The organism is Acetobacter vaccinii, assembly GCF_008365315.1.
GTDB classification, from domain to species: Bacteria; Pseudomonadota; Alphaproteobacteria; order Acetobacterales; family Acetobacteraceae; genus Acetobacter; species Acetobacter vaccinii.
Window position 1 is genome coordinate 2,633,358 of the sequence record NZ_CP043506.1, and the last position, 56,127, is coordinate 2,689,484.

60 protein-coding genes (2 of these 60 running past the window's edge) are annotated in these 56,127 nt (G+C 58.5%); 33 read left to right on the plus strand and 27 right to left on the minus strand.

Features of this window, described 5'->3' with window-relative positions; all coding sequences use genetic code 11:
- From FLP30_RS11780 to FLP30_RS11805, 6 genes are all read left to right on the plus strand, one after another.
- Positions 1-1,189, plus strand: the 3' portion of a protein-coding gene (locus FLP30_RS11780; RefSeq protein ID WP_149279970.1) for a pyruvate dehydrogenase complex E1 component subunit beta. It extends 167 nt beyond the left edge of the window; only the last 1,189 of its 1,356 coding nucleotides appear in the window; its start codon lies off the left edge, out of view; it ends in the stop codon at positions 1,187-1,189.
- An 11-nt stretch (positions 1,190-1,200) separates the two neighbouring features.
- Positions 1,201-2,475 (plus strand): pyruvate dehydrogenase complex dihydrolipoamide acetyltransferase, encoded by a 1,275-nt coding sequence (locus FLP30_RS11785; RefSeq protein WP_149279971.1) that lies wholly within the window; start codon positions 1,201-1,203, stop codon positions 2,473-2,475.
- Between the two features lie 27 nt (positions 2,476-2,502).
- Positions 2,503-3,915, plus strand: a complete 1,413-nt coding sequence (gene lpdA, locus FLP30_RS11790) for a dihydrolipoyl dehydrogenase (RefSeq protein WP_149279972.1) — start codon at positions 2,503-2,505, stop codon at positions 3,913-3,915.
- A 138-nt stretch (positions 3,916-4,053) separates the two neighbouring features.
- Positions 4,054-5,028, plus strand: coding sequence for a lipoyl synthase (gene lipA / locus FLP30_RS11795; RefSeq protein ID WP_149279973.1), 975 nt, complete (start codon positions 4,054-4,056; stop codon positions 5,026-5,028).
- On the plus strand, positions 5,028-5,519 hold the full coding sequence (locus FLP30_RS11800; RefSeq protein WP_149279974.1) for a type II toxin-antitoxin system RatA family toxin: 492 nt from the start codon (positions 5,028-5,030) through the stop codon (positions 5,517-5,519). The genes lipA and FLP30_RS11800 overlap by 1 nt, the downstream gene beginning before the upstream one ends.
- A gap of 94 nt (positions 5,520-5,613) precedes the next feature.
- The gene (locus FLP30_RS11805) at positions 5,614-5,892 is read left to right on the plus strand and encodes a hypothetical protein (RefSeq protein ID WP_149279975.1); all 279 of its coding nucleotides are present in this window, start codon (positions 5,614-5,616) and stop codon (positions 5,890-5,892) included.
- A gap of 128 nt (positions 5,893-6,020) precedes the next feature.
- Here the strand turns inward: FLP30_RS11805 and FLP30_RS11810 are convergent, their stop codons facing one another.
- From FLP30_RS11810 to FLP30_RS11820, 3 genes are all read right to left on the minus strand, one after another.
- The gene (locus FLP30_RS11810) at positions 6,021-6,554 is read right to left on the minus strand and encodes a CinA family protein (RefSeq protein WP_210419285.1); all 534 of its coding nucleotides are present in this window, start codon (positions 6,552-6,554) and stop codon (positions 6,021-6,023) included.
- Positions 6,551-8,548 carry a transglycosylase SLT domain-containing protein gene (locus tag FLP30_RS11815; RefSeq protein ID WP_149279976.1) on the minus strand — a complete coding sequence of 666 codons (1,998 nt, stop codon included), beginning with the start codon at positions 8,546-8,548 and terminating at the stop codon, positions 6,551-6,553. The genes FLP30_RS11810 and FLP30_RS11815 overlap by 4 nt, the downstream gene beginning before the upstream one ends.
- Positions 8,549-8,639: 91 nt before the next feature.
- The gene (locus tag FLP30_RS11820) at positions 8,640-9,251 is read right to left on the minus strand and encodes a YjbE family putative metal transport protein (protein ID WP_149279977.1); all 612 of its coding nucleotides are present in this window, start codon (positions 9,249-9,251) and stop codon (positions 8,640-8,642) included.
- 173 nt (positions 9,252-9,424) lie between these two features.
- Here FLP30_RS11820 and purB point away from each other — a divergent pair, with 173 nt between their 5' ends.
- The 9 genes from purB (at position 9,425) to FLP30_RS11865 (ending at position 16,257) form a co-directional block, all read left to right on the plus strand.
- Complete coding sequence (gene purB, locus FLP30_RS11825; protein ID WP_149279978.1) at positions 9,425-10,774, plus strand: adenylosuccinate lyase; 1,350 nt, start codon at positions 9,425-9,427, stop codon at positions 10,772-10,774.
- A gap of 155 nt (positions 10,775-10,929) precedes the next feature.
- Positions 10,930-11,697, plus strand: a complete 768-nt coding sequence (gene purC, locus FLP30_RS11830; RefSeq protein WP_149279979.1) for a phosphoribosylaminoimidazolesuccinocarboxamide synthase — start codon at positions 10,930-10,932, stop codon at positions 11,695-11,697.
- A 28-nt stretch (positions 11,698-11,725) separates the two neighbouring features.
- Positions 11,726-11,968: a phosphoribosylformylglycinamidine synthase subunit PurS gene (gene purS / locus FLP30_RS11835; RefSeq protein ID WP_149279980.1), complete on the plus strand. Its 243-nt coding sequence runs from the start codon at positions 11,726-11,728 to the stop codon at positions 11,966-11,968.
- On the plus strand, positions 11,965-12,336 hold the full coding sequence (locus FLP30_RS11840) for a Rap1a/Tai family immunity protein (protein WP_149279981.1): 372 nt from the start codon (positions 11,965-11,967) through the stop codon (positions 12,334-12,336). The genes purS and FLP30_RS11840 overlap by 4 nt, the downstream gene beginning before the upstream one ends.
- Positions 12,333-13,034 carry a phosphoribosylformylglycinamidine synthase subunit PurQ gene (purQ, locus tag FLP30_RS11845; RefSeq protein WP_149279982.1) on the plus strand — a complete coding sequence of 234 codons (702 nt, stop codon included), beginning with the start codon at positions 12,333-12,335 and terminating at the stop codon, positions 13,032-13,034. Before FLP30_RS11840 ends, purQ begins: the two co-directional genes overlap by 4 nt.
- On the plus strand, positions 13,031-15,232 hold the full coding sequence (gene purL / locus FLP30_RS11850; protein ID WP_149279983.1) for a phosphoribosylformylglycinamidine synthase subunit PurL: 2,202 nt from the start codon (positions 13,031-13,033) through the stop codon (positions 15,230-15,232). The genes purQ and purL overlap by 4 nt, the downstream gene beginning before the upstream one ends.
- A gap of 32 nt (positions 15,233-15,264) precedes the next feature.
- Positions 15,265-15,495: a BolA family protein gene (locus FLP30_RS11855; RefSeq protein ID WP_149279984.1), complete on the plus strand. Its 231-nt coding sequence runs from the start codon at positions 15,265-15,267 to the stop codon at positions 15,493-15,495.
- Between the two features lie 35 nt (positions 15,496-15,530).
- Complete coding sequence (grxD, locus tag FLP30_RS11860) at positions 15,531-15,869, plus strand: Grx4 family monothiol glutaredoxin (protein ID WP_149279985.1); 339 nt, start codon at positions 15,531-15,533, stop codon at positions 15,867-15,869.
- A gap of 22 nt (positions 15,870-15,891) precedes the next feature.
- Positions 15,892-16,257 carry a hypothetical protein gene (locus FLP30_RS11865; RefSeq protein WP_149279986.1) on the plus strand — a complete coding sequence of 122 codons (366 nt, stop codon included), beginning with the start codon at positions 15,892-15,894 and terminating at the stop codon, positions 16,255-16,257.
- A 16-nt stretch (positions 16,258-16,273) separates the two neighbouring features.
- Here the strand turns inward: FLP30_RS11865 and FLP30_RS11870 are convergent, their stop codons facing one another.
- Positions 16,274-16,705 carry a YraN family protein gene (locus FLP30_RS11870; protein ID WP_246856526.1) on the minus strand — a complete coding sequence of 144 codons (432 nt, stop codon included), beginning with the start codon at positions 16,703-16,705 and terminating at the stop codon, positions 16,274-16,276.
- Between the two features lie 55 nt (positions 16,706-16,760).
- Here FLP30_RS11870 and cls point away from each other — a divergent pair, with 55 nt between their 5' ends.
- Positions 16,761-18,131: a cardiolipin synthase gene (cls, locus tag FLP30_RS11875; protein ID WP_149280378.1), complete on the plus strand. Its 1,371-nt coding sequence runs from the start codon at positions 16,761-16,763 to the stop codon at positions 18,129-18,131.
- Here cls and FLP30_RS11880 read toward each other — a convergent pair.
- Both FLP30_RS11880 and FLP30_RS11885 read right to left on the minus strand, forming a co-directional pair.
- On the minus strand, positions 18,063-18,830 hold the full coding sequence (locus tag FLP30_RS11880) for an endonuclease/exonuclease/phosphatase family protein (RefSeq protein WP_149279987.1): 768 nt from the start codon (positions 18,828-18,830) through the stop codon (positions 18,063-18,065). The two genes, cls and FLP30_RS11880, sit on opposite strands and share 69 nt — an antisense overlap.
- Entirely contained in the window at positions 18,827-19,918 is a 1,092-nt protein-coding gene (locus FLP30_RS11885) for an AI-2E family transporter (RefSeq protein WP_149279988.1), read from the minus strand. Before FLP30_RS11885 ends, FLP30_RS11880 begins: the two co-directional genes overlap by 4 nt.
- Before the next feature lie 159 nt (positions 19,919-20,077).
- Between FLP30_RS11885 and FLP30_RS11890 the strand changes: the two genes are divergently transcribed.
- A complete protein-coding gene (locus FLP30_RS11890; RefSeq protein WP_149279989.1) occupies positions 20,078-20,929 on the plus strand; it encodes a sulfurtransferase in 852 nt (283 codons plus the stop codon).
- Positions 20,922-22,130, plus strand: a complete 1,209-nt coding sequence (gene metC / locus FLP30_RS11895; protein ID WP_149279990.1) for a cystathionine beta-lyase — start codon at positions 20,922-20,924, stop codon at positions 22,128-22,130. Before FLP30_RS11890 ends, metC begins: the two co-directional genes overlap by 8 nt.
- A gap of 21 nt (positions 22,131-22,151) precedes the next feature.
- On the opposite strand, the gene FLP30_RS11900 is transcribed toward metC, so the two are convergent.
- From FLP30_RS11900 to FLP30_RS11915, 4 genes are all read right to left on the minus strand, one after another.
- Positions 22,152-23,669, minus strand: coding sequence for a YifB family Mg chelatase-like AAA ATPase (locus tag FLP30_RS11900; protein ID WP_149279991.1), 1,518 nt, complete (start codon positions 23,667-23,669; stop codon positions 22,152-22,154).
- Positions 23,670-23,672: 3 nt separating this feature from the next.
- Positions 23,673-24,932, minus strand: coding sequence for a phosphoglycerate dehydrogenase (gene serA, locus FLP30_RS11905; RefSeq protein WP_149279992.1), 1,260 nt, complete (start codon positions 24,930-24,932; stop codon positions 23,673-23,675).
- Between the two features lie 102 nt (positions 24,933-25,034).
- Positions 25,035-25,829, minus strand: coding sequence for a histidinol-phosphatase (gene hisN, locus FLP30_RS11910; RefSeq protein ID WP_149279993.1), 795 nt, complete (start codon positions 25,827-25,829; stop codon positions 25,035-25,037).
- Complete coding sequence (locus FLP30_RS11915) at positions 25,826-26,329, minus strand: c-type cytochrome (RefSeq protein WP_149279994.1); 504 nt, start codon at positions 26,327-26,329, stop codon at positions 25,826-25,828. Before FLP30_RS11915 ends, hisN begins: the two co-directional genes overlap by 4 nt.
- 105 nt (positions 26,330-26,434) lie before the next feature.
- Here FLP30_RS11915 and FLP30_RS11920 point away from each other — a divergent pair, with 105 nt between their 5' ends.
- The 4 genes from FLP30_RS11920 to smpB are packed head-to-tail and all read left to right on the plus strand — an operon-like array spanning position 26,435 to position 29,483.
- Positions 26,435-27,172 carry a 3-deoxy-manno-octulosonate cytidylyltransferase gene (locus tag FLP30_RS11920; RefSeq protein WP_149279995.1) on the plus strand — a complete coding sequence of 246 codons (738 nt, stop codon included), beginning with the start codon at positions 26,435-26,437 and terminating at the stop codon, positions 27,170-27,172.
- A 4-nt stretch (positions 27,173-27,176) separates the two neighbouring features.
- Positions 27,177-28,073: a prephenate dehydratase gene (locus tag FLP30_RS11925; protein WP_149279996.1), complete on the plus strand. Its 897-nt coding sequence runs from the start codon at positions 27,177-27,179 to the stop codon at positions 28,071-28,073.
- A 10-nt stretch (positions 28,074-28,083) separates the two neighbouring features.
- Positions 28,084-28,974 (plus strand): 4-hydroxy-tetrahydrodipicolinate synthase, encoded by an 891-nt coding sequence (gene dapA, locus FLP30_RS11930; RefSeq protein ID WP_149279997.1) that lies wholly within the window; start codon positions 28,084-28,086, stop codon positions 28,972-28,974.
- Between the two features lie 2 nt (positions 28,975-28,976).
- Positions 28,977-29,483 (plus strand): SsrA-binding protein SmpB, encoded by a 507-nt coding sequence (smpB, locus tag FLP30_RS11935; protein ID WP_149279998.1) that lies wholly within the window; start codon positions 28,977-28,979, stop codon positions 29,481-29,483.
- A gap of 195 nt (positions 29,484-29,678) precedes the next feature.
- Here the strand turns inward: smpB and FLP30_RS14360 are convergent, their stop codons facing one another.
- Both FLP30_RS14360 and FLP30_RS14135 read right to left on the minus strand, forming a co-directional pair.
- Positions 29,679-30,368 (minus strand): cold-shock protein, encoded by a 690-nt coding sequence (locus FLP30_RS14360; protein WP_274705040.1) that lies wholly within the window; start codon positions 30,366-30,368, stop codon positions 29,679-29,681.
- Positions 30,358-30,633 (minus strand): hypothetical protein, encoded by a 276-nt coding sequence (locus FLP30_RS14135; RefSeq protein WP_168200104.1) that lies wholly within the window; start codon positions 30,631-30,633, stop codon positions 30,358-30,360. Before FLP30_RS14135 ends, FLP30_RS14360 begins: the two co-directional genes overlap by 11 nt.
- 109 nt (positions 30,634-30,742) lie before the next feature.
- Here FLP30_RS14135 and FLP30_RS11945 point away from each other — a divergent pair, with 109 nt between their 5' ends.
- The 9 genes from FLP30_RS11945 (at position 30,743) to mltG (ending at position 39,500) form a co-directional block, all read left to right on the plus strand.
- Complete coding sequence (locus tag FLP30_RS11945; protein ID WP_149279999.1) at positions 30,743-31,804, plus strand: lipid A deacylase LpxR family protein; 1,062 nt, start codon at positions 30,743-30,745, stop codon at positions 31,802-31,804.
- A 207-nt stretch (positions 31,805-32,011) separates the two neighbouring features.
- Entirely contained in the window at positions 32,012-32,368 is a 357-nt protein-coding gene (locus FLP30_RS11950) for a hypothetical protein (protein WP_149280000.1), read from the plus strand.
- Between the two features lie 212 nt (positions 32,369-32,580).
- Positions 32,581-33,330, plus strand: a complete 750-nt coding sequence (locus FLP30_RS11955; RefSeq protein WP_149280001.1) for a glycine betaine ABC transporter substrate-binding protein — start codon at positions 32,581-32,583, stop codon at positions 33,328-33,330.
- 12 nt (positions 33,331-33,342) lie between these two features.
- A complete protein-coding gene (locus FLP30_RS11960) occupies positions 33,343-34,596 on the plus strand; it encodes a class I SAM-dependent methyltransferase (RefSeq protein WP_149280002.1) in 1,254 nt (417 codons plus the stop codon).
- Between the two features lie 259 nt (positions 34,597-34,855).
- Positions 34,856-35,800, plus strand: coding sequence for an ACP S-malonyltransferase (gene fabD, locus FLP30_RS11965; RefSeq protein WP_149280003.1), 945 nt, complete (start codon positions 34,856-34,858; stop codon positions 35,798-35,800).
- A gap of 19 nt (positions 35,801-35,819) precedes the next feature.
- On the plus strand, positions 35,820-36,563 hold the full coding sequence (gene fabG / locus FLP30_RS11970; RefSeq protein WP_149280004.1) for a 3-oxoacyl-[acyl-carrier-protein] reductase: 744 nt from the start codon (positions 35,820-35,822) through the stop codon (positions 36,561-36,563).
- 293 nt (positions 36,564-36,856) lie between these two features.
- Positions 36,857-37,096, plus strand: a complete 240-nt coding sequence (locus FLP30_RS11975; RefSeq protein ID WP_025825175.1) for an acyl carrier protein — start codon at positions 36,857-36,859, stop codon at positions 37,094-37,096.
- Positions 37,097-37,159: 63 nt separating this feature from the next.
- Positions 37,160-38,470 (plus strand): beta-ketoacyl-ACP synthase II, encoded by a 1,311-nt coding sequence (gene fabF / locus FLP30_RS11980; protein WP_210419286.1) that lies wholly within the window; start codon positions 37,160-37,162, stop codon positions 38,468-38,470.
- Positions 38,460-39,500, plus strand: a complete 1,041-nt coding sequence (gene mltG / locus FLP30_RS11985) for an endolytic transglycosylase MltG (RefSeq protein ID WP_408834547.1) — start codon at positions 38,460-38,462, stop codon at positions 39,498-39,500. The genes fabF and mltG overlap by 11 nt, the downstream gene beginning before the upstream one ends.
- On the opposite strand, the gene FLP30_RS11990 is transcribed toward mltG, so the two are convergent.
- The 15 genes from FLP30_RS11990 to FLP30_RS12060 form a co-directional block, all read right to left on the minus strand.
- On the minus strand, positions 39,494-40,312 hold the full coding sequence (locus FLP30_RS11990) for a lipid-binding SYLF domain-containing protein (RefSeq protein WP_210419364.1): 819 nt from the start codon (positions 40,310-40,312) through the stop codon (positions 39,494-39,496). The two genes, mltG and FLP30_RS11990, sit on opposite strands and share 7 nt — an antisense overlap.
- A 124-nt stretch (positions 40,313-40,436) precedes the next feature.
- Positions 40,437-41,234, minus strand: a complete 798-nt coding sequence (locus FLP30_RS11995; protein ID WP_149280006.1) for an inositol monophosphatase family protein — start codon at positions 41,232-41,234, stop codon at positions 40,437-40,439.
- Positions 41,235-41,351: 117 nt separating this feature from the next.
- Entirely contained in the window at positions 41,352-42,161 is an 810-nt protein-coding gene (locus FLP30_RS12000; protein ID WP_408834548.1) for a lysophospholipid acyltransferase family protein, read from the minus strand.
- Positions 42,162-42,247: 86 nt separating this feature from the next.
- Positions 42,248-43,240 (minus strand): tetraacyldisaccharide 4'-kinase, encoded by a 993-nt coding sequence (gene lpxK, locus FLP30_RS12005; RefSeq protein ID WP_149280008.1) that lies wholly within the window; start codon positions 43,238-43,240, stop codon positions 42,248-42,250.
- Complete coding sequence (locus FLP30_RS12010) at positions 43,237-45,210, minus strand: glycosyltransferase N-terminal domain-containing protein (protein ID WP_149280009.1); 1,974 nt, start codon at positions 45,208-45,210, stop codon at positions 43,237-43,239. The genes lpxK and FLP30_RS12010 overlap by 4 nt, the downstream gene beginning before the upstream one ends.
- Before the next feature lie 12 nt (positions 45,211-45,222).
- Complete coding sequence (locus FLP30_RS12015; protein ID WP_168200105.1) at positions 45,223-45,720, minus strand: DUF934 domain-containing protein; 498 nt, start codon at positions 45,718-45,720, stop codon at positions 45,223-45,225.
- Positions 45,707-47,404: a nitrite/sulfite reductase gene (locus FLP30_RS12020; RefSeq protein WP_149280011.1), complete on the minus strand. Its 1,698-nt coding sequence runs from the start codon at positions 47,402-47,404 to the stop codon at positions 45,707-45,709. Before FLP30_RS12020 ends, FLP30_RS12015 begins: the two co-directional genes overlap by 14 nt.
- A 23-nt stretch (positions 47,405-47,427) precedes the next feature.
- Positions 47,428-47,772 (minus strand): DUF2849 domain-containing protein, encoded by a 345-nt coding sequence (locus FLP30_RS12025; RefSeq protein ID WP_149280382.1) that lies wholly within the window; start codon positions 47,770-47,772, stop codon positions 47,428-47,430.
- Positions 47,773-47,856: 84 nt separating this feature from the next.
- Positions 47,857-48,933 carry a sulfate/molybdate ABC transporter ATP-binding protein gene (locus tag FLP30_RS12030; RefSeq protein ID WP_149280012.1) on the minus strand — a complete coding sequence of 359 codons (1,077 nt, stop codon included), beginning with the start codon at positions 48,931-48,933 and terminating at the stop codon, positions 47,857-47,859.
- Positions 48,930-49,733: a sulfate ABC transporter permease gene (locus FLP30_RS12035; protein ID WP_149280013.1), complete on the minus strand. Its 804-nt coding sequence runs from the start codon at positions 49,731-49,733 to the stop codon at positions 48,930-48,932. The genes FLP30_RS12030 and FLP30_RS12035 overlap by 4 nt, the downstream gene beginning before the upstream one ends.
- Positions 49,730-50,581: a sulfate ABC transporter permease subunit CysT gene (cysT, locus tag FLP30_RS12040; protein ID WP_149280014.1), complete on the minus strand. Its 852-nt coding sequence runs from the start codon at positions 50,579-50,581 to the stop codon at positions 49,730-49,732. The genes FLP30_RS12035 and cysT overlap by 4 nt, the downstream gene beginning before the upstream one ends.
- Positions 50,582-50,704: 123 nt before the next feature.
- Positions 50,705-52,585 (minus strand): adenylyl-sulfate kinase, encoded by a 1,881-nt coding sequence (gene cysC / locus FLP30_RS12045; protein WP_149280015.1) that lies wholly within the window; start codon positions 52,583-52,585, stop codon positions 50,705-50,707.
- Positions 52,586-52,614: 29 nt separating this feature from the next.
- The gene (gene cysD / locus FLP30_RS12050) at positions 52,615-53,409 is read right to left on the minus strand and encodes a sulfate adenylyltransferase subunit CysD (protein WP_149280016.1); all 795 of its coding nucleotides are present in this window, start codon (positions 53,407-53,409) and stop codon (positions 52,615-52,617) included.
- A 66-nt stretch (positions 53,410-53,475) separates the two neighbouring features.
- A complete protein-coding gene (locus FLP30_RS12055) occupies positions 53,476-54,168 on the minus strand; it encodes a phosphoadenylyl-sulfate reductase (protein ID WP_149280017.1) in 693 nt (230 codons plus the stop codon).
- A 471-nt stretch (positions 54,169-54,639) separates the two neighbouring features.
- Entirely contained in the window at positions 54,640-54,915 is a 276-nt protein-coding gene (locus FLP30_RS12060) for a putative hemolysin (protein ID WP_149280018.1), read from the minus strand.
- 173 nt (positions 54,916-55,088) lie between these two features.
- Between FLP30_RS12060 and bioB the strand changes: the two genes are divergently transcribed.
- Both bioB and queE read left to right on the plus strand, forming a co-directional pair.
- Entirely contained in the window at positions 55,089-56,090 is a 1,002-nt protein-coding gene (gene bioB, locus FLP30_RS12065) for a biotin synthase BioB (protein WP_149280019.1), read from the plus strand.
- A gap of 21 nt (positions 56,091-56,111) precedes the next feature.
- Positions 56,112-56,127 carry the 5' portion of a 7-carboxy-7-deazaguanine synthase gene (gene queE, locus FLP30_RS12070; protein WP_149280020.1) on the plus strand. The gene runs 629 nt beyond the window's last position, so only the first 16 of its 645 coding nucleotides appear in the window; the start codon lies at positions 56,112-56,114; its stop codon lies beyond the right edge, outside the window.

The window sequence follows — 56,127 nt, forward strand, 5'->3', positions numbered from 1 at the left end:
CGGCCGCCTGCTGGTTGCCGAAGGGGCTGAAGGCGTGGCGGTCAATGCCCCCATCGCCATTCTGATCGCGGAAGGTGAGGCTGTGCCTGATGTTGACAGCGCTCCCTCGGCCCCGACACCAGCAGTCTCCCCGGTGGTTTCTGAGGCCGCCGCAGTCACCCAGCCTGTTCCTCCCGCGGCCCCCGTCGTGGCGGAAGAAAAGGAATGGGGCGAGACCCAGGAAATTACCGTCCGCGAGGCCCTGCGCGACGCCATGGCGGCGGAACTGCGCCACGACCCGGATGTCTTCCTGATGGGTGAGGAAGTCGCCCAGTATCAGGGTGCCTACAAAATCTCGCTGGGACTGCTGCAGGAATTTGGTGAAAAGCGTGTCATCGACATGCCCATTACCGAACATGGCTTTACCGGCATGGCCGTGGGGGCTGCGCTGACTGGCCTCAAACCGGTTGTCGAGTTCATGACCATGAACTTCGCCATGCAGGCCATTGACCACATCATCAACTCGGCAGCCAAAACACTGTATATGTCTGGCGGCCAGATGGGGTGCCCGATCGTGTTCCGCGGTCCCAATGGCGCGGCCTCCCGCGTGGGGGCGCAGCATTCGCAGTGTTATGCAAGCTGGTATGCCCATGTGCCGGGCCTCAAGGTTGTGGCTCCGTGGTCTGCGGCTGATGCCAAAGGGCTGCTGCGCGCTGCCATCCGCGACCCGAACCCCGTGATCGTGCTGGAAAATGAAATCCTCTACGGGCAGAAATTCCCTTGCCCTGTGGATGAAGACTTCATCCTGCCCATTGGCAAGGCCAAGATCGAACGTGCGGGCACGGATGTCACGATTGTTGCCTTCTCCATCGCCGTGGGTATTGCCCTTGATGCTGCTGAAGCATTGGCGAAAGAAGGGATCAACGCGGAAGTCATCAACCTGCGCAGCCTGCGTCCGCTGGACACTGACACGATTGTGGAAAGTGTGCGCAAGACCAGCCGCCTGGTGACTGTGGAAGAGGGCTGGCCCTTTGCTGGCATTGGTGCCGAAGTTGCCATGCAGGTTATTGAACACGCCTTTGACTGGCTGGACGCCCCACCCGCACGCGTAACCGGTGCGGATGTGCCCATGCCATTTGCTGCCAACCTGGAAAAGCTGGCCCTGCCGCACCCCGAGCAGGTTGTCAAAGCTGTCAAAAGCCTGATCTGAGGTGCTGAATAATGGCTACTGAAATTCTGATGCCAGCCCTTTCGCCCACCATGACGGAAGGCAAGCTGGCCCGTTGGCTGAAAAAAGAAGGGGAGAGCATCGTCAGTGGCGATGTTCTTGCCGAAATTGAAACCGACAAGGCCACGATGGAAGTCGAGGCTGTTGAGGAAGGTATTCTCGGCCGCATCCTGGTGCCAGAAGGCAGCGAGGGCATTGCCGTCAACACCCCCATCGCCATCATGGTGGAAGAAGGGGAAAGCGTGCCAGAGGCCTCCACGCCTGCCGCACCAGCTTCTGCTCCGGCTGCAACGCCAACACCTGCCCCTGCATCTGCCCCAACATCCGCCCCCGCTGCTCAGCCTGCCAAAGCGCCTGCTGTTGCCGCACCAAGTGCTGCCCCGACAACGGACCGCATTGTGGCGTCCCCGCTGGCCCGTCGCCTTGCCAAGGCCAAAGGGATCGACCTTGCCAGCGTCAAGGGTAGTGGCCCCCACGGACGTATTGTCCGCCGGGATGTTGAGGCCGCCAAGGCTGCCCCCGCTACGGCAGCACCTGCGACCCAGACCGCAGCGGCAGCAGCTCCTGCGGGCGGCAGCCGCACTGTGCCCCACACCACAATGCGTAAGGTCATTGCCCGCCGCCTGACGGAAGCAAAAGCCAATATCCCGCATTTCTATGTCTCGATGGATGTGGAACTGGATGCCCTGCTGGCTCTGCGCGGACAGTTGAACACACTTGCCCCTTCCGAAGGGCCGGATGCTTTCAAGCTTTCCGTCAACGACATGCTGGTCAAAGCCGCTGCTGTTGCGCTGAAACAGGTTCCCGAAGTCAACGCAACCTATACCGACGATGCCATGATCCTACATGACAATGCGGACATTTCCATCGCCGTATCTCTGGATGACGGGTTGATTACCCCGATCCTGCGTCAGGCTGAGCTGAAAAGCCTGAAGGACATCAGCCTCGAAGCCAAAAGCCTGATCAGCCGCGCACGCTCTGGCAAGCTGAAGCCTGAGGAGTTCCAGGGCGGTACATTCTCCATTTCCAACATGGGCATGTACGGCGTGAAAGACTTTGCTGCGATCGTTAACCCACCGCAGGCCGCCATTCTGGCCATAGCGGCTGCCAAAAAGCAGCCTGTAGTGGTTGGTGATGAACTGAAGGTCGCAACCGTCATGACTGTGACACTTTCGGTCGATCACCGGGCTGTCGATGGTGCTGCTGCTGCCCGGTGGCTGTCTGCCTTCAAGGCTGCTGTGCAGTCCCCGCTGGCTCTTGTGCTGTAACCCGGCACACACAGGAGAATAACGCAAATGAGCCAGACCTCTTTTGACATTCTTGTCCTGGGCGGTGGCCCGGGTGGCTATGTTGCAGCCCTGCGGGCAGCGCAGCTTGGCCTGTCAGTCGCTGTTGTCGAAGCCCGACACCTGGGCGGCATCTGCCTGAACTGGGGATGTATTCCCACCAAGGCCCTGCTGCGTGCCTCTGAAATCAACCATCTCCTGCATGATCTGGATGGGTATGGGTTCAAGGCCGAAGGCGTGAGCTTTGATTTTAAAAAAATCATTGCGCGATCACGTGCCGTTTCCAAGCAGTTGTCCGCTGGTGTTGCACACCTTCTGAAAAAGGCCAAAGTGCCTGTTTTTGAAGGGTTTGGAAAACTGGATGGCACAACCTCTGATGGAAAGCGGAAGGTGCTGATCAGCCCCGATGGCAAAGCACCTTTCACTCTAACCGCGCGCCACGTCATACTGGCCACCGGGGCACGGGCGCGGACCCTGCCGGGACTGGAGCCAGACGGCAAGCTTGTCTGGTCCTACCGGGAAGCTCTGGTGCCAGAAGAACTCCCCAAGCGCCTTCTGGTCATTGGTTCGGGTGCAATTGGCACGGAATTTGCTTCGTTTTACCGCAACATGGGGTCCGAGGTTACGCTGGTCGAAGCCGCCCCCCGTATCCTGCCGGTAGAAGACGAAGAGATCAGCGCCATTGCCCATAAGGAGTTCGAAAAACAAGGTATCCGTATCCTGACAGGGGCCAACATCGGCGCTCCGAAAAAATCAGGCTCTACCGTTACCCTGCGTGTTGAGGCTGGCGGCAAGGCGGAAGATATTACTGTCGATACCGTGATTTCGGCTGTCGGCATTGTTGGCAACGTCGAAAACATTGGCCTGGAAGGGACAAAAATCCAGGTTGATCGCACCCATGTTGTCACTGATGAGTTCTGCCGCACGGGTGAGGCCGGGGTTTACGCCATTGGTGATCTGGCGGGGGCCCCGTGGCTGGCTCACAAGGCCAGTCATGAAGCCGTGCTGTGTGTGGAAGCCATTGCAGGCAAGCACGTCCACCCGCTGGACAGCACCAAAATTCCTGGTTGCACATATTGCAGGCCGCAAATTGCCTCGGTCGGTTACACCGAAGCCAAAGCAAAGGAAGCCGGGTATTCTGTCAAAATCGGCAAGTTCCCGCTGCTGGCCAATGGCAAGGCACTGGCCATGGGCGAAACGACGGGCCTGATCAAAACTGTTTTTGACAGCAAGACAGGGGAATTGCTGGGCGCGCACATGATTGGTGCCGAAGTCACGGAAATGATCCAGGGTTACGTTATCGCCCGGACTGGGGAACTGACAGAGGCCGAACTGATCGAAACCGTCTTCCCGCATCCGACAATTTCTGAGTCGATGCACGAGGCAGTTTTGGCAGCCTACGGCGGTGCGCTGCACTTCTAGTCTCCCACGGGTGGCGCGTGATCTCGTGGGTGTGATCCCGCGCCGCCCGGTTTCAGGGTATTTCACAAGAACAGGCTTGACGCCCGACGCAGAGCGTTCCAGTCCTGTTTCCAAGTTCTTGAGAAAGCGGGCAAGATCATGTCAACACGTGTCGTGATTGATCATCGTACAGGGGGTGCTAGCAAGCTTCGCCACCCGGAAAAAGCGCATCGACCTGATAACCCGATTGCCCGCAAGCCTGAATGGATCCGGGTCAAGGCCCCAGGCCACCCCGTCTATCACGAAACCCGCGCCCTTATGCGTGACAACAACCTTGTCACCGTATGCGAGGAAGCTGCCTGCCCGAACATCGGGGAATGCTGGTCGCAGCGCCATGCCACCATGATGATCATGGGGGAAATCTGCACCCGTGCCTGTGCGTTCTGCAATGTCAGCACAGGGATGCCCTTGCCCTTGGATGACGATGAACCAACCCGCGTGGCCGAAGCCGTGGCCAAGCTGGGCCTGCGGCATGTCGTCATTACCTCTGTGGACAGGGATGATCTGGCAGATGGCGGGGCAAGGCACTTTGCCCGGGTTATCGGGGCCATCAGGGCAATGTCCCCCGACACGACCATTGAAATCCTGACCCCGGACTTCCTGCGCAAACCCAAAGCGCTTGAAGTTGTGGTGGACGCCAGGCCTGATGTTTTCAACCACAATCTGGAAACTGTGCCACGCCTGTACCCCACCATTCGGCCCGGCGCGCGGTATTATCAGTCCCTGCGTCTGCTGGACCGGGTCAAGCAGCTTGATCCCTCCATTTTCACCAAATCCGGCCTTATGCTGGGGCTGGGTGAAGAGAAAATGGAACTCGCTCAGGTCATGGATGATCTGCGCGTTGCCGAGGTGGATTTTATCACCATGGGCCAGTATCTCCAGCCTACGGTCAAACATGCCGCCGTGGCACGATTTGTCACGCCTGCTGAATTTGAGGATTATGGCACGATGGCGCGCGTCAAAGGTTTTCTACAGGTCAGTTCCAGCCCGCTGACACGCTCGTCCTACCATGCCGACAGTGATTTTGCAGAACTTCGCGCCACCCGTAACAAACGCCTGGAGGAGGCTCGCTAATGCCCAAACACGCAGAAAAGCGTGTTCTGCCATATCGGCCAGAGCAGATTTTTGATCTGGTGGCCGATGTTGGCCAGTACCCTGCCTTCCTGCCCTGGTGCGTTGCAGCCAAGGTGCGTACCCGCACCACGACTGACCTGGTGGCCGACCTGACAATAGGCTTTGGCCCCTTCCGCGAGAGCTTTACATCCCGCGTAACATTAGACCGTCCATCGTCCATTACCGTGCGCTATGAGCGCGGCCCCTTCCGCTACCTCCGCAACCAGTGGACATTCACCCCCCATGCCGATGGTTGCCTGGTTGAGTTCTTTGTGGATTTTGAATTCAGCTCCCGCATTCTTCAGGCTGCCATTGGCGTAGTGTTTACTGAGGCCACACGCTTGATGGTTTCAGCCTTCATCAAACGGGCGAGGGAGGTTTATGGCCCGCCCCAGCAGAATGGCACTGTCGGGGGCCACACCATTATTGCGGACCAAACCCCCGCCACCTGACCGATGGCACGGAGTGTAAAAGACAAAGCGGCAACTCTTCCCTCAGAAAAGTTGTTAGCTTTCAAACTACATTCTACGTTGAAGGTGCTTGTCCATGCGTAACACCCTGTCCGCACTGCTGACGGTGATTGCCGTAGTATTTTCTGTCCCGGTCATGGCTGCTGGCAGCGATCACAAAGTCAGTGACCATACCCGGCGACTGAATACTGACACGCAGGCTACACCAACCATAACGACAGAAGAACTCAACAACCGCAGCTTGGCCACAGCCCGCGCAGCATTGCGCCCTGTTGTACCACCAACAGCACCTGTTATCGCAGCAGGCACCGGTGTTATTGCCCCTGTAGCAACACAGGTACCTGCAAGCCCATAACTCTCAAGCTGGGTAGCGCGATGGTGAGGCAGTTTTTGAGCGAGTTCTTGCCGTTGGGGAAAGGAGGAAAGCACCTCTATGCCGCTTTCCTCTCTTCAGGACAAAGCCCTGAAAAAACAGAATGGGAGTTACCTCCCGTATTCTGCCAGTCTTTGCGCCAGAAGGCTTAGGGCATGTTCAACCGCCTGACTACGGACGCTTGCCCTTGAGCCTGTGAAAATACGGCTATCAGCTCTGGTCTGACCACCTCGCAAGGCCGTGCCAAACCACACCAGCCCGACAGGCTTGTCCGGCCGCGCACCACCTGGCCCTGCAATGCCGGAAATGGCGATGGAAAGCGTAGCCAGTGTCGCTACCCGGAGAGCACCTTCCGCCATTTCATGAACCGTCTGGCAGCTCACCGCACCATAGTGCTTCAAAGTTTGTGCCTGTACACCCAGCACAGCCTGCTTCATGGTGTTGGAATAGGTCACAAACCCACCCTCAACACCCTCTGAAGACCCTGGAAAATGGGTCAGAGCCGCCGCGAGCAATCCGCCAGTGCAGCTTTCCGCTGTAATCACCCGCACCCCACTAGCGCGCAGGTCAGCCAGAAGTTGGGCCGCAGGGCCACTCAGTGCTGCCCATTCTGGCATGAGTTCCTGCGGGGTATTGTCTGTCATGTCAGCTTCCCCAGCACGACATAGACCGTCATATTTTCCCAGACCCGCTGGACGTAATTTCGTGTTTCCGAAAAGGGAATACCTTCAATCCAGTCAATCATCTCGCTATCAGTCGCATGTCCTTGGGCGGGGTTACCTGCTGTTTCCAGCCAGCGCCCCATTCGCCCCGGTCCGGCATTATAAGCCGCAGCCATATACGGCATGACCGGACCAAAGCGATCCTGCATATGTTGCAGGTAAGCTGTGCCAAGCTGCATATTATTTTCCGGATTGCGCAAGCCCGTCGCTGTCGCGGCTGAGGCAGGCAAACCCGCAAGATGCAGCATATCCGCTGCTGTGGAGGGTTTGAGTTGCATCAGCCCAATCGCGTTGGAGGAACTGACTGCATCCGGGTTAAAGCTGCTTTCCTGCCGCATCAGCCCCAGCACAAACCCTGGCGGCAAAGCGCTGGCGGGAGGCGTATAAGGAGCAGGCCAGCCTGAGCGTAACAGCAGGGTGCCGTCTTTGCCACCCAGCCGGGCTGCTGCAACGGCTATATCCTGCAAGCCCAATGAATCCGCGAGGCCCGAAACATCTTCCAGCCCAGCAGTATCACTGTTGCGCCGCAGCAGCATGGCCAGAAAGTCCCGCGCGTGAGGGCGATCCCCCTGATCCACCAACAATCGGGCAGCCTGAGCCAGATCATCCGTGGCCAAACGCCCGCCATCGGATATGCTGGGCTGCGCAGCCAGCGCCGTTTGCAAGCGTTGGCGCATGCTTTTGCTTATATACGGTTGGTCGAGCAGCACTGTCTGCTGCCCATCAAGGCTGGCCGCCGCCATCTGACCATAAAACGTAGTCGGCAGGGCAGCGGCACTCTGCCAGGCGGCTTGGGCGGCAGCCATATCTCCGCTCTGCACCAGAGCACGACCGAGCCAATAATAACCCCGACTACGTGTCAGCAAGGAGGAGGAGAGCGTTAACGGTTTGAAGAATTCCTGCGCTGTTGCGGGGTCCTGCATTTTACGCAGCGCGATCCAGCCACTCAGGAACTGGGCATCCAGCCTGTTCGCCCCTGTTGCCACCGTATCGTTCGCCACCATAAAAGCATCTGCCGGGCGGGATTGCTGGAGCAACTCACGCGCCAGCGTATCCCGCTCATGCCAGAAAGCTGAGGCATGCGTGCGCCGCTCCATTTCCACACCAGTCGATTTCCATAGCGCAATGGCAGCATCATACTGCTTGGCCTTACGCAACCAGCGGGCATGGTCCAGCACCAAAGCCGGAGTAGCGCGCAGCGAGGAGGGCAGAGCACTGGCCAGAGCCTCGGCCGAAGGGTCGCCCGCGCGAAACGCCAGCATGGCCTCACCCAAAGCCTGACGCTCCGGCGCCAGATAAATGAGCGTGCGTCGGGCTGCGTCAACCTGCCCAGCGCTTTCCTGCCTCTCAAAACGCTTCCACGAGGCGTCTGGTGTAATTGCTGTTGGGAAGGCCTCTGTCAGGGCTGCAACCGCCACCGGGGCGTCATTCCCATTGATCCAGGCCTGAGTTGCCTCCGCCTGCAAACGGGCGAACAGAGCGCGGTCGGCTGGCAGGTGGTTATGGCATTGCGCCAGGGCACGACCATTGGCCAGTTTCTGAGACTGGCACAGCCGCGCCAGCACAGCCTGATCCGTTTCTGTCGCCAGAGCCTGCTCCATCCGGGCCGCTATGAGCTGCCGTCTGGGCCAGACGGGAGATTGAGTCAGAAAGTCCGCATAGTCCTGCGCTGTAGCATGCTGTGGGCCGACAAGCAGCAGCCACTGGGCCAGACGGTCCTTGAGCGAAGCAGAGGACACACCGCCGCCACTCTGTGGCAGACTGTCAGATGCCGGGCTCTCGCCCCCAGCCCCATCAACAGGCGGGGTGTCTGCTTCCTGGCCAACCGATGGCGCGGAGCATCCCCCCAGTGTCAGGGCAGCGAGGGATACAGCAACGGCAACACGCCGCCTGTATGTTGGAAAAAAAGCGGTCATGACACCAACTCTGCTGCTTTCATCATGTTTGGCAAGTATTTTCCCCCAACCCTTCTGGCCTGTGATGAGAGGGAACGCCCTGTGTGTCAGTTCAGGGCATGTGGGTCACGATTTCCCCCCCACCTTTCACAATCAGTTCAACAGCCACACCAAGAATGATCAGCAACCCAACCCAGGAGATCCACTTATAGCGTTCCAACAGCCCGGCAATCAGCGAGGCCGCCAGCCCCATCAGCAGCACCGACAGCGCCAGCCCCATGACCAGAATACCCGGATGCTCACGCGCAGCCCCGGCAACAGCCAGAACGTTATCAAGGCTCATGGAAATATCGGCTATCAGTATTCTGACAATGGCCTTGCCCAACTGGTTTGGTGCCGCACTCTGCCCGGCACTCTCCGCTGCAGCACTCTCGCGCATTTCACGGTACATACGCCAGCAGACCCACAGCAGCAGCAATCCGCCAGCAAATGTCAGCCCGATAATGGCCAGCAGGTGTGACGCCACAAGCGCCATGGCCACGCGGATAATTGCCGCCAGACCAACACCTGCCAGAATGGCTTTCTGCTTTTGGGCAGGAGCCAGGTTCCTGACTGCCATGCCAATGACAACAGCGTTATCGCCCGCCAGCGTCAGATCGATCAGCACGACCTGTAAAAAAGCAATAACAGCGGACAGTGTGAAAGCTTCTGCAAGACCTGACACGACAGTTCCAATTCCTCAAATATGGGAGGCCCACTATAAACCGGTAGAAACTTTCAGAAAACGGACTGAAACATCAAAGTTTTCCGCTTTGCGGGCAGACGCGGGGTCCGAAATCCGCTAGACAGGCGCCACTGTTGGGCTTCACACGATATTAAGGCAAGGAATTCCGCGTTATGGTGCCGCGCTACACCCGCCCCGTTATGGCCGCCATCTGGTCTCCCGAAAACCGCTACCGCATCTGGTTCGAAATCGAGGCTCTGGCCTGCGAAGCCATGGCGGAATATGGCTCTGTTCCCAAAGAGGCCGCACAGGTTGTGCGCGAAAAGGGCGATGCCGCAATGGCGGCATTTTCCGAACAGGACCTTAACCGGATTGATGAGATCGAGGCGGAAACGCGGCACGATGTCATCGCCTTCCTGACATGGCTGGCGGAAAAAGTCGGCCCGGAAAGCCGCTTTGTGCATCTGGGCATGACATCCTCCGACATTCTGGATACCTGCCTGGCCGTGCAGCTTGTGCAGGCGACCGACCTGCTGCTTAACGACCTTGATGAGGTTCTGGCCGCCCTGAAGGCGCGGGCTTTTGAACACAAGCACACCCTGACCATCGGCCGCAGCCACGGCATCCATGCCGAACCGACGTCCTTTGGCCTCAAGCTGGCCGGGCATTACGCTGAATTCGCTCGTAACCGCACCCGCCTGGAAACCGCACGGGCAGAAATTGCCACCTGTGCCATTTCCGGCGCGGTTGGCACCTATGCCCACCTTGACCCGCGTGTGGAAGCCTATGTGGCGGAACGCCTGGGCCTGCAGCCCGAAACCGTTTCCACCCAGGTTATCCCCCGCGACCGGCACGCCGCGTTCTTCTGCGCTCTGGGGGTTGTCGCCAGCGGGATCGAACGCCTTGCGACCGAAGTGCGCCACCTGCAGCGCTCCGAAGTGCGCGAAGCGGAAGAATTCTTCCACCCCGGGCAAAAGGGCTCCTCCGCGATGCCCCACAAGCGCAACCCGGTGCTGACGGAAAACCTGACCGGCCTTGCCCGTCTGGTACGCGCCGCAGTTATTCCGGCACTGGAAAACGTAGCCCTGTGGCATGAGCGCGACATCAGCCATTCCTCTGTCGAGCGTAACATCTGTCCTGATGCCACGATCGGGCTGGACTTTGCGCTGGCCCGTCTGTCCGGCATGATTTCCAAGCTGGTTGTCTACCCCGAGCGCATGGCCGCCAACATTGAAAGCCTGGGCGGGGTTGTCCACTCTGGCGAAGTGCTGCTGGCACTGGCCAAAGCCGGCCTTTCACGCGAGGATGCCTACCGGATCGTACAGCGCAACGCCATGGAAACATGGACCAAACTGGGCACACCCGAAGGCCGCACCTTCCGCGAAAATCTGGCGGAAGATCAGGAAATTGCAGGCCGGATTTCCCCCGACGTGCTGGATGCCGCCATGGACAGCCGCCAGCACCTCAAGGCGCTGGATGTGCAGTACGAAAAAATCTTCGCCGAGGTTGGCCCCAAGGGCTAAAACAGCCCTCTCAATGGCAGGCTGTATCGTCCATGCGGGAAGCCTGCTATAATTGATAAAAGATACAGGGCAGGGGACCGTTCCCGCAGGTTCCGGCCCTGGCCCCAGACAGGCCAGCCAGACTGGCTTTCTTTGTTCGACAGGTAAGGATCATCATGGCCCGTCGCCGCCAGCTTTATGAAGGTAAAGCCAAAATCCTCTTTGAAGGCCCAGAGCCCGGCACCCTTGTACAATATTTCAAGGACGATGCCACGGCAGGCAATGGCGCCAAAAGCGGCGTTATTACCGGCAAGGGGGTTCTGAACAACCGGATAAGCGAACACCTGATGCTGCGGCTACAGGAAATCGGCATCCCGACCCACTTCATCCGCCGCATCAACATGCGCGAGCAGTTGGTCAAGGAAGTCGAGATCATCCCGCTGGAAGTGGTCGTGCGCAATATTGCCGCAGGCAGCATTTCCAAACGGTTTGGCATTCCCGAAGGCCAGCGCCTGCCACGCCCGATTGTGGAATTCTACTACAAGAATGACGAACTGGGTGACCCCCTGGTTTCGGAAGACCACATCATCGCATTCGGCTGGGCCTGCCCGCACGACATGGAAGACATTGCGGGCATGGCCATGCGCGTCAACGACTTCCTGTGCGGCCTGTTCAGCGGCATTGGCATCCAGCTTGTTGACTTCAAACTGGAGTTTGGCCGCTGCTGGGAAGGCGAGGACATGCGCATTGTGCTGGCGGATGAAATTTCCCCCGACAACTGCCGCCTGTGGGACGCCCATACAAACGAAAAGCTGGACAAAGACCGCTTCCGCCGTGACATGGGCAACGTCAAGGAAGCGTATCAGGAAGTGGCACGCCGCATGGGCATCCTGCCTGAGAACGGGGCCGGGGGCGACATGAAGGGCCCCGAAACAGTGCAGTGATCGACACAGTCGGCGACGGAGTTTGAAAATGAAAGTACGTGTTACCGTCATGCTGAAGGATGGTGTTCTTGACCCCCAGGGGAAAGCCATCGGCCATGCCTTGCAGACATTGGGTTTTGATGGCGTGCAGGATGTGCGCGTTGGCAAGATCATAGAGCTTGATGTTCCTGGTGCCAGCGCGGACGAAGTGCGCGAAAAAGCCCAGGCCATGGCGCGCGACCTGCTTGCCAATCTGGTGATTGAAGACTTCTCGGTTGAGGTGGCTGCATGAAACGCCTTGCCCTGCTGTGCCTGGGGGTTGCCATCTGCGCCCCCGGACTGGCACAGGCCCAGCGTGTCTCCCCCATGAAAGCGGGTAATTTTGCCCGCATCTGCGCCCGCGCAACTGGCCACTCTGTCTGCGATGCCTATCTGAGCGGTCTGGCCGACGGGGTCAGCCTGTCCAAGATCAGCGCACGCAACGAAGGCGATGCAAACGCGCCTGCTGGTTTCTGCGTTCCTGTTCAGGAAACCACGGACGCTATGCGCGCCAAGGTGCTGACCTGGCTGAAAGCACATACGGACGCCCTGAACAAACCGGTGGGTGAAAGCATTTTCACCGCCCTGCATGACTCCTATCCGTGTAGCGCCAAACAATGAAAGCAGCGATTGTCGTATTCCCCGGCACCAACCGGGAACGTGACATGGCCCTTGCCCTGCGCAGGGTCACGCACGCAACGCCCCGCATGCTCTGGCACCATGAAACAGACCTGAGCGGCCTTGATCTGGTCGTACTGCCGGGCGGTTTCAGCTATGGTGACTACCTGCGCTGTGGCGCCATGGCCGCCCATTCCCCTGTCATGGGGGCTGTGCGCGACTTTGCCGCCAAGGGCGGGCATATTCTGGGTGTCTGCAACGGCTTTCAGATCCTGACAGAAAGCGGACTGCTGCCCGGCGCGCTGCTACGCAATGCCGACCTGCGCTTTCTCTCGCAGGACTGCCACCTGCGGGTTGAAACCGAGGCATCGCCCTTCACCCGGCGCTGGAAGAAAGGGGATGTCTTTCGCACGCCTCTGGCGCATGGTGATGGCAATTACACGGCAGACAAAGACACGCTGGACCGGCTTGAAGGGGAAGGGCGCATTGCCTTCCGCTATGCCGACGCCAGTGGGCGGGTGCAGGCTGACGACCGCAGCAGCAACCCCAATGGCAGCATCAACAGCATTGCTGGCATTCTCAGCACAAATAACCGCATCTGCGGCATGATGCCTCACCCGGAAGATCTGGTTGATCCGCTGATGGGGGGTGAGGATGGTCTGCCTCTGTTTGAAGGTCTGGTGGAGGCACTGGTACGGTGAGCACATCTGTAACCGTTGATGAATCCCTTGCGCGCGAATTCGGCCTTACCGCCGAGGAATATGGCCGCGTATTGTCCATCATGGGCCGCACCCCCAGCCTGACGGAGCTTGGGGTGTTCTCGGTCATGTGGTCCGAGCACTGCTCTTACAAGTCATCCCGCAAGTGGCTGCGTAACCTGCCGACAACGGCTCCGTGGGTTATCCATGGCCCTGGTGAAAACGCCGGTGTGGTTGATATTGGTCAGGGCTATGCTGCCATCTTCAAGATGGAAAGCCACAACCACCCCTCCTTTATCGAACCCTATCAGGGTGCTGCAACGGGTGTTGGCGGCATCTTGCGTGACGTCTTTACCATGGGTGCCCGGCCGGTTGCGAACCTGAACGCCCTGCGTTTTGGCAGCCCGGAAAACCCGAACACACGCCGCATTGTTGATGGCGTGGTGCGTGGTATCGGCGGTTATGGTAACTGCGTGGGTGTGCCTACCGTAGGGGGGGAGGTCAACTTCCACCCTGCGTATGATGGCAACCCCCTTGTCAACGCCATGACAGTCGGCATTGCGCGCACGGACCGGATTTTCCTGTCCGCAGCGGCGGGCATTGGCAACCCTGTGGTTTATGTCGGCTCCCGCACGGGGCGCGACGGTATCCATGGGGCGACCATGTCCTCCGCCGAGTTTGATGAGGATGCGCTGTCCAAGCGCCCGACCGTGCAGGTTGGAGACCCCTTCATTGAAAAGCTGCTGATCGAAGCCTGTCTGGAACTGATGGCAACTGATGCCATTGTCGCCATTCAGGACATGGGAGCCGCTGGCCTGACATCCTCCTCTGTGGAAATGGCAGGCAAGGGTGGGGTTGGTATCGACCTTGACCTTGATGCTGTTCCCCAGCGCGAACCGGGCATGTCAGCGTATGAAATGATGCTGTCTGAAAGCCAGGAACGCATGCTAATGGTGCTGCGCCCTGACCGGACCGAAGTCGCCCGCAAGATTTTTGAAAAGTGGGAACTGGACTTCGCCATCATCGGGCATCTGACGGATACCGGCAACATTGTCGTACGCCATAAAGGTGCGATCGAAGCCGATATTCCGCTTGCTCCCCTGGCGGATCAGGCACCGATTTACGATCGTCCGTCCATCAAGCAGCCAGCCCCCGAGGCTCTGGGCAGCGTACATGCGCCGCTGTCGCTTGATGATATGCTGATCAGGCTGCTGGGCTCACCCGATCTGTGTTCCCGCGCATGGATCTGGAACCAGTATGACAGCACGGTCGGCGGTCAGACGGTACGCCGCCCCGGTGCAGCCGACGCTGCCATTGTCAAGGTTGAGGACACCCAGCTTGGGCTGGCTCTGACCACCGACTGCACACCGCGCTACTGCCAGGCAGATGCCCGCACAGGCGGCGCACAGGCTGTAGCCGAGGCATGGCGCAACATCACCGCCACTGGGGCACGCCCTCTGGCCGTGACTGACAACCTGAATTTCGGCAACCCCGAAAAGCCCGAAATCATGGGCCAGTTTGTCGCCGCTATCGAAGGGATGGCCGAAGCCTGCACGGCTCTGGACTTTCCTGTGGTGAGCGGGAACGTGTCGCTCTACAACGAAACACGTAATCCGGACGGCAGTACCCGGGCTATCCTGCCCACCCCCGCCATTGGTGCGCTGGGTGTGCTGGAAACCGTCGATACGGCTGTCGGGCTCGGCATGCAGGGTGGCACCGATGTGGTGCTGATCGGTGCCACGCAGGGTGAACTGGGCCAGTCCATCTGGCTGCGTGACATCCTTGGCCGCGAGGAAGGGGCTCCCCCGCCGGTTGATCTGGCTGCGGAACGCCGCAATGGTGATTTCGTACGCGAGCAGATCCAGTCCGGTAGCATCACTGCCTGCCATGACATTGCTGATGGTGGCATTCTTGTCGCTGTGGCGGAAATGACCCTGGCCTCTGGCATTGGCTGCGAACTGGAAAGCCCGGATTCCGGCATCCGCCCCGAAGCTTTCTGGTTTGGTGAAGATCAGGCCCGCTACCTTGCCTGCACCCCCAATGCTGCAGCCCTGTGTGAACAGGCGGCAAAGGCGGGTGTGCCAGCAAGAATTATTGCGCGCGCAGGCGGAAATGAATTGATCCTGCCCAGTGGCGTCACCATATCGGTGGCACGCATGAAGAACGCCCACGAAGCGTTCTTGCCCGCGCTGATGAACTGAAACCAGTCACCATAAGGGAAGGGACCCCGACAATGGCTATGTCTGCCAATGAAATCGAAGCCTATATCCGGCAGGCGTTTCCAGATGCCGAGGTCAAGATCGATGACCTTGCAGGCGATGGAGACCATTACGCCTGCACTGTGACCAGTGAGGCCTTTCGCGGGTTACCCCGCGTCAGGCAGCACCAGCTTGTCTACGATGCTTTGCAAGGGCACATGGGCGGCACACTGCACGCTCTGGCCCTACGCACCGCCACACCCTGAGACACCGGTTTTCCGAACTCCGAGGACAGCAGATTATGACAAACCCGACCTCACAGCATATTCAGCAGGACATTGAAGCCAACCCGGTTGTGCTTTTTATGAAAGGGGATGCTGACTTCCCGCAATGCGGCTTTTCTGCCCGTGTTGTGCAGATTCTCCAGCACCTTGGTGTCCCGTTCGTGTCCCGCAATGTTCTGGCTGATGCCGCACTGCGTCAGGGCATCAAAGACTTTTCAAACTGGCCGACCATTCCCCAGCTTTATGTTAAGGGGGAGTTCATCGGTGGCTGTGATATCGTGACCGAGATGTACCAGACTGGCGAGCTGCAGAAGCTTTTCCAGGAAAAAAACATCCCTCTCGCAGCACAGGCCTGATTTACAGGTTGTCAGACGCAGCATGAGCCGTATAGTTTCCAGATCAGGCTACAGTAATCAGGTAAGGTCCGACTGGATGCGTCGTTTTAGCTTTATACGTCATGCTGCCATATGCATCGGGCTTGGTGCTGGTTTTGTTGCCCTACAGCCTCAGGCCCATGCGGAACGTGTTATTTCAGATCTTGAAGCCACAAAGCTGACGTTTGCAGCCCTGACGGCAACACCGCCAGTGCATCATTTCAGCCCCAGCCGTCATCAGGTCGCAAGCGGCAGGCTGCATACTAAAGTGGCTCACGCTGCCCCGGCACATGCCATTGTGCATCTGGTCAGCTACCACAAGACCAGCCACGCCATGGTCCACGGCTCCAGCCACCATCACCGCACCTGAGTACAGGCGCCTCGCGCTACATTTGCCTGATGATGTCTGTGATCCATCTGTGTTTTCCTGCATCATCAAGTGTTATCAGGTCAAAACGCAGGCTCTCATAAGCCCAGTCTCCGTAATGCTGTAGCAGGCACTCCGCAGCCCCGAACAGGCGTAACGACTGCTTTGCAGACAGGCTGAACGCAGCAGACTGTGATGAGCGGCGTTTTTTGACCTCTATAAAACTGATTGTTGTTTCCTTTTGAGCAACAATATCAATTTCTCCACGTGGCGTTCTGGCTCTGCGCAAGAGAATACGCCACCCTGCGGCATGTAAAATCTGACATGCTGCCTCTTCAGCATTCACACCATCATGATAGGCTTTTAACCCGCGTGCCTCCCGCTGCCGGGACACCGCGTGTTGCGATACTGTGCCGAGGCTTTGGCCCTGGGGGAGATTTTTCTTGATCACGCTGCTTTATCTCCACCTGCCAACTCTGCTTATCCTTCTGACCGCTTTGCGCATCATGCTGACAGCGGGGCTTGTCCTGCACATTCTTTTGCACAAGCGCAATACGTCCTCCGCCATCGGCTGGATGGGGATCTGTGTGCTCATGCCCTATACAGGGGCCGTGCTGTACCTCATGTTCGGCATCAACCGGGTGACCCGCTTAGCCCGCAAGCTCATCAACATCCGCGCTGACGGGCGGCAGGCCTTCTCACGCCAATCCACATGGAACCGTGATCTGGACGGGCAATTCGCACCTCTGGCGCTGATGATCGGCAAATTGACATCGCGTCCACTTGTAGGGGGCAACAGCATTACCTGCCTCCACGACGGTGATGGCGCATACCCACAGATGCTTCAGGCCATTGATGAAGCCCAGAAAAGCATTCTGCTCTGCTCCTATATTTTCAGAAATGATCGGATTGGCGGACTCTTTGCCGAAAAGCTGATCGCCGCCCATAAGCGCGGCGTGGCTGTGCGTGTGCTGGTTGACGGTGTTGGCAGCGGGTATTTTCTCTCACCAATCTATCATCATCTACGGCGCTCGGGTATTCCCTGCGCACGCTTCATGCACTCGCTCTACCCTTGGAAAATGCCGTTCATCAACCTGCGTGACCACCGCAAAATTCTGGTTGTTGACGGCCACACAGGCTTTATGGGCGGGCTGAACATCGCGGATGAGAACCTTGTGTCCACGCGACCTCGCCACCCCGTTTCAGACACGCATTTTCGCATCCGTGGACCGATTGTCCGCCAACTGGCCGAGGTTGCGGCATGGGACTGGTATTTCACAACGCGCGAAACACTGGACCGGGACCTTTTTTTGCAAGAAGCACCCGGCACAGGCACAACCCTGGCCCGTATTGTCACCGCTGGCCCGGATACGGATCTGGAAAAAATAGAATACGCCATGCTCCAGGCCATTACACTGGCACGCAAGAGCATCCGGTTGATGACACCCTATTTTCTACCTGGTGACCGCTTTTTGACAGAGCTGGGCCTGGCGGCGCTCCGTGGGGTGCAGGTGGATATTATCATCCCCCTCCGCAGTAACCACCGAGCATTGGACTGGGCCTGCGCGACCAATGTATCGCCACTGCTCAACTCTGGCGCCAGAGTATGGTTGGCGGACCCGCCGTTTAACCACTCCAAGCTCATGGTCGTCGATAAGGTCTGGTCTTTTGTCGGCAGTTCCAATCTGGATATCCGCAGCCTGCGCCTTAACTTTGAAATCAATATGGAAACTTACGACGCTGCGTTGGCCGAAACGCTGGATGAGACAATCTGCCAGCACCGCAACCACCGTCTGACCCACTATGACCTAGACAACCGTGGCCGCCTTACGAAGCTCCGTGATTCGTTCGCGCGCCTCTTCATGCCCTACCTGTAGCAGGTTCAATTCCGAACGGATGGTGTGGGGAAGCAGTCGAACACTGATGGGCCTGTGGTCAGATGCAAAAACAGGCAGCACCCTGGCCCCCAAGCAGTCCATGCCTTCAACAAGGCAACGGTCAATCCGGATTGGCAGAACATCCACCATGCGGTGTGTCGGCGCTTTTGGCCCGACATCAGAAAAACCTGGCAGCAATGTTGGGCCGACGAGGTTAAAGTCCCCCAAAATGGCGCAGGGTGCGGACAGCATGGTAGCAATCCGCCGTAACTGCCGCCGGTTGAGCACCTGCCCATGAGACAGATGCACATTTGCCAGTGAAAAGCCTGCATATTCAATAATCTGAGCGTGACGCTTGACCAGCATGCCAGAAGGAATAGTGCAGGCCCGGGGCGGCCGCAGGAAGGGGATGGTGCTCCAGCAGGCCACACCATGGATACGCCCTGGCAGGGGGGAGCGCCCGTAATGCCCGCCCACAAGCTCGGGCAGCATATCCATTTCCACAGTTGCTTCCTGCATCAGCAGGATATCGGGCTGCTCGGCCCGGATCAGCGCCACCACATCCTGCACGGTTGCCCCTGTTCGGCGGAGAAGATTCCAACTGATAATCTTCAACCCATCGGCACTCTCCGACCACACAGGCGCAAGGTTACGCCCCCGCCGTGTAAACCCGACAAGACGCGCCAGCCTTTGCTTCATGGTGTGATGTTCCTGTTATTCTCAGCCGATGCCAGAGGAGGGTCAGCCTGCATTGCAAATTCCATGGTCAGGGAAAATCCGATGGCCAACAGAATTGGCCCCAGAAAAATCCCCACACCCCCAAAAGCCAGCAGACCGCCCACAACCCCCAGAACAGTCAGCAGATACGGCAAGCGCGAGCCTTTGACGATGAACAACGGCCTGATGATGTGGTCTGCCCCTGAGATGAATACAAGACCATACGCCAAAAGGGCGATGGCCTTGAGCGGATGATGGGAGACAAAAAGACAGATCGCGGCTGATATCCACACAAGCGGCGCACCGATGGGCAAAACAGCCAGAAACGCCGCAAGCCCCCCCAACATGACAGGCTCCCCCACCGAGGTCGCCCACAGACCGATCCCGGTCAGGACACCCTGAACGATAGCAGTACCCAGAATGCCATAGACCGTGCCCCGCACCGTACTGCCGATAATATACAGGTGCCGCCCCGCCTGCGGGCCTGCAATACGCAGGATGACCGCCTGCACCGTGTCCCACAGCATCGACCCGCTGATCCAGAAAAAGAAGGCAATGAACAGCGCCATGACAAGATGCAGTGCACCATTGCCAAGCTGCATCAGCAGCCCAAGGAAAGACTGGATGATGCTCCCGGCATATGGCCGCAATTCCTCCGTCATGGTGCCCAGGTTACGGCTCCATAACCCCCATTGCTTGCTGATATCTGCTCCAAAAACCGGCAACGCCGTCAGCCAGTGGGGCAGGGGTGGGAGTTCGTTGATCTGCCCGAACAGGCTCGTCAACTGAGCGGCCCAGCGTGGACCGGAGGACACACAGACCGAGGCCAGAAAAGCCAGAGGCAGCACAACGCATACCGCGCACAGAACTGTCATGACCAGGCTGGCTGCATTGGCCCCCATACGCCGCCGCAAGTGCTGGAAAAGCGGCCAGGTCGTATAGGCTAACACCCCTGCCCACAACAGGGCCGACGTAAACGGTGCCAGCACAATAATGCAACCGTACGCAATGCCCCCCAGAAGCAGCATGCGTAAAAGGCGTTCGGCTGTCAGTGTCGGCTCGTCCTGCATGCAGCAAGTAAAGCACGGAAAGAATGATTTGTCTGTTACCCAAAGCAGGATGACGGGTCGTGTAGCCTGACAGGCGGAAGAACATGGTATTCAGCCCCGGCCAGGGACGATATGCTGGCCGCCTTGATTTCCACATTCTGACGACAGCAGGTTTGGCACATGTTCCCACTGGCTACACTGGATGACGTATTGGCTCCTTCTGGATCTGCCAGACGCCACCTGTTTGACACGACCGTTCTCCTCCCTGGGGAAAGTGGCTCCCCGGCCGATATATTCGCCAGTGGCCACCTGCCAGGAAGCCGCTATCTGGACCTGAAACGGTTGTCAGACCCGCAAAGCACCCTGCCCAATACCGCGCCATCCGCAGCCCAGTTTGCCAGTGTGATGAGCCAGCTTGGCGTGTCGGATGAGGATGAAATCATTTTCTACGACCAGGGCAATGTTGCCTCCGCCTGCCGTGCCTGGTGGCTGGCCACATTCTTTGGCCATGAGAAAGTCCGGGTCCTGCATGGGGGGCTGCCTGCATGGCGTGCCCGCCAACTCCCGCTGACACAGGAAAACACGGACACCCCACCTGTGGCTGATTACCGCACCCGCACACGGTTTTCCCGCATTGTCGGGCTGGGGGATATGCAGGATATCGTCGCCACACAGCAACGGCCTGTGCTCGACGCCCGTGCCCAAGCCCGCTTTCTTGGCACAACACCCGAGCCCAGACCCGGCATGGCCGCAGGCCATATGCCCGGTGCGCGTAACCTTCCTTACAAGACTCTTCTGGACCAGCAGGGATTCTTTCTCCCTGCCGAGGACCTCAAAAGCATTTTCCAGCGCCTTGGGGTTACAACCACCAATAACCCCGTGTGCACCTGCGGCTCTGGTATGACGGCCTCCGTGCTCTTTGTTGGCCTGCGCCTGGCCGGGTTTGAGACAGCGGCACTCTATGACGGCTCCTGGGCGGAGTGGGGCAGCACGCCCGGCCTGCCCGTCAGTACGGAGACGCAGGATGTCTGACTACAACACTGTTGCAAATGGCTGGCGGAAACTCGGCACAACGCTCTCGCACTCCGGTCGCCCGGCAGCGGATGAAGACGGTACTTATATCAACCTGCCCGTCACCCGTGGTTCGACCGTGGTGTTCCCATCCGTGGAAAGCATGAACCGCAAGGGGCTGGAGCGCTACCAGCACGCCAGCATCTATGGTGCCATGGGCTCGCCCGTGCAGCATGAACTGGAAAAAGTCATAGCCACCATGGAAGGCGGCACAGACTGCCAGATTGTCAGTTCAGGACTGGCGGCCTGCACCTTGCCACTCATGGCTTTTCTGAGCGCAGGCGATCACTGTCTGCTGTCCGATAATATCTATGGTCCCACGCGCCGCTTTGCCCAAAGTGTTCTCAAACGCTTTGGGGTAGATATTTCCTACTTCCCGCCCATGGCAGACAAGGAAACGCTTGAAACTTACATCAAGCCCAATACCCGCGTGATTTTTGCAGAAAGTCCGGGCAGCCATACGTTCGAAGTTCAGGACATTCCCATGCTGGCTTCTGCCGCCCATGCGCATGGTGCCCGACTGTTCATGGACAACACCTGGGGCTTTGGCATTTTTGCGCCTTTCGAACACGGGGTTGATGTGTCCATTCAGGCGCTGACCAAATACCCGGCAGGCCATTCCGATGTCATCGCCGGGGCTGTGACTGTTGCCAACCAGAATGACTGGCATATCCTGCGTGACACCGCGATCCAGACAGGGCAGGTAGCCGGGCCGGAAGAGTGCTGGCTGACATTACGTGGCCTGCGCACCATGGGGGTTCGCCTGGCGCAGCAGGCCAGTACAGCATTGGATATTGCCAAGTGGCTGGCACAGCGACCCGAGGTTGAAAGAGTGCTCCACCCAGCGCTGCCAAGCTGCCCCGGACATGATGTCTGGAAGCGGGATTTTACCGGCGCAGGCTGTCTGTTTGGGGTTGTCCTCCGCCCCAGCTACACAGGGCAGGACATGGAGCGGTTTATCAACGCCTTGCGCCTGTTTGGTATTGGAGCCTCCTGGGGTGGTTACGAAAGCCTTGTGCTGCCAACCAGTGGTGGCATTACACGTGAGCATGACGGCCCCCTCGCACAAAGCCCCGCCTTCCGCCTTCAGATCGGGCTGGAAGTCGCGCAGGACCTACAGGATGATCTGCAACAGGCGCTCACCCACCTGTCTCAGGCATAAACAGAGTGTGGCGGTCAGGCTCTACTGGCCGCCGCCACGCACGCGAAAGGTCGCGGCTTCCGCGACATGGGCTGGCTCTACCCATGCCTCCGCCGCCAGGTCTGCTATGGTACGGGCGACACGCAACAGACGCGTATACCCTCTGGCTGAGAAACGAAACCGCGCCGCGACCGACTGCGCCATATCTTGGGCAGCAGGAGAGACCTGCAAGCTGTCTAGTGCTGCGACAGCATTGACCACGTCCCCCTGGCGGGTCGCCTGTTGGTGCCGGGCTGTGGCAACACGGGCAGCCACGGCCTGTGTGCTCTCACCCTCTGCCTCAGTCATATAGGACAAGGGTTCATAGGGCTGCATGGCAACATGCAGGTCCATACGGTCCAGTAACGGGCCAGAAATGCGCGCCATATAGTCTTCTGCACAGCGTGGTGCTTTCCGACATTCACGCAGGGCATCTCCTATATAGCCGCAACGGCAGGGGTTCATGGCCGCGACAAGCTGGAAACGGGCAGGGTAGGTCACATGAGCCGCAGCTCTGGCTATGCTGACACGACCTGTCTCCAGCGGTTGCCGCAGGGCTTCCAATGCTGCACGGCTGAATTCCGGCAATTCATCCAAAAACAGGACACCGTGATGGGCCAGACTGATCTCACCCGGCCGGGCCTTGCCGCCACCACCGACCAAAGCAGGCAGACTGGCGGAATGATGGGGCTCCCGGCTTGGTGGCCGCCGCAGGGGCCGCCCCCCAGGCAAAAGCCCCGCAGCACTATATATGCGCGACACTTCAAGGCTTTCTACTGCACTCAAATCCGGCAACAGCCCGACAAGGCGGGCAGCCAGCATGGATTTTCCTGCTCCCGGCGGCCCGGACAGCAGAAGTGAGTGCCCACCAGCAGCAGCTATTTCCAACGCACGCCGCCCTGTCTGCATGCCCTTTATGTCAGACAGGTCTGGGCCCGACGGCATTCCGGCAGAGGATGCGATAGGGGAAAATGTGGGTGGCGTCAGAACCTGCAACCCATTGAAATGGTTGATCAGCGATAGCAGGTCGGGCGCAGCAAGAATGGCAATATCCCCGCCGCACAAAGCCTCTTCACCCTGCCCAGCCGGGCAGGCCAGCCCCATACCCATGGCTGCGGCTTCCAACGCGGCGGAAAGAACTCCGGAGACAGGGTTAAGGCGACCATCCAGCGACAATTCGCCCAAGGCTGCGTAACGCGCGGCTTCCTCAGCAGGGATAACACCCATGGCAGCCAGTAGGGCCATAGCAATGGGCAGGTCAAAATGGGCACCTTCCTTGGGAAGGTCGGCCGGGACAAGATTGACCAGAATACGTTTGACGGGCAGTGCCAGCCCGATGGATGTCAGGGCAGCCCTGACGCGCTCTCGCGCTTCGGCAACGGCTTTGTCGGGCAGGCCGACAATCAGGAATGCTGGCAGGCCGGTGGAAATCTGCACTTCCACCCAGACCGGCCGCGCCTCGATACCGGAAAAAGCAAAACTGCGAAGACGGAAATTTAACATGCCCGTCTCCGCAGTCATTGTTCAGCGACCCTTGTAAATCAGTCGGGCGCGAATGGTGCCTTCGATCTCTCTCAGGGCCCCCAGCAGGCGTTCATCCAGTTCAGTGTCGTTACCTGTGTCCGCCTCAATAACAACGTAGCCGACTTCACCATCCGTTTGCAGGAACTGCCCGGTCACGTTGCAGGTCTCACGCAGGAAGATTTCGTTCAGCTTCATCATCATACCCGGCACATTCCGGTGCACATGCATAAAGCGTGTGCCACGGGGGCTGGGCGGCAACTGCACACCGGGGAAGTTCACGGCACCAAGGGTGGAGCCGACATCGGAGTATTCCACCAGCTTACGCGCCACTTCCACACCAATACGCTCCTGCGCTTCGGCTGTGGAGCCACCGATGTGTGGCGAGAGAATAACGTTCTCCAGCCCCATGATCGGGGTAGACAGCAGATCACCAGGTCCTTTCGGCTCCTTGGGAAAGACGTCGATCGCAGCACCAAGCAGGTGGCCACTTTCAAGAGCTTCAGCCAGAGCTTCAAGGTCAACCACGTTACCACGGGCGTTGTTGATCAGGAAAGAGCCCGGCTTCATGGCCTTGATCTGCTCCGCACCCATCAGGTTTGCGGTAGACGGCAACTGCGGCACATGCAGGCTGACCACGTCACTCTGCGCCAGCAGGCTTTCCAGCGTATCCACCGGCTGGGCGTTGCCGTGCACGAGCTTGTCCACCACATCGTAGTAAACAACGCGCATGCCAAAGGCTTCTGCCAGAACCGACAACTGGGAGCCAATGGAGCCGTAGCCGACAATACCCAGGGTCTTGCCGCGGACTTCCCAGCTATTGGTTGCCGACTTTTTCCAGATCCCCTGATGGCATTCAACGGAACGTGGGAAAATACGGCGCATCAGCATCACGATCTCGCCCATCACCAGTTCGGCGACAGAGCGGGTGTTGCTGTACGGCGCATTAAAGACCGGAACACCGTTGACCTGGGCTGCCCCAAGGTCAACCTGGTTGGTGCCGATGCAGAAGCAGCCGATGGCCATCAGCCGGTCGGCGGCCTCGATAACCTCGCGGGTCAACTGCGTTCTGGAACGGATGCCCACAATATGGACACCTTCCATGGCGTCCTTCAGGGCTTGCCCTTCCAGCGCGCCTTTCAAGCGCACAACATTCTCGTAGCCGCAGGCTTTCAGAAGAGCCACGGCACTGTCGTGAATACCCTCCAGCAGAAGAATGCGGATCTTGTCCTTGGAAAGAGACAGGTGCGTGCTCGTGCTCATTATGGAATGACCGTCACTGTTGTGCCAAGCCGCAGCCCTATCCCAAATTCGGCCGAATGAACAGAGTGCTCTTTGCCGCCATGGGGGCAAAGAGCCCAAAAGTCAGCTCTGACCGCCCAGAATAGCCACCGCCTGCTGGTGCAAGGCAGCGGAGCCCGCGGCCAGAACAGTGCCATCCCCCCCAATCCGCAGGGGCGCGCCGCTCCAACTGGTTATGACCCCACCGGCCCCTTCGATCACGGGCACAAGAGCCGCCCAGTCCCAAGGATTCATGCCACATTCGGTAATCAGATCAATCTGCCCCAATGCCAGCAGGCCATAGGCATAGCAGTCCCCCCCCCAGGTCATGCGACGGGCCTGCGCCTTCAAGGCCTGCCAACGGTCATGAGGGGCCGTTTCAAGGATTTCGGGAGATGTGCAGGACATCTCCGCATCAGCCAGCAGCACGGTTTTTCGGGTGCCGATGATCCCTCCCAGCGGTGAGGACAATACCGTCGGCCTGCCTGTCACACCAACCCAGCGCTCCTCAAGCACGGGCTGGTCCAGCACTCCCAGCACAGGCACGCCATCCTTTAACAGGGCAATCAGTGTGCCAAACAGTGGCCGCCCGGTCACAAAGGCCCGCGTGCCATCCACCGGGTCCAGCAACCACTGGTAGCTGGCAGTCGCATTCTCCTGACCAAACTCCTCACCAAACACACCGTGGCTGGGCAGACGCTCGGCCAGAATAGCACGCATAACCCGTTCTGCACTGCGGTCGGCAATGGTGACAGGGCTTGCGTCATCCTTGCTCTGCACAGCCACGCCCCGACGGAACCAGGGCCGCACAACGCAGCGTGCGGCATCCGCCAGCATGGTTGCGACCTCAACAAACAGATCTGTATCGCTTGGGCTCATGGGGAATGCTCCGTGGGAGAAGGCTGCTCATGCAGGGTCTGCAAAAAGGCAATAATATCCGCACGCTGCCCGGGGTCTGAAATACCTGCAAGGGACATCCGGGTGCCGGGCGCAAAATGAGATGGCGCCTTGAGCCAGTCAGACAACAGGCGCGGGGTCCATGTCTGTGCCGCATGCTGTTTCAGCGCGCCCGAATAGGTATAGCTGGCAATCGACGCGACAGGCCGCCCTACCACACCAAACAGGGCTGGCCCGGCAGAATCACCACCACCACGGGTCAGGCTATGGCAGAAGGAGCAGGATGAGTTTACAATGTCCTCTCCACGTGCCGCGTCCCCCTTGGGCAGTGCTTCTTCCCTCTGCTGGTCAGGCATGACAAATGCCGGATTGGCAGGGGCTGTTGCGGGCACTGCAGCCAGCGCAAGCGCACGACACCCGACAACGATGGAAATGCTCAGCAATACCGAGAGAGCGGCCCGGTTCAGGTCCCTGCCAGTCATAGTGTTCGGAGCATCCTTTCCCCCGTTGCGTTTGGCATGCAGCTTTCCTAGACTGCCCGCCGCTTTTGTACGGCTATAGGCCGCGCTGTATTTCGGAGCAAGCTGATGGTATCGCCCCTTGTTGTTATCCCCGCCCGGCTTGCTTCCACACGCCTGCCAGGCAAGCCGCTGGCCGATATCAGCGGCAAACCGATGATCCTCCATGTGCTGGACGCCGCAGTGCGGGCCAATATCGGCCCGGTCATTATTGCCGCAGCCGAGCAGGAGATCTGTGATGTTGTCAGCCGGGCAGGGGGCAGGGCTGTGCTGACCGACCCGCAACTGCCATCTGGCTCGGACCGCACATGGCAGGCTGTGCAACAGGTTGACCCCGATGGGCAGTACGATGTCATCATCAACCTGCAAGGTGACCTGCCAACCTTTAATCCGGCAGACCTGCGGGAAGTGCTGCATGTCATGGACACGCCGGGATTTGACATTGGCACGCTTGTCGCCCCTGTGACATCAGAGGAGGAGGCATCAGCCCCCTCAGTTGTCAAAACGGCCTGTCATTTTTCCGATGAGTCCCCCCACGCATCAGCTCTGTATTTTTCACGCCAGCCTATTCCTTGGGGAGATGGGCCGCGCTGGCACCATGTTGGTGTTTATGCCTGGCGCCGAGCAGCGCTGGAACGTTTTGTAAGCCTGCCCCCATCCGGGCTGGAAAAACGGGAAAGTCTGGAGCAACTCAGAGCGCTGGAAGCGGGCATGCGTATTGGCTGCGCCCGCATTGCTCATGCACCGTTCGGTGTGGATACACCTGCCGATCTGGAACGCGCCCGTCAGATTCTTGGAGCACAGTAAATTTATGGTACGGCAGGTCATAGCCTTTCAGGGCACTCCGGGCGCCTATTCCGATCTTGCATGCCGCACGGCCAGACCCGGCTGGACAACCCTGCCATGCCGCAGCTTTGCAGATGCCATCCACGCCGTACACGAGGGCCGGGCAGAACTCGCCATGCTGGCGTGCGAAAACAGCCTGGCTGGGCGTGTGCCCGATATTCATTCCCTCCTGCCTGCCTCGGGCCTGCACATTGTTGGCGAACATTTCCAACGTGTGGAACACTGCCTGCTGGTGGTGCCAGGCACCCAGATGGAACAGGTCAAACGGGTACATACGCACGCCGTCGCCATGGACCAGATCCGCAATCTGCTGCGCACCCACAAGCTGACACCCGTTACCGAATTTGACACGGCAGGGGCGGCAGAACTGGTGGCTCTCTGGGGCAAACCTGAAGAAGCCGCAGTTGCATCAGAACTGGCTGCCCAGTTATACGGACTTGAAATTCTTGCACGTAATGTCGAGGACGCCGCCCACAACACGACCCGCTTCTACATTGCGTCCCGCACGCCTGAGCGCCCACCAGCAGGCACCCCCAGAACCATGACAACCCTGATGTTCAGCGTTAAAAATGTTCCGGGCGCCCTGTACAAAGTCCTTGGGGGCTTTGCCACCAACGGCGTGAACATGACCCGTCTGGAAAGCTACATGAGCGGGGAAACTTTTGCTGCCACCCGCTTTCTCATGGATGTTGAAGGCCACCCCGATGACCCAGCGCTGGGCAAGGCTCTGACCGAACTTGAATTTTTTACACAAAACGCCACTATTCTGGGTGTTTACACCCAGTCGCCCTTTCGCCACCCTCCATCAGCCAAAGGGCAGGACACGCCGCGTTCCGCACCGGCAGATGCCATATCAGGATAAGTGACTGCCCATGTCTCACACATTTTTTTCCGGCTCGATTACCGCGCTCATTACGCCCATGAACCAGGATGGCAGCCTGGACTTTCCATCTTTTGAAAAACTGGTGGACTGGCAAATCCGCGAAGGTACGTCGGCCCTGTGCGCCGTTGGCACCACAGGCGAAAGCCCGACCCTGAGCCACGAGGAACACCACGCCGTTGTCGAGCGAACTATAAAGGTTGCCAACGGACGGGTTCCCGTTATTGCGGGGGCCGGATCAAACAGCACGTCAGAAGCCACAGACCTGGCCCGTTATGCTGAAAAAGCAGGGGCTTCTGCTGTGCTGGTGGTGGCACCCTATTACAACAAGCCAACACAGGAAGGGCTGTACCAGCACTATATGGCTATAGCCGACGCCATTTCTATTCCCGTCATTCTCTACAATATTCCCGGCCGCTCGGTTGTTGACATCAGTGTTGAAACCATGGCCCGTCTGGCCCAGCATGGGAACATTATTGGCGTGAAGGATGCCACCGCCAATCTGCTGCGCCCGCTGCAAGTGCGTGCCGCTATTGAAAAACCCTTCAACCAGCTTTCTGGAGAAGATGGCACCGCTGTTTCCTTCCTTGCTGCTGGGGGCAGTGGCTGCATCAGTGTAACATCCAATGTCGCCCCAGCTCTGTGCGCTGCGGTCCAGACTGCCTGGCAGGAAGGTCGCCCGCAGGATGCCATTGCCATTCAGGACAAGCTACTGCCGCTGCACGATGCGCTGTTTTGCGAGAGCAACCCGGCACCGGTCAAATATGCCGCAAGCCTGCTGGGACTGGCCGGGGAAACCTGCCGCCTGCCGCTGACCCCCATTGGTGAGTTGTCCCGCCAGAAAGTCCGTAACGCGCTTGTTGCCACCGGCCTGCTGAACTGACCATGTCGCAAAAATCAGGCAAATCCGGCAAAAGCTCCATGATATCCCACGGCATTGCGGCACAAAACCGCAAGGCCCGGTTCAATTATGCCATTCAGGAAACAGTGGAAGCGGGGCTTGTACTCCGTGGGCCGGAAGTCAAAAGCCTCCGCCTAGGCCGCGCGACTATCAGCGAGGCCTTTGCTGGGGAACGTGACGGAGAACTATGGCTGTTCAACAGCTACATCCCCGAATATCAGGGGGGGGTTCTTTCCCGTTTTGATACCCGCGCCCCCCGCAAACTGCTGCTACACCGCAAGCAGGTGCGTAAATACATGGGAGCCATTGCCAAACAGGGTGCCACTCTGGTGCCGATGGACATTCACTTCAATGACCGAGGCATGGCAAAGGTCACTCTCGGTCTGGGTATCGGCAAAAAAGCGGTTGATAAGCGCCACGCCATTGCTGACCGTGATTGGCAGCGCGACAAAGCCCGCCTGATCCGCAACAAGGGCAAGGGCGATTACTGAAAAAGTGTTCTAACCGGCTTTGGGTCACTTTTGAGCATTCAAAAATATCGCTTTTTAAAACTGCGCGGCCAAAAAAGTATCATTTATCTGACTTCAGACCCCACCACCCGCATAAGCCGTTTTGCCTGAACGCTTCAGTCCAAAAAAAAGCCCCGGTTTTAGCCGGGGCTTTTTTCGTCGATGAGAGCGTTAGCCTCAAGCAGACGTCACTTCAGCAGCTTCCGGACCTTTCTGGCCCTGAACAACCTTGACGTTCACACCCTGACCTTCGTTCAGACCATTCAGGCCCGAGCGCTCCAGAGCGGATGCATGGATGAAGATATCCTTGCCGCCGCCTTCAGGCGTAATGAAGCCAAAACCCTTGACGGCATTGTACCACTTGACGGTACCACGCATGTCTTCCGCACCGGAAACATCCGGAGCAGGCCGAGCGGCCGGGCGTGCACCAAAGCCAGGACGGGCAGCGCGGGGGCGCTCCGGCTGGGCAGTGCTTTCGTCGACGGAGATGACTTCAGCAACCTGGCGGCCCTTCGGACCCTGGCCAATCCGCACAACAAGTGTTGCACCAGGATTTACACCCTGAACCCCAGCCTGAGACAGTGCATTGGCATGCAGGAAGACATCGCCGGAACCATCAGCCAGTTCAACGAAGCCGAAGCCCTTTTCACCGTTGAACCACTTAACAGTTGCGCCCACTTCCGGGCCGGAAGCAACAACCTGCGGGCCACCAGCCGAACGACGGGGAGCAAAGCCACCACGGTCACCGGCGCCAGCGCCGCCACCGTAGGAAGGGCGTTCGCCAAAGGACGGCATCGGCATATAATCGTCATCAAATCCGCCGCGGCGTGAAAAACGGGGGCTGCGGTCGGTCCTGTTACTTTTCAAGGGTCTTGATCCTGGAGTGCGGAGAAGATGAATGCTTCTCGGAATAATGGACAACAGGCAGATTGCCGGAATGGCTTGACAGGGCAGTTCTGTTTGAACCAAAACCCACCATTTCATTCCCGAATGCTGCAATATACCCACCATTTTCGTAGCACAGGCAACAGCAGGCTGCTACAGGAAAGCACGTGATCAATCGGGCTGGCGCAATTTTTTCTGCACACACTTTTTTGTGACCCGGCGCAGCAGAGGCATTCGCCTGCTGCATTCTGCCATTCTGCGGCCCTGTGGCATAACGGGGTTTCTCGCCCTGACACAATCATTTAAAGAAACGCCACATCCAGCCCGCCGCACCCGGTTACAGGAGAATCCGCAGCATGCCAGTCGAGACCACCCCAACGCGCCGTCTCAAACACCTGGCCCTAGCATCTGCCTTTATAACAGGCAGCGCGATTCTGCCGCAGGTGGCCAAAGCTACTCCGGCGGCTGACAACCGGGGCACCTGGACCCTGCAAGGCGAGAATGATGCCGTATCCACCCTGCACGGCACATCAGACCAGTACTATACAAGTGGGCTGCGTTTTAACTGGACCTCTGGCACCGACACACTGCCCACCCCCATAGCGGCCATTGGCAAGGCCATATGGGGGGCAGGGGTGCAGCGCATTAGCATTGGTGTGCAGCAGATGATTTTCACGCCACATGACACGCAGGCATCGAGCCCCTGGGGGCCGGGCCAACCCCACACCAGCCTGCTGCGCGACCGGCCTTATAGCGGCCTGCTGCTCGGCACGATCAATCTGATCACCGACACGGATACGACCCGCAGCGTTTTTGGCATTCAGGTTGGTATTATGGGGCCTGCCGCAATGGGGCGACAGTTGCAGAACGGCTTTCATAATCTGATTGGCGACACCGAAAATCAGGGTTGGTCGCATCAGCTCCAGAACCAGCCGATCTTTCAGGTGCAGGGGGGCCGCACATGGCGGCTACCGCTGGCCAACGTTGGTGGAATCGAGTTTGACATGCTGCCATCCGCTGCCGCGGCCATTGGCGACTATCAGATTTACGGCAGACTCGGTGATACGTTCCGGATCGGGCAGGGGCTGGACAGTGACTTCGGCACCCCCACCATTCAGGCTTCTGGCACCGATGGTTCCGATGCTTACAAGGCTCGCCGCCCATTCGCGTGGTACGCCTTTGGGGGCGTAACAGGCTCTGCCGTTGCCTATGATGCCTCGCTTGAAGGCAACACCATGCGTTCAAACTCCCTGCACGTGAATAAGAAGTGGGATGTCGGCGAGATTCACGCAGGCGTCGCAATCATGTTCTGCGGCCTGCGGGTTTCCTACAGTCAGGTGTGGCAGACTCAGCAGTTTTATGGCGCACGCTCTGGCCTGTTCAACTATGGCTCCCTGACAGTCTCCACCAAGTTCTAATTTATGCCTAAAAATTAATCATATGCTTTTATTTTGATCTTTATTTAAGGCAATTCCACAGCATTTTGTGGTTTTTGCGCCACTCCCACCTCAACCTGCCTCATAATGAGGCGTTGAGCCTCTATTTGGAGTGGCGCACCCAAAATCCCCCCCCTACACTCCAAGACAGAGAGAAGCTCAGGGGCCGTTTCAGGGGGGCACACAGTCATGGCAAACACATCTGCAACATTGAACGTCTGTCAGGTCATTCCGTTCCAGATGGAAATTCTCTCCCGGCACAAGGATTACCTTATGCGCTGGCTGGAAGCCGGGATGCCGATGGGTGTGAGCGATGCCGATATTTTCCCCGCTGAGGAAAAGCAGTCCGGCATGTCTTCCGGCTATGTGCTGGTCTGGGTGCGCGAAACACCAGACCCGGCCTACAAGGTCTATTCCCGCGGCAACCGCTGGTTTGTGGTCGATGCCATCCGCGACAATGTTCTGGGCAATTTCCCCTCCTTTTCTGGCGCACTGAACATGATCCGCCCTGTCCTGACTGTCGAAAAGGATATCGTGGCGGCCTGATCACTCCTCCCCACATCATGCCTCATGTCTTGGGCCGCCTTTTCCTGTCGGGAAAGGCGGTTTTTTATTAGGCCAACGGCCTTTGGACGACTGCACAAAATACAGCCATCTGCATTTGAGGGATTGCCTCAGACAATTCTCCTGCTGCAAGGATCAGGGCAGACTGCCAGCCCGCCCTGCGGCCGCGCTCACCAGAATAAGGATACTGACTAATGACAACCCTGACCCTCGCTTATCCTGACTCGACCGTTCACGAGGCGACAGCGGCTGCCATTATCCGCGTTCTGGAAGCCAACGATGTCGAGGCTGACCTTGTCACCGGCCCCAAGCACGTGCTGGCCGATATGCTCCGCAAGCAGGAAATCGATATTTTTGTCTCGGCCTGGCTCCCTGATGAGGACGGAGACCTGCTTTCCGCTGGCGTGACCCCGCTGGGCAATCTGTTCAGGCCCGAAGCCTGCTGCTGCATTTCGCAGGAGAATACGCGCTTTACGTCGCTCGCAGATATCGCCCAGGCAGGAGACGATCTTGCCCGCAGCATTGTAACGCCTCAGTCTCTGCATGCGCACATGGAGCAGGTCATGCAGCGTTACGCTCTTGCTGATGCAGGCTTTATCCTGCGTGTTCTGCCAGATCAGGAAGCTTTGGCTGAACTCAATGCTGCTTTGGTCCGTCCGCAAGCTGTCATCATGCCTCTGTTCCAGCCCTGCTTTCTGTTCCATCAGGGGGGTATTCGCATGCTGGCTGATCCGTTGTCTGCCATGGGCGAGGCACAGACCGCCCGCCTGCTGCTGCGGGATGGCCTGCGGGATGAGCTGGAACAGGATCTGCTGGATGAATTGGACGAGCTGATGCTGAGTGCCAAAATCATCAGCGCCATGGACTACGCCATCCACGTTGAAGGTATGACGGCTGATGAAGCGGCCGAAGCCTGGCAGCGTGGCAAGCTGCTACCCCGTTAAGGCCCGCGCACCATGCCTGAACAGAACGATACGCGCGACACGGGGCTGGCTGCCCAGTATGAGGCATATCCTTACCCCGAACGCACTCCGGCCGATGAGCACAAGCGCCTGCTCATCGGCAGCCCCAGCCACCTGCGTGAAATCGATTACTGGGTTTTTGGCGCAAACCGCCCAACCAGCACTCCACTACAGGCTCTTGTCGCCGGGTGCGGCACAGGTGACGGCGCCATTATGCTGGCCACACATCTTGCGCGGGCAGAGCGGCCTGGGCAGGTTGTCTGCGTCGACCGCTCTCATGCTGCGCTCGAAATCGCCCGGAACCGGGCTCAGGCGCGCAAGCTGGAGAACATCCGCTTTGTGCAGGGCGACCTGACAGAGCTGCCAGCACTTGGCCTTGGCACCTTTGACTACATCGACTGCTGCGGTGTGCTCCATCACTTACCAAACCCGGATGCGGTTCTGGCTCTGCTGGCCGCCCAGCTTAACCCCGGTGGGGGCATGGGGCTTATGGTGTACGCCCCTTATGGCCGAACTGGCGTTTATATGCTGCAAGATGCGCTGGAAACGCTCGCGCCCATCACCCAGCCACCGCAGGAACGCCTTGATACGGCCCGGCGCATCATCCGTACCCTGCCGGCCACAGCCTGGCTGCACCAGAATGGTAATTTTGGAGACCATCTTTCTGGCGGTGATGCGGGACTTTATGACCTGCTCCTGAACCCCAGGGATCAAGCCTATACCATTACTGATTTTCTGGCATTTCTGGACCGGGCAGGGCTTGAGCCTGCGGCCCTGATGGAGCCCGCCCGTTATAATCCTGCCCTGTTTCTGCCAGACCCAAAGCTCCGCCAGCGCCTTGCCACCCTGCCTTGGCAGCAGCAGGCCGCCATTGCCGAGGATCTATGCGGCAATATGGCCACTCATGTCGCGTATGTTGTCCGCAAGGGGCAGGCTGTTACCCGCCCTGATCCTCTGAACCCCGACAGCGTCCCGATCATGCGTGAAATTCCGGGCGCAGAACTGGCCAAGCAGATGCGGCCCGACAATACGTTACCCTTCGCTTTTGGCACTCTGGTCGTGCCCATTGCACTCCCGTCACAGGCACGAGGCATCCTGCCGCTGATTGATGGGGTGCGGACTGTGGGTGAGATCGAAGCTATTCTGTCCACACGCGGGGTCAATGCGCAGAAATTCAAACAGGTCTGGGCAGAGAGCTTCCACAGCCTTGAACAGTTGAACCGGGTGCTCCTACGCCCTCCTGCTTAATTTCCAGCCACACCCAAGCACTGGCAGGCGACTCTCCAGGCACCCGCCAGAACAAGCCCACAGCATGGTCGCATATTGTGCCCGGCGGTGCCGCCCTTTATTCTCCCGCCGCTTTAATCATGCCGGGTTATGCCGCAGAGTGCGCCTCCTCTTTTGTAAGGCGCTCCCTGCGGCATTTCTGACGCCTCGCGTCGCTCTGGCATGCCAGGAAACCGCCCGACCCTTGCTGGTCGGCCTTTAAATTTGTGTGAGACATTCCATGGCCGTTTACGCATTCGTTTTTCCCGGACAGGGCAGTCAGACCGTTGGTATGGGGCAGGAAATAGCCCAGGCCTTTCCGGCTGCCCGCGCAGTTTTTGAGGAAGTCGACGAGGCTCTAGGCGAACACCTGTCCAAGACCATCTTCGAAGGCCCGATCGAAACCCTGACCAGCACGGAAAATGCCCAGCCTGCGTTGATGGCGGTTTCCATCGCAATCCTGCGCGTGCTGGAGCGTGATGGCGGGATCGACCTCAGCCAGTCCGTAACGCTGCTGGCAGGCCACTCCCTAGGGGAATACACGGCACTTGCAGCCGGACGCGCCCTGAATGTCACCGACACAGCCCGCCTGCTCCGCCTACGGGGCAAGGCCATGCAGCAGGCCGTACCCGCGGGTGAAGGCGGCATGGCCGCCCTGATTGGCGCCACCCTGGAGCAGGCCGAAGAAATCTGCGCCCAAAGCGGCGGGGCAGGCAGTCTTGAGGTCGCCAACGACAATGGCGGTGGCCAGATTGTTCTGTCCGGCAAAATGGCCAGCATTGACGCAGCCATCGCTCTGGCGAAGGAGATGAAGATCAAGCGCGCCGTCAAGCTGCCCGTCTCCGCCCCGTTCCATTCCTCCCTGATGCGTCCGGCTCAGGATGTCATGGCAGAAGCTCTGGCCCAGGCGCAGATTATGGCCCCGATTGTGCCTGTCATCGCCAATGTAACGGCTGCGCGCGAGACCGATGCCGACACGATTCGCAACAATCTGGTCGAGCAGGTCACCGGCCGCGTGCGCTGGCGGGAAAGTGTGACCGAAATGGTCAAGATGGGCATTGATACGTTTGTTGAGGTCGGCGCAGGCAAGGTTCTGTCTGGCTTGGCCAAGCGTATTGAACCGGATGTTTCAACCTTCACAATCGGCACCCCGGCCGATGTAGAAGCTTTCCTCAAATCCCTCTGACAGAATGGATAACAAAAACATGTTCAGACTTGACGGAAAAACCGCCCTTGTCACAGGCGCGTCCGGTGGCATTGGCGGTGCCATTGCCCGTGCCCTGCATGCACAGGGGGCCACTGTTGTCCTTTCTGGCACACGGGAATCGGTTATTCAGCAGCAGGCGGAAGAACTGGGGCAGGGCAGGGCGTTCCATGTCGCCGCCAATCTGAGCGACGCCGACGCAGCCGACACGCTGATTGCCCGCGCTGAGGAATGTGCCGGAGCCAGCCTGGATATTCTGGTCAACAATGCGGGCCTGACCCGCGACACACTGGCCCTGCGCATGAAAGATGCGGACTGGAACCAGGTTCTTGATGTTGATCTTGCAGCCCCCTTCCGGCTGAGCCGCGCCGCGCTGAAAGGCATGCTGCGCCGCAGGGCAGGCCGTATCATCAACATTTCCTCAATCGTCGGGGCCACGGGCAACGCAGGACAGGCCAATTACGCTGCCGCCAAGGCCGGGCTGGTCGGGATGAGCAAGTCCCTTGCGCAGGAAGCAGGCTCCCGCGGTGTCACCGTCAACGTGGTGGCTCCTGGCTTTATCGTGACCCCCATGACCGACGCCCTGTCGGACGCCCAGAAGGAAAAGCTGACAGCCACCATCCCACTGGGCAAGCTGGGCAAGCCGGACGATGTTGCCGCTGCTGTGCTGTATCTGGCGTCGGAAGAAGCAGGCTGGGTGACGGGCACCACCTTGCATGTTAACGGCGGCATGGCCATGATCTGAACAAAAGGTGCGGGAAGCGTCTTGCGGCCTGCCCATGGAGTGGTGCAAAACATTTCCAGATGTGGCAGACAGGCAGCGCAAACAGTGCCACACAAGGCTGACGGGGCATCTATCTGTCCGGTTTGCCTTGGCGTGGTGTAGGAAAACGTGCTAATCGCCCGCAATTCCTGCTGCGAAACGGAAGGCTGGCACCAGATTGCCCCGCTTTACGCATCGCAGTCGGGACTGTAACGCATCAAAGTACCTGAACACCCTTGCCGCAAAGCGGCCAGGCACATGGGATTGAAAGACAGATGAGCGAAATCGCTGATAAGGTTAAGAAGATCGTGGTCGAGCATCTCGGCGTCGAGGAAAGCAAGGTCACACCGGAAGCATCGTTCATTGACGATCTGGGTGCAGACAGCCTCGACACCGTTGAACTGGTGATGGCATTCGAAGAAGCCTTCAATGTCGAAATCCCGGAAGATGCGGCCGAAAAGATCACCACGGTGAAAGACGCCATCGATTACATCGAAAAGCAGAAAGCCGCCTGAACAAGGCGCTTGACTGTAGGTAATGGAAATACGGTCCCTCGGAATGGCTGGGGGACCAGTGATGTGTCGAACAGGGAGCGGGCTGGTTTGTTGCTGTCGGCCGGAGTGGATTCTGGACGGAGACGCGTTGTCGTCACCGGCATGGGCATCGTCGGGCCTCTTGGCCTTGGTGTCGAAAACGTATGGTCGCGTCTGATCGCTGGGGAAAGCGGGATTGGAAAAATCACGCAGTTCGACCCCAGTGCATTGCCCGCGCATGTTGCTGGTGAGGTGCCGGAAGGCCCAACCGCTGAAGGCAAGCTGACGCTTGCTGAATGGGTTCCTGTCAAGGACCAGCGCAAGATGGACCGCTTCATTCACATGGGGCTGGTTGCTGCGACAGAAGCGGTTGAGGATTCCGGCTGGAAACCTCAGACCGAGGAAGATAAATGTCGCACCGGGGTCATGATCGGTTCGGGCATTGGTGGTCTCCAGACCATCTATGATGCCTCTATCACCGTGCATGAAGGTCGGGCCAAGCGGCTTTCCCCCTTCTTTATCCCGTCGGCACTGATCAACCTGGTCTCTGGCCACGTCTCCATCAAATATGGCTTCCAGGGGCCTAATCATTCCGTTGTCACCGCGTGTGCCTCCGGTGTGCATGCCATTGGTGACGCGGCCCGGCTGATCATGCTGGGCGATGCCGATGTCATGGTTGCTGGTGGCGCCGAAGCTACGGTCTGCCCGCTGGGCATTGCTGGCTTCTGCTCGGCCCGCGCCCTTTCCACCGGGTTTAACGACAGGCCGCAGGCCGCGTCGCGCCCGTGGGACAAGGACCGTGACGGCTTTGTCATGGGTGAAGGCTCAGGTATTCTTGTTCTTGAAGAATACGAACATGCCAAAGCCCGTGGCGCCAAGATTTATGCAGAAGTTGTTGGCTATGGCATGTCGGGCGATGCTTACCACATCACCGCACCAGCTGAAGGCCACTACGGGGCATATCGCGCCATGCGTGCCGCCCTCAAGAGTGCTGGCCTGACAACGGCTGACATCAACTATGTCAACGCCCATGGCACCTCGACCATGGCGGATGACCTGGAACTGGAAGCCGTCGAGCGTCTCTTTGGTGACGACGCACGCACGCTGGCCATGTCGTCCACCAAATCGGCCACAGGCCATTTGCTGGGGGCTGCTGGTGCTGTGGAGGCGATTTTCTCCATTCTCGCCATCCGGGACAATGTTGCCCCGCCGACCCTCAACCTCGACTCTCCGTCACGCGAAAGCGTGATCGACCGGGTTGCACATACAGCCCAGAAGCGCTCTATCAACGTTGCCCTTTCGAACAGCTTTGGCTTTGGTGGTACCAATGCCAGCCTAATCGTGCGTGGCGTCTGAGCGTAAACAAAAGACGACGTCTCCCCCAGCGTCCAGACGATGGCTTTCCATCGTTTTTAAAGGAGTGCTGGGGGGCGTTGCTGCCCTAGGGGTTAGTGCTACCTGCCTTGGCTTACTCGCCTGGCATGACTACACCCGCCTAGGGCCACTCCCTCAAGATACCGATATTGTTGTGCCCCATGGGGGCTATACGTCCACGCTTGCCAGCCTGCAAAGCGCCAAGGCGCTGCCGGATGACTGGTGGACCGAGTACCTCTTCCAGGTCGCGGTCACCCTGACCCGTAAAGACGGGCAGTTGCATGCCGCGGAACTGCGCTTTCCAGCCCAAGCCTCCATGCAGCAGATTCTTTGGGTTTTGCGGCATGGCAAGCCGGTTATGCACAAGCTGACCATTCCGGAAGGCTTGTCGGCCCACCAGATCCAAGCCCTTGTGGACCATGCTCCTTTTCTGACCGGACCAACCCCTTTGCCGACAGAAGGGCAGGTGTTGCCGCAGACCTATAGTTACCAGCGCAATACTCAGCGCGCGGCACTACTGGACAGGATGCAGGCTGATATGGCCTCCACTCTGGATACTATCTGGAAGAACCGCGACAGCACAGAAGGCCTGACTGACCCACAGTCCCTGCTCGTTCTGGCATCACTCATTGAAAAAGAAACTGCCAATCCGGCAGAGCGGCCGCTCGTTGCCCGTGTTTTTCTCAACCGGCTTAACAAGGGCATGAAATTACAGACGGACCCGACCGTTATTTATGCCTTAACACACGGTGAAAATACACTAGACAGACCCCTGAGCCACGCAGACCTGCAAACACCGAGTGCTTATAATACCTATTTTACTCAAGGGCTTCCACCCGGCCCTATCTGCGCGCCGGGTGTCTCTTCTCTGACTGCCGCAGCCCACCCCGCCACCAGTGACGCCCTGTTTTTTGTGGCGGATGGGATGGGGGGGCATCATTTCTCAGCAACCTTGGCTGAGCATAATCACAACGTCACGCTACTGAGAAAAAAACAGCAGCAACCTCAGTGACGCTTGCTGCCGACAGGTGTCAGGCTTTCCTGGCGGATGCTACCGCTGGATGCGGTAACACCCATGCTGTCGCTGCTGTTGGTATTATCAATTGTTGCCGCAACATTATTGGCCGTGTTGTTCGGTGTCGCCTTGCTGGCCGCATTTTTCTGCGAATAGCGCATAAGCACACGACGTAGCGGATCAGCCTCCGGGTTATTCACCCGCATGGTCACGACAATGTCTTCCGGCCCGACACTTTGCTTGTAATAACTGCGGTTAAGGTCGCTGTTAACGGTCAGTTTACTACCGCCCAGAGACACCCCGGCAAATGCCCCCTGAGACTTCTGGGCAATGATGATATCCGTATTCCGTGCCCCGGCATTTGCGCTGGCGACCGAGGAACTCATATTAGCAAACGAAACCCCTGCCTTGGAATCAAACTGAAACTGGCTGTCTAGGAGTGCCTGCAACCCTCTGTCTGTCATGACGAAGAATATGATCTGGGAGCTTTGGACCCCAAACTGGATACCAAAACTCGCTGAACTCAGCTTGTAAAATGCCGGGTCTGACCAGGAGCCTCTGGCGTCACGCGCCAGCAGCACGCAATTACCATGCCCGCCACCAAAAGCGATCGACATCTGGAACATCGACGGGCAGACCATCACAGCCCGTGCTGTTGCCAGATCGCCCTCCAATGAGCTTTTTGAATCTCCAGCCGAAAAAATATCCTCAACCGTCAAGGCGGCCTTATCAACAATAGCCTGTGCGTTTTCCGCAGCTTGAGCCTGATGCGGTACTTGCACCCCAAGCACCATGACAAGCGCACACATGCCAGCAGCAGGCAGACGAATAAGCGGATTCATGCTGGTTTCTCTCCAACGATCTGGCTGGTAAACTTTATAATCACACAAAAAAGCACGCTTTTATGGCGGCAGAAAGGCCTGTAGCGGCGTCCTACTCCAACGGAATTGCAACAGCCTGCGCCAACTGATCGGCAATATGAGGATTGGCGGCCAGAATGGTGGCTCCACCTGTCAGACCTCCATCGCGCAGAAAGGGAGAAACTCTGGCCCCAGCTTCCATCAACAAAGGCAGGGCGGCAGCGACATCCCACAGGTTGATCACGATCTCAATATACCCATCCAGCCTGCCGCTTGCCACGTCAGCCAATGCCAGAGCACCACAGCCGCCCGAACGTGGCATGGCCCCCAGTTCCATGATGGCATCCATTTTGTCCATGAAGACTGGCTTGGGCACTCGCCCGCTCCACCCCATTTCGATCATGGCACGGGTTGGGTCAGCCACTGAGGATGCCTGAATGGGGCGGCCGTTCAAAAACGCGCCATGTCCACGCAAGGCCGTATAAACTTCCCCCAAAGCGGGTGCATCGATCACCCCTGCCACGGGTTCATCCCCATCCATCAACCCCAGCGAGACACACCAGCGGCACCGCCCGCGTGCGTAATTGGAGGTTCCATCAATAGGATCAACCACCCAGCGCAGACTGCCACTGCGGGTCGTCCCACCTTCCTCACCCATAAAGCCGTCATCCGGGAAAAGAGCCTGCATGCGCTGGGCAATAAAGGCCTCTACCGCGCCATCCGTTTCCGTCAGCCAATCCTGTGCCGACTTCAAGGCGGCCTGGGGGCCACCCGGTGGCGGCCGCATGGACATGGCCAGCCGTGCGGCATCATGCACAACCGCTCTGGCGGCTTCCAAACGATAGGCCAGGGCCGGGCTGGGTGACGTCATTGGTATCAATTTCCCTTGTCTTTCAAACCGGGCTTACCATAACCAAAACGCGCCCAGCGTGCGACCATCCGCAGGGTATGTCGAATATCACCCACAGAGACAACGGAACTCTCTGACTTATTTATAAAAACTCTTGGGCCAACGCCGATGGAGCCAGAGCCAGCTTTGTGGATACTGCCTGATCCAGGCTTCCAGCCGATCATTGACAGCCTGAGCCAGCAGACGTGTATCCTCATGCCGATTGCCTGTGTCAGGCAGTGTCATCGGCGGTTCCACCACCACCCGCAGGCGGGCAGGGCCAAGCCGGACAACATAGCCCGGCACAACCGGGCAGCGATATTTCAACGCCATGGCAGCGAGGGCAGGGGCTGTCATGGCAGGCTGACCAAAAAACGACAGTTCGATCCCGTCATTCATCTTCTGGTCAACCAGCATGCCTAACCGCCCACCACGGGCAACGTAGGACAGTGCCTCCCGCGCACCACGCGCCCCCTTGGCAAACAGGGGAACGGCCTGCCCCCCCATAGCCTGATCGCGCATCTGACGGATCATGCCATCCACCTCCGGATTGCCTGCTGCGCGATAGAAGGACGCAAAAGGCAGGCCGTGTCTGGCAACAGCAGGCGGTAGCATTTCCCAATTGCCGATATGCCCTGACACAAACAGCACTGCGCCTTTCTGCTGGGCAAGGGCGTGGAGATGTTCAGCCCCCACCACCTCAAAACCCGGCCCTTGTGCTGTATTTTCGGCCAAAGTTGCCACATGGGGCAGCTCCCCCACTGTCCTGCCCAGATTTTCCCACACCCCGCGGACAATGCGCCGCCGGGCAGCATAATCCAGTTCCGGCATAGCCAGCTCCAGGTTGCGATAGGCAACCCGCGAAACCGGCAGCAAAGGACCAATCAACCGACACACAGTCCCAGCCATGGTTGAGGCCTTATCGGGCCGGAGCGTCCCCAGCAGTTTTAAACCACCCAGGACCAGTCCAGCCTCAAGCTTTTGCCATACGGCCTTCACAACGGGGTCTCCAACAGCAGATCCAACAATTTTTCCGGGGCGGCCGGATCGGGCCATACCAGTTCCACACCGACCTCCACGACCTGTTGGCGAAAAACCGCAGGCAGACGCACTGCATCCTTGGGAGTGGTGACAAGACACGCCCCCATGCTGCGGGCTACTGTAAGAAGATGGCGCATATCGCGTTTTCTATAATAATAATGATCTGGGTAGGAAATTGTCTGCACGGGCACTATTCCAGCGGCCCTTAACCCAGAAAAAAATTTTTCGGGCCTGCCCAGGCCAGCAAACGCAACACACGCTTTACCTTCAAGCTGCCTTACCTCGGACGTCTGCCGCAAATCCCCCTGGTAGAGCGGGGTACCTGCCATGAGAGGGCTGGCAGCAAAGCCGGTTTGATCCTTGCCGATCAGCAACACAGCCGAAGCACGCTCCAGAGCCTGCTCTGGCCGCTCCCGCAGCGGGCCTGCGGGCAGGACATGGCCATTCCCCAAGCCTGTCACACCATCCACCACAAGGAGGGACAGCGTTTTTTCCAGACCAGGATTTTGGAACCCATCATCCATAACCAGACAGTCCGCACCTGCCGCTATCGCAGCGCGGGCTGTAGCAACCCGGTCGCTGCCCACCCACACCGGGCAGTTAGTTGCAAGCAGCAGGGGTTCATCCCCCACATCACGCGCTGTGTGGTGTTGCGGATCAACCCGCTGGCCTGAGGTCTGTCGCCCCCCATAGCCACGACTGAGCACATGGGGTGTTTTACCACGGGCTTGCAAACGGGCGACCAGGTCCATGACCACTGTTGTTTTGCCTGTGCCGCCCACAGTTATGTTTCCGCAGCACAACACCGGGACAGGGGCCTTCCAGCCCACACCCTCTGCCCGACGGGCCGCACCCCATGCCACCAGCGCTTCCAACGGTGACAGTAAGGCAGGCAGAAGCTTGGCCTGAGGCATGTTCCAGAAGGCGGGGGCTTTCCAGAGTGTCATACAAGCCTCAGTATTCGATCAGCCAGCATATCTGGCAGGTTCTGCTCCGACACTACGTAGCCTTTGGCCAATTCTGCCAGCCTCTGCCGTTTTTGTGGGTGGGTCAGCATATCCACGACCCATTGGGCAAGTTCAGAAGCGTTCTGCACAGTGGTGATACAGTCACGCATGGCACTGAATGCCTCAGCAAAATTATCTATCCGGGGGCCGGTGGCAATCGCACAGTTAAGCCGGGCAGGCTCATAGGGATTATGCCCCCCACCTTTGCCTGGCGGCAGGCTGTTGCCCATGAACACACAGCCTGCCAAACGGAAGAATAGTCCCATTTCCCCCAATGTATCAGCGATCCAGACCCCATCCTCCGGTCCTGGAAGCTGGCCCAGGCTCAGCTGTGGGGCATTGTGCAGAAGGCTTGCAACCTCAGCCCCTCTCTGGGGGTGCCGTGGCACAATAATCGCCAACACTTCGGGGTGCGTTTTCCTTACTGACTGAACAGCCTGTATAATCTGTTCCTCTTCTCCGGAATGGGTTGATGCAGCCAGGACGACAAAACGGCCAGCAAACCGTTTCTGCAAAGCGACATACTGCGCCTGATCAACAGGCAGGGCAGGGGCTGCTACCTTCAGGTCTCCCCCTTGTATGATCCGACGTGCACCAAGGACAGAGAAGCGCTCAGCATCCTCGGGAGTACGGGCCGATATCCACGTCAGGCAGTGGAGCGTTTTTTTGATTGTAGACGGGAAATGCCTCCATGTGCGCCAGGATGACTCAGACATCCGGCCATTGACCAGCACAACAGGGATACCCCGCGCACGACAGAGCCCCAACAAACCTGGCCAGAGTTCACTTTCCGTAAAAACCGCCACTTGCGGTCGCCAGAACTCAAGAAAGCGACGGCCCCATCGCGGCGTATCCAATGGGACAAACTGGTGTATCACCCTTGGGTCAGAAATACGCTGAGCCAGCATGGTTGCTGCCGTCACCGTACCGGTTGTCACCAACGCTGACACATCTGAGTTTTTAGCCAGGCAACTCAGAACAAGCGGCAGGATAGAGACAACTTCCCCCACACTTGCGGCATGAAACCACAGGAGTGGTCCAGAGGGGCGACAACGTGTTGCAAAGCCCATTTTTTCCCGCACACGCGCAGGTAACTCCTTACCCCGTGTCTGACGCCAGCGCAGAAAGAACGGTAAAAACGGGGTCAGGCACATGCCAACAGCATGCCACAGCCAGGACGGAGGAAAGCTGCGGGGTCGAAAATATCCGTGCTCGCCCTGAGGGGCTGAACAACCCGCATCATGCATCAGAGTATTCAGACTCTCTGCAAGCGTGTCTTTTCCTGTTTCCTCTGTTTCACGGCTAAAGAATAAAGGAGCCCCTACCACGAATACCCCTCGACCAAAGGGAAGAGGCAGCAATAGTCTGTCCCACGACCCAAGCCGAAAGCCAGAACAACTGGCCCCCGCAGGGACTACGGGCTGGCCTGACAGGCGGGCAAGGGCGAAAGCACCGGGCTGAGGCACACGCCGTGGGCCTCTGGGACCATCAGGTGTCACCACAATCAGCGATCCAGCCCGCAGGCTTTGCCGCATGTGGCGCAATGCTGCAGCACCACCTTTATTTTTCCCTTTTGTGTCTGACGAGCCCGCGATGGACCGTACGCCCCAAGGGGCCACCATATCTGCAATAAGCCGACCATCCCGGTTACGGCTGATCAGCACCTTTAATTTCAGAATGGGATTTTGCTGTTCGGCCCACCACCAAAAAGCGGGGGTCAGTGGCAAAATTTCATGCCAGAAAACAATAACAGCGGCTTTGCCGTCCTCACCAGTCAGATAAGGACGGGCCAGCGGAGCAATCTTGAAAGTCCAGCGGGTTGTCGCCACCGCAATCCCAAGATAGCCCCGTAGTAGCGACACCGCGCAGGAGCGGAACAAAACTTCCGCCCCCCGAAGGAGCTTAGCCATACGCCCCGCCCGTTATGAGGGGGACAGCCACTTCCTGAAGGCAAAGCCCTCAGCTTTTTCATCCAGAACTGATGGCTGGTATGCGATGGAAAAGCGCTTATGGGCCTCCAGCCACACGGAAACAGGGCTCTGCGTACCGGCAACCACCTGGTCAGCCCCACAACGCAGCAGGAACTCATACTGGTCAGGAATAACATGGCCCTGCACCCGCAGGCTGCCCTTATAGCCCAGATGCTCACGCAGAGCGCGGGCCTGGGTAAAGGGCCTGCCATCCCGGAAGGACGTAAAGGTCAGGCAGACCATATCCAGCCGGGGCAGTGCGGCCCGCAGGTCTTCCACCTTGTCAGCCGGTGTCAGGACAACACCAAGCCGACCACCTGTGTTACGACCCAGACCTTCCGCCAGCCGGGACAGAGGAACCAGAATATCAGAATCTGGGGAAAGTGGCTGACCGTCCTGTGCTTCCTGCCACGTATCTTCGATAATCTGACCGTTCTCAAGCAACGGCATAGGCTGCATCCTTGAATGGTGCTGTGCCAAGACGGCGACAGGTCTCGATGAAGTGCTCCCCTGGAGCACGCTGGGCAAGATAAGTATCGATGATGCGGACGATCGCATCAACCGTTTCATCTTCCGACATGGCCGAACCGATGATCTGGCCGATGGAAGGCAGATCCCCAGAGCTACCACCAAGGGTGATCTGGAAAGCCTCTTCCCCGCGCTTATCAACACCCAGAATACCAATATGCCCGGCATGGTGATGCCCACAAGCATTGATGCAGCCTGAAATATTCAGCCGCAGGCTCCCAATCTCCCGCTGCAAGCCTGCATCTGCAAACCGGGCGCTGAGTTTCTGGGCAATCGGGATCGAACGGGCATTGGCCAGAGAGCAATAATCCAGACCAGGGCAGGCAATAATATCCGTAATCAGGCCAATATTGGGCGTGCCCAGGCCATTCAACTGCAGGATCTGCCACAGCTCGAACAGATGATCCTGACGGACATGACCCAGCACCACATTCTGCAAATGGGTAATCCGCAGCTCCCCAAAGCTGTAGCGGTCAGCCAGATCGGCCAGCAGGTCCATCTGGGCAGATGTCACATCCCCTGGAATGCCACCAGCAGGCTTACAGGAAATAGTCAGGCTGCAATAGCCCTTCTGCTTGTGCGGGTGAGTGTTGGTTCTGACCCATGCGGCAAACTCGGGGTCTGCCTTCAGGCGCAGGGCCAGAGCCTGCTCTGCCTGTGCGGCATCCGCATCAAACACAGGGGCACCAAAACGGGCACGGATGGCCTCTACGATCTCAGGCGGCAGATGGTAGCGGGCACGGTCCATCGCCGCGAATTCGGCGTCTACTTTTTCACGGAAGCCTTCGGCACCCAGAGCCTGTACAAGGATCTTGATCCGGGCCTTGTACATGTTATCGCGGCGTCCGTACTCATTGTACACACGCAGCACGGCTTCAAGGTAGGCGATAAGGTCTTCTTCCGGCAGTTCCGATGTCAGCAACGTGCCGATCACGGGTGTCCGCCCCAGCCCACCGCCGACATAGACCTCAAACACGGCCCGGCCATTATCGCCCATGCGTGCCAGCAGGCCGATGTCGTGGAAGCGTGCTGCCACACGATCCTGCATGCTGCCTGAAATGGCGATCTTGAATTTGCGCGGCAAAAACGTGAATTCAGGATGCAGAGTAGACCACTGCCGCAGGATTTCAGCATGCACACGCGGGTCCAGCACCTCATCCTGTGCGGCACCGGCAAACTGGTCAGACGTCACGTTACGAATGCAGTTGCCACTGGTCTGGATGGCATGCATTTCCGTATCGGCCAGAATATCAAGGATTTCCGGCGTGTCTTCCAACTTGATCCAGTTGAACTGAATATTCTGGCGGGTTGTGAAATGCCCGTAATCGCGGTCATACTTTCTGGCAATATGCGCCAGTGTCCGCATCTGCGACGCGCTGAGAATACCGTAAGGAATGGCCACGCGCAGCATGTAGGCATGTAACTGTAGGTACAGGCCGTTCATCAACCGCAGGGGCTTGAATTCATCCTCGCTCAGTTCCCCGGCAAGACGGCGGCGTACCTGATCACGGAACTGGTCCACCCGCTGCTTGAGGAACGTACGATCGACAGAATCATACGCATAACGTCCGACCTGACGGGAGGAGGGCTGAGGTGTCTGTGTCATACTCTCTATCCTGACTGTCGGTTTCAGACGCCCGCTGACCCGGAAAGCGGCTGCCAGGCGGGTGTAAAGGCGGCATGCACACTGGGGCCAAAAGCCCGGATGCGTTCACGCGTTGTAATAGGCTCCGGCCCGGAAGACGACGGTTCAACCTGGACACCGTAAATACCGACCACTTCATCCTCAGCGGCTTTTGCCGTCTGTCTGGCCAGCACGGCTTCCATCCCATCGTTGGAAAATGTCTGCGCCTGGGCAATGGACAACTGCCATTTACCTGCCGGGTCCAGCCAGACGATCCGCCCATCAAGCAGACGGTTTGCTGTAACGACACTGCTGCCCTCAGCATCGCGACGATTATTCCTGCGATCCACGCTCATACCTTTCCGGCATCTTCCCGTTGCAACAAAATACAAAAATACACAGATGTTAGCAATATAATACGAAAAAATACCGTATCATAAACACGCAACACCTGCGCGGAACAGTCGAGCCCGGCTTATATCCAACCCACTTCCGTTCAGCACAGCCTCAGCCGCGCCCCCTGTCACACTATCCTGCGCGACAAAAAGCGGCACACTCCGCCCGGACAACTGCACCGTATAATGCCGATAGCCGTTTCTAACCCCACGCGGTACAGCCTCAAGCGCTGCTGTCTGGCTTGGATCAGGCGGGCACAAAGACAGTTCATAAGGGCGTATCATGGCAACGACAGGGCCATTCTCCACCGTTGAGGGCACGGCGAAGGGGCATGCCTCGGGGTCATCGGGGGTCATCAACCCATTGTGCACGATACCGGGAAAGGAGACGGCCTCTCCCAGAAACTCCATGACAAACTCAGTCGATGGGTGGTCATCCAGCCCTTGGGGCGAGGCATCCTGCACAATACGGCCCGACTGCATGACCACAATACGGTCTGCAACATCCAGCGCCTCTTCCTGATCATGGGTGACAAGGATTGTTGTCAGCCCGAGCCTGTCATGCAGGTTCCGCAGCCAACCACGGATGGAACGTCGGACAATGGGGTCAAGCGCACCAAAGGGTTCATCCAACAACAGCACGCGCGGATCTGTCGCAAGGGCCCGAGCCAATGCAACACGCTGCCGCTGCCCCCCTGACAGACGCGCCGGATAGGCACCGCCCATATCCGGTATCTGCATCAGTTCCAGCAGATCCTGTACCCGGCTGGCAATAGCCTGACGGCTGGGCCGCTGGCTGGCTGGCAGAACACTCAGCCCAAAGGCAATGTTCCGCGCCACCGTCATATGTGGGAACAGGGCATAGTTTTGAAAAACAAAGCCCATCTTGCCAGCCCGCGCCCTGACATCCTCCATAACGCGACCGTCCAGGCTGACTGTGCCTGAGTCATAGGGGTCCAGCCCCGCTATGGCACGCAGCAGAGTTGTCTTGCCTGCTCCTGAGGGCCCCACAAGAGCAACAAAGGCACCATCAGGCACCTCTAGCGACACATGATCGAGCAGGACCTTTCTGGTCCCCGGAGCAGAACGCACGAGAGTGTTGACGGTGATACTCATGCGTTTTTCTCCCGCAGGCGCGTAATCCAGCCCGGCGCTGCCCGCAGCACGACCGTCATCATAGCCATGATGCCCAGCAGCACCGCCATGGTGAAGGCACCAACCGACTGATAGCTGTTGTAAAGATTTTCAATGCGCAGAGGCATTGTTTCCGTCTCGCCCGGAATATGACCAGACACCACGGAGACCGCACCGAACTCACCCAAGGCACGAGCCGTTGTCAGCAACACGCCCGAAATAAGTGCCCCACGCACACCCGGCAGGGTCACACGCCACAATATCTGCCAAAAACCAGCACCGGCCAGCACCGCGGCTTCTTCCGCCTCACGCCCCTGTAGCTCCATAACCGGCACCAAAGTCCGCACCACATAGGGCAGGGTGACAAACAGTGTCGCAAGAATAATGCCGGGCACGGCAAAGGCGATATGGATATTCCAGCGCTCAAGCATCGGTCCAAACCAGCCTTGCGCCCCAAACAGCAAAAGCCAGACCAGACCAGACACAACGGGCGAAATACTGAGAGGCAATTCCAGCAGAACCAGCAACATCTGCCGCCCGGTGAAACGAAAGCGCGACAGTGTCCACGCTGCCAGCACACCGCAGCATGTGTTGATGGCAATTGCCACCACAGCCACCTTCAACGTCAGCCATATGGCAGCAATGGCGTCTGGGTCACGCAGTGTTTCCAGCGCCGCAGCCAAGCCATCATGCAGCGCCTCTGTCAGCACCAGCACTGGCGGAATAACCAGCACAACCAGAATAAACAGCCAGCTTGCGGACCAGATCAGGTAGCGGCTCATGCAGGTTCATTCCACAAGGCCAGCCGACGTCGCATGGCACCGACCAGAAGAAGCGCCAACAGCGAGATCAGCAGCAGGATCAAGGCCACTGCAGTGGCTCCCGCGTAATCAAACTCCTGCAAGCGAACAACAATCAGCAAAGGGGCGATCTCGCTCCTGAAGGGCTGGTTGCCTGCTATGAAAATGACCGACCCGTATTCGCCCACACCCCGTGCGAAGGATAGGCCAAAACCGGTCACCAATGCGGGAAGGAGCGGGGCCAGAATAACGCGGGCAAAAACCTGTCGGGGTCTGGCCCCCAGCAGCACGGCGGCTTCCTCAAGTTCATGCGGCAGGTTCCGCAAGACAGGCTCGATCGCCCGCACCATAAAGGGCAGGCCAACAAACATCAGAGCCAGCACAATGCCGGTGCGATTATAGGATGCCGTAATACCCAGCTTGGCCAACGGCACACCAAGCCAGCCATGTGGACCATACAATGTGGCCAACGTAATGCCTGTCACAGCGGTTGGCAGCGCCAGAGGCAGGTCGATCAGCGCATCTGCCAGACGATGACCAGGCAGGTGACCACGCGCCAGTGCCCATGCCAGTAGCAGACCAAAGGGCAGGTTGCAGACGGCGGCCATGATCGCGCAGGAAAAACTGGTCCAGAGAGCAGCGAACATGCGGCTGTCATGCAGCGCGGACAATACGGCGCCAGCCCCTTCCTGCCAGGGCCTGACCAGCAGGGTGGACAGGGGCAGGACGATCAGAAAGCCTGTCCAAAGCAGCGTTGCTGCCATGGATAAACGAAAGCCGGGCAGAACATGCCGCCTGCCTTGCACAAAAGCTGAAAAAAACTGTCGCATATTACAGTAACCCGGATTTCCGGCAACATGTCCCAGACCAGCCAGCATATCCGGCTCTTGCAATCAGGGTACCACAGTTTGAGCCTGTGGCACCCTGTTTCCCGTCAGAACAGCAAAAGACGTTCAGGACGTCTGGCGCTGACCGCCAGAAACCGCAACCTTGCCTTCGACAAAGCCAGCCAGATCCGCAGCAAGCTTGTCGGCGTTGGTCTGGCCTGTCTGCAGGCGCAGGGCAGGCGCCTGCGGGGCTTCGTAAGGTGCGTCGATTCCGGTAAAGCCGCTGATCTTGCCTGCACGGGCCGCAGCATACAGCCCCTTGGGGTCGCGCTGCTCACACACAGACAGGTCGGCATCGACGAACACTTCTTCGAAATCATCCCCGATGATCTGGCGAGCCAGTTCACGGTCCGAACGCAGGGGTGAAATCAGAGTGACCAGCACAACCTGCCCCGCATCACGCAGGATGCGGGCGACCTCTGCGGCACGACGGACGTTTTCCGTGCGCTCCGCTTCGGAGAAGCCAAGGTCATGGCACAGCCCTGCGCGCAATGTATCACCATCCAGAACGCTGACATCCACACCATTGGCGAAAAGCCTGCTTTCCGCAGCGCGGGCCAGAGTGCTTTTGCCTGAGCCAGACAGGCCGGTCAGCCAGAAAACACCCCCCTTATGGCCTTTGACCCGTGCACGATCCTGCGCGGTCACAGCGCTTGATGTGGGGTGAATGGCCTTGTCGCCAGCTTCGATTTCCGCAGGGCCAATCAGCGGTGCACCACCGACAATACGCTGCTGCCGGTCAACCAGCACACCACGGCCATCCGTTGTACCAGGTGTGAACGGGTCGAACTGGATGCTGCCCGAAGCCGACAGAATGATCTCGGCAAACCCTTCGGGCGGCACTTCCGTGCCGGGGTTTTCTGTCAGGTCATCCAGATTGACGACAGACAGAATGGACGACACCGTAACCGCATGTTCGGCCGTAGCCAGCCGTAGGCGAAAGCTTTCGCCAACGCGCAGAGGCTCCTTACGCAGCCAGAAGAGGCGTGTTTTGAGGCGGGATGCCTCAACCGGCGGGGCATCTGGAGTATGCAGCAGATCCCCACGGTCGGGGATAACATCCGGCTCCAGCGTAATGGCAACAGACTGACCTGCGGATGCTGCAACATGGGGGGCCGTGTGCCAGCTCTCGATCGAAGCAACGCGGGCAGGGGTCTTCTGTGCGCCAATCACAACCGTATCGCCCACACGCACGCGCCCGCGCTCAATTCGCCCGGCAACATAGCGTTTGTCATCAAAGCGATAGACGTCCTGCACAGGCAGGCGCAGGGGCAGTTCGATACGGGAGTCTGGTGTAGGCACCTGGGCCAGGGCTTCTGTCAGGGTCGGGCCTTCATACCACGGCATGTTGGCGGAGCGCTGGGCAATGTTATCCCCCTCACGCGCCGAAGCCGGGACAAATACGGCAGCCTCAAGTTCCAGCCGTGTCAGCAGGTCACCCACGTCCTTCTGCACCTGCACAATCCGTGCCTGATCGAAGTCCAGCAGATCAACCTTGTTCAGCAGTACGATTACATGGCGGATGCCAATCAACCGCAGCAGCATGGCGTGGCGGCGTGTCTGCTCCCGGGCACCCTCGGCCGCATCCACCACCAGCACAGCGGCTTCTGCATCCGCAGCGCCGGTGATCATGTTGCGCAGGAACTGGCGGTGGCCAGGGGCATCAACAATCACAAACTCACGCGTACCAAGGCGGAAGGGCAGGCGTGTCGAATCAACCGTCACACCCTGATCACGCTCGATCTGCAGGGAGTCCAGCAGGAAGCTCCACTCAATCTTGAGCCCGCGCTTTTTGGAAGATTCGATAATCTGCGCGACCTTACCGTCCTGCAGATTGTCTGTATCATGCAGCAGGCGGCCGATCAGGGTGGATTTGCCATGGTCAACATGCCCGACAATCACGATCGGGGTTGCGGCCTCATGGCTGGAAGAAATGTTTTCGCTCATTATTCAGGGTCCGTTCCAGTCCAGAGGTCTCAGAGATAACCTGCCACACGCAGGCGCTCGAAAGCATCCTCGGACTCATGGTCCATGGCACGCCCGGCACGCTCGGAGGTTTTGGTGGTTTCCAGTTCCCTGATCACTTCTGCCAGCGTGGATGCGTTACTTTCCACCGGGAAGGTAATGTCTGAATCCCCCAAGGAGCGATAACGCTTGCCGTTTTTGGAGAAATACAGGTCAACCAGCGGAATACCTTCGCGCTCGATATAACGCCAGATGTCAATTTCCCGCCATGACAGCAGCGGATGCACACGAATATGCATGCCCTCCTCATGCGGGGTTGCGTACTGGTCCCAGAATTCGGGCGGCTGGTTGCGGATATCCCATTTATGGCTGGCACCGCGCGGGCTGAAAACGCGCTCCTTCGCGCGGGTGCCCTGCTCATCACGGCGGATACCGGCAATAACACCCTGCAGCTTGTGCTTTTCGATCATCGCCGCCAGGCCCGCAGTCTTGCGGGCGGCAGAACGGGCAGCCGGGGGCAGGGACGGGTCCATTTCCTCAACCGGGGGGCATTCACCCAAAAGCAGGTCAAGGTCCCACTTCTGTGCGTATTCATCCCGGAATTTGTACATTTCGGGGAACTTCTTGCCGGTATCAACGTGCATGACAGGGAAGGGAACCCGCCCCATGAACGCCTTTTTAGCCAGCCAGACCATGACGTTGGAATCTTTCCCCAACGACCACAGCATGGCCAGCGGCTTGAGGGTGCGATAGGCTTCTCTCAGAATGAAAACGCTCTGAGCTTCCAGTTGATCAAGATGATCCATTGTTCCGTAACCCCGTTTTTCCCGGGCAAGGGTGATTAAAAAAAGTCCGAAGGCAAAAAAGCGCTCTCAGCCGCCGAGGTGAATACCACATTCGGTCTTGTTCAACCCGGCCCAGCGCCCGCCACGCGCATCCTCTCCCGCGTTTACCGGCTGGGTGCAGGGCTCACACCCGATTGACGGGTAACCCTGCGCCACAAGAGGGTGCTGCGGCAGGCCGCGACGCCTGATTTCCGCGCCAATTTCCTCAGCACTCCAGAAGGCAAGCGGGTTGAGGCGCAAGGCCCCGTCCTGCTTGCGCTCAACGACAGTCATCTGCGCGCGCGTTGTGGCCTGCCCACGTTTACGACCCGTCACAAGCGCATCATACGGCAGGGAGGCCAGTTTCATGGGCTCAACCTTGCGCAGAGCGCAGCAGGCATCGGGGTCAAACGCCCAGAGTTCCCCCGTGGGATCGCGACGCTCGATCTGTTTGCCATCGGGGCCGACATCAACCACGTTGGTCAGACCCAGCACATCCGCCAAATCACGCCGGTAGGCGAGGGTTTCGGGGAAATGCCGACCTGTATCGAGAAAAAGCACCCGCAGGTCGCGGTCAGCCTCGGCAACCATAGCCAGAAGCAGCGCTGATTCCGCACCAAAGGAAGAAAGAACAGCCAGTTTTTCGCCAAAAACGTCACGCGCTTTACGCAGTAGCGCAACAGGGTTGTCCTGAACGGCTTCAAACTGCTTCACACTGGTAGTATCCAAGGCTTCGACCATATTACACCACGCCAGGCATTATAAGCACTGAATTAACGCATCCATACAGCACTATGTGGCAATGCACAACATAACGATTCGGAGTTCATGAGTTTTTTTAAAATTAACAATTAAGATTTGTTATTTATCATTCATTCACAACTCGCCGAGCAAGAAGCGGGGCCGTTTCTGTGACACTCAAACGGCATGGCCGCATTCCCATCAGCAGTTTCAGCGCCAGATTGAGAGGCAAAACACCCGAAGCGGCGCAAATTTTGCATCACCGCGCCACAACGGAAGCATCTGGAAGTCAGACATGAGCCTCAACGCCGTAAAATCAAGGCCGCACGGTCCATTCATCAAGCACCTCAATCAGCCCTCATCCCATCGCTATTTTTGTTGGCATAATATATCTTATACGATTTATATGCGCGTGAATCCCGGACTGAACCACCGCACGAGGTGATCGTTCAAACCGGCATTCCAAGGGCTTCAGGAGTCCTTTTGCGGGTGTTCCTGACGGAAAAGCGTCCATTCATCCACCACGCTGCCGTCTGGCAGATGGCAATAGCCCACACCCCCCTTCTCTGTGTGCTCGATGCTCAGCGTTCCGCCCTTTTTGATACAGTAGAGAGACGCCGGATTAGGAATACGCAGTGGTTTGACAACCGTCTTCGATCGATCATCAACCTGCTGCTGGCATCCACCCAGCCCCCCTGCCAGCACAACGGCCAGCAGAGCACCAGCAACAACCTTACGCTCGCCCATGATCAGTCCTTCCAGAACAATTCCTCGCAGACAGTATGGAAAACGGTGCCTGCTGCTTGTGACGTCGCACACTCTAGCCCTTTGGGAAACATTTTTTCCATCAAACTGGCCTTACCCGTTCATGCGGGTTATAGTTCCGATCCTTTTCAGCATATTCTGGTCCGGTTAGCATCATGCCTGATGGTTCACACCCTCTTTCTCACACATCCTCCACTGCCGCTGTGGAAACCCGACATGACTGGACAGTCGAGGAAATTCGGGCGCTGCTGAACCTGCCGCTGCCGGAGCTTATGTTTCAGGCTCAGACCATCCATCGCGCTACGTTTGACCCGACCGAAATCCAGATTTCGACCCTGCTCTCCATCAAGACCGGCGGTTGCCCGGAGGATTGTGCCTACTGCCCTCAGAGCGCCCTGCATGAAGATGGCGTCAAGGCTGAAAAGCTGATGGCTGTGGAACAGGTGTTGACAGAGGCCAGAAAAGCCAAGGCCGCCGGTGCAAGCCGCTTCTGCATGGGAGCGGCATGGCGCTCCCCCAAGGAACGCGACATGGATGTGGTGTGCGCCATGGTCAGCGGCGTCAAAGAACTCGGGCTTGAAACCTGCGTCACGCTGGGCATGCTGGACGACCAGCAGGCCCTCAAGCTCAAGGGCGCCGGGCTGGATTACTATAACCACAACCTGGATACCTCTCCCGAATACTACGGGGAAATCATCACCACCCGTACCTATCAGGAACGGCTGGATACGCTCTCCAGCGTGCGAGACGCAGGCATTAGTGTCTGCTGTGGTGGCATTGTCGGCATGGGTGAAAGCGAAACTGACCGGGCAGGTCTGATTGCGGCTCTGGCCACGCTGCCGACCCATCCTGAAAGTGTACCCATCAATCTGCTGGTCCGGGTTGAGGGCACCCCGCTGGCACAGGCGGACGCAGTGGAACCGCTGGAATTCGTACGCATGATTGCCGCTGCCCGCATTACCATGCCCAAAAGTCGGGTGCGACTGGCCGCTGGCCGTGAGAACATGAGTGACGAAACACAGACCCTGTGCTTCCTGGCCGGTGCCAACTCCATTTTCTATGGCGAACGCCTGCTGACCACGCCCAACCCCCAGGCCCTGCGTGACCGCTCCCTGCTGGACAGGCTGGGCATGCATACGTCTGGCATCACTCTTTGATCGTGCAGGCATGACCATTGCATGAGCTACGCCGTCA

Bases quoted from the DNA above. Each gene is read 5' to 3' on its own strand.
- FLP30_RS11955 (WP_149280001.1), top strand. From the start codon at position 32,581: ATGACAACCCTGACCCTCGCTTATCCTGACTCGACCGTTCACGAGGCG.
- purC (WP_149279979.1), top strand. From the start codon at position 10,930: ATGGCCCGTCGCCGCCAGCTTTATGAAGGTAAAGCCAAAATCCTCTTT.
- FLP30_RS12030 (WP_149280012.1), bottom strand. From the start codon at position 48,933: ATGAGTATCACCGTCAACACTCTCGTGCGTTCTGCTCCGGGGACCAGA.
- FLP30_RS11785 (WP_149279971.1), top strand. From the start codon at position 1,201: ATGGCTACTGAAATTCTGATGCCAGCCCTTTCGCCCACCATGACGGAA.
- FLP30_RS11810 (WP_210419285.1), bottom strand. From the start codon at position 6,554: ATGACAGACAATACCCCGCAGGAACTCATGCCAGAATGGGCAGCACTG.
- FLP30_RS11995 (WP_149280006.1), bottom strand. From the start codon at position 41,234: ATGACGTCACCCAGCCCGGCCCTGGCCTATCGTTTGGAAGCCGCCAGA.
- FLP30_RS11920 (WP_149279995.1), top strand. From the start codon at position 26,435: ATGGTATCGCCCCTTGTTGTTATCCCCGCCCGGCTTGCTTCCACACGC.
- cysC (WP_149280015.1), bottom strand. From the start codon at position 52,585: ATGAGCGAAAACATTTCTTCCAGCCATGAGGCCGCAACCCCGATCGTG.
- cls (WP_149280378.1), top strand. From the start codon at position 16,761: ATGCTGACAGCGGGGCTTGTCCTGCACATTCTTTTGCACAAGCGCAAT.
- fabG (WP_149280004.1), top strand. From the start codon at position 35,820: ATGTTCAGACTTGACGGAAAAACCGCCCTTGTCACAGGCGCGTCCGGT.
- FLP30_RS11855 (WP_149279984.1), top strand. From the start codon at position 15,265: ATGGCTATGTCTGCCAATGAAATCGAAGCCTATATCCGGCAGGCGTTT.
- FLP30_RS11890 (WP_149279989.1), top strand. From the start codon at position 20,078: ATGTTCCCACTGGCTACACTGGATGACGTATTGGCTCCTTCTGGATCT.
- FLP30_RS11915 (WP_149279994.1), bottom strand. From the start codon at position 26,329: ATGACTGGCAGGGACCTGAACCGGGCCGCTCTCTCGGTATTGCTGAGC.
- FLP30_RS11805 (WP_149279975.1), top strand. From the start codon at position 5,614: ATGCGTAACACCCTGTCCGCACTGCTGACGGTGATTGCCGTAGTATTT.
- FLP30_RS11840 (WP_149279981.1), top strand. From the start codon at position 11,965: ATGAAACGCCTTGCCCTGCTGTGCCTGGGGGTTGCCATCTGCGCCCCC.
- FLP30_RS11950 (WP_149280000.1), top strand. From the start codon at position 32,012: ATGGCAAACACATCTGCAACATTGAACGTCTGTCAGGTCATTCCGTTC.
- lipA (WP_149279973.1), top strand. From the start codon at position 4,054: ATGTCAACACGTGTCGTGATTGATCATCGTACAGGGGGTGCTAGCAAG.
- FLP30_RS12060 (WP_149280018.1), bottom strand. From the start codon at position 54,915: ATGGGCGAGCGTAAGGTTGTTGCTGGTGCTCTGCTGGCCGTTGTGCTG.
- FLP30_RS11800 (WP_149279974.1), top strand. From the start codon at position 5,028: ATGCCCAAACACGCAGAAAAGCGTGTTCTGCCATATCGGCCAGAGCAG.
- FLP30_RS11865 (WP_149279986.1), top strand. From the start codon at position 15,892: ATGAGCCGTATAGTTTCCAGATCAGGCTACAGTAATCAGGTAAGGTCC.
- hisN (WP_149279993.1), bottom strand. From the start codon at position 25,829: ATGAGCCCAAGCGATACAGATCTGTTTGTTGAGGTCGCAACCATGCTG.
- FLP30_RS11900 (WP_149279991.1), bottom strand. From the start codon at position 23,669: ATGACTGCGGAGACGGGCATGTTAAATTTCCGTCTTCGCAGTTTTGCT.
- FLP30_RS11880 (WP_149279987.1), bottom strand. From the start codon at position 18,830: ATGAAGCAAAGGCTGGCGCGTCTTGTCGGGTTTACACGGCGGGGGCGT.
- purB (WP_149279978.1), top strand. From the start codon at position 9,425: ATGGTGCCGCGCTACACCCGCCCCGTTATGGCCGCCATCTGGTCTCCC.
- lpxK (WP_149280008.1), bottom strand. From the start codon at position 43,240: ATGACACTCTGGAAAGCCCCCGCCTTCTGGAACATGCCTCAGGCCAAG.
- FLP30_RS12055 (WP_149280017.1), bottom strand. From the start codon at position 54,168: ATGGTCGAAGCCTTGGATACTACCAGTGTGAAGCAGTTTGAAGCCGTT.
- FLP30_RS12035 (WP_149280013.1), bottom strand. From the start codon at position 49,733: ATGAGCCGCTACCTGATCTGGTCCGCAAGCTGGCTGTTTATTCTGGTT.
- FLP30_RS11990 (WP_210419364.1), bottom strand. From the start codon at position 40,312: ATGTGTGCGCTTGTCATGGTGCTTGGGGTGCAAGTACCGCATCAGGCT.
- FLP30_RS11945 (WP_149279999.1), top strand. From the start codon at position 30,743: ATGCCAGTCGAGACCACCCCAACGCGCCGTCTCAAACACCTGGCCCTA.
- FLP30_RS14135 (WP_168200104.1), bottom strand. From the start codon at position 30,633: ATGCAGCAGGCGAATGCCTCTGCTGCGCCGGGTCACAAAAAAGTGTGT.
- lpdA (WP_149279972.1), top strand. From the start codon at position 2,503: ATGAGCCAGACCTCTTTTGACATTCTTGTCCTGGGCGGTGGCCCGGGT.
- cysT (WP_149280014.1), bottom strand. From the start codon at position 50,581: ATGCGACAGTTTTTTTCAGCTTTTGTGCAAGGCAGGCGGCATGTTCTG.
- metC (WP_149279990.1), top strand. From the start codon at position 20,922: ATGTCTGACTACAACACTGTTGCAAATGGCTGGCGGAAACTCGGCACA.
- FLP30_RS12010 (WP_149280009.1), bottom strand. From the start codon at position 45,210: ATGGCTAAGCTCCTTCGGGGGGCGGAAGTTTTGTTCCGCTCCTGCGCG.
- cysD (WP_149280016.1), bottom strand. From the start codon at position 53,409: ATGGATCATCTTGATCAACTGGAAGCTCAGAGCGTTTTCATTCTGAGA.
- purS (WP_149279980.1), top strand. From the start codon at position 11,726: ATGAAAGTACGTGTTACCGTCATGCTGAAGGATGGTGTTCTTGACCCC.
- FLP30_RS11960 (WP_149280002.1), top strand. From the start codon at position 33,343: ATGCCTGAACAGAACGATACGCGCGACACGGGGCTGGCTGCCCAGTAT.
- FLP30_RS12020 (WP_149280011.1), bottom strand. From the start codon at position 47,404: ATGACACAGACACCTCAGCCCTCCTCCCGTCAGGTCGGACGTTATGCG.
- grxD (WP_149279985.1), top strand. From the start codon at position 15,531: ATGACAAACCCGACCTCACAGCATATTCAGCAGGACATTGAAGCCAAC.
- fabD (WP_149280003.1), top strand. From the start codon at position 34,856: ATGGCCGTTTACGCATTCGTTTTTCCCGGACAGGGCAGTCAGACCGTT.
- FLP30_RS11975 (WP_025825175.1), top strand. From the start codon at position 36,857: ATGAGCGAAATCGCTGATAAGGTTAAGAAGATCGTGGTCGAGCATCTC.
- bioB (WP_149280019.1), top strand. From the start codon at position 55,089: ATGCCTGATGGTTCACACCCTCTTTCTCACACATCCTCCACTGCCGCT.
- purQ (WP_149279982.1), top strand. From the start codon at position 12,333: ATGAAAGCAGCGATTGTCGTATTCCCCGGCACCAACCGGGAACGTGAC.
- FLP30_RS11815 (WP_149279976.1), bottom strand. From the start codon at position 8,548: ATGACCGCTTTTTTTCCAACATACAGGCGGCGTGTTGCCGTTGCTGTA.
- FLP30_RS11925 (WP_149279996.1), top strand. From the start codon at position 27,177: ATGGTACGGCAGGTCATAGCCTTTCAGGGCACTCCGGGCGCCTATTCC.
- FLP30_RS12000 (WP_408834548.1), bottom strand. From the start codon at position 42,161: ATGGCTGGGACTGTGTGTCGGTTGATTGGTCCTTTGCTGCCGGTTTCG.
- FLP30_RS12015 (WP_168200105.1), bottom strand. From the start codon at position 45,720: ATGCCGTTGCTTGAGAACGGTCAGATTATCGAAGATACGTGGCAGGAA.
- FLP30_RS11885 (WP_149279988.1), bottom strand. From the start codon at position 19,918: ATGCAGGACGAGCCGACACTGACAGCCGAACGCCTTTTACGCATGCTG.
- serA (WP_149279992.1), bottom strand. From the start codon at position 24,932: ATGAGCACGAGCACGCACCTGTCTCTTTCCAAGGACAAGATCCGCATT.
- dapA (WP_149279997.1), top strand. From the start codon at position 28,084: ATGTCTCACACATTTTTTTCCGGCTCGATTACCGCGCTCATTACGCCC.
- smpB (WP_149279998.1), top strand. From the start codon at position 28,977: ATGTCGCAAAAATCAGGCAAATCCGGCAAAAGCTCCATGATATCCCAC.